Below are 53,830 nucleotides of genomic sequence, written 5' to 3'. Positions count from 1 at the left end.
AATTCGTCCTTCAGAGATAATTCGACCTCCATTGGGGATAATTCGTCCTTCAGAGAGATAATTCGACCTCCATTGGGCATAATTCGTCCTTCAGAGATAATTCGACCTCCATTGGGGATAATTCGTCCTTCAGAGAGATAATTCGACCTCCATTGGGCATAATTCGTCCTTCAGAGAAATAATTCGACCTTCATTGGGCATAATTCGTCCTTCAGAGAGATAATTCGTCCTTCACTAAAAAAAGAAGCAGTCTCAATAGTTTTTGAGACTGCTTCTAGTGATAGTGGTCCTTATTTGACTTCTATATTTTCTACATAAAAACCAAGATTTTTGGTCTTCTTTTGTTCTGCTGATTGAATGACTGTTTCCCCTTTATATAAAGTCTTTCCGGTCTTTAAATCGGCAATCAGCAATCGAGGCGGTTTAGTTTTATAATCCATTTCCTCTGGATATCTGTCATTACCTAGAAGGATATACACCTTTCCGTTCTTAACGGTGGCGAAGTATTGTTCATCCTTATGAACAGCTAAATCTAACACAAGGTCATTCGTTATCGTTTGACTGCTTAGGTCAAACGTCTTAATGTGATAATTATCGGATTTCATTTCAATTAGATAAAGGTTTTTCCCATCCACATATCCGCCTCTTACCATGTCATAACTAACCTTTTCCTTTTTCGGCAATTTAACCGTTTCTAATTTTTCCGTTTCATAATTATAAGATAACAGTTTGCTTTCATTTGGTTTTTCCTCATAGGAACCATCCTCATGATATTTCCCTGTAACTAAAGAAATTAAAATCATGTTGTTTGACTGGATCGGTGCAACATCAATTGGCATCACAAGTTCGACTTGATTCGGGTGTTTAAAGGTTTCGGATAAAAGGGTTTTATCGCTCAAAACTTTTTTATTAGCTAAATCGATCGTATAGAGATGAACCTCTTTCGTTTGCTTATCATCGTTTGAATTCACATCAATAATCGTTAAAACCTGTAGTTTTGAATGGATTAATTGCACATCCCTGACATCAATATTCAATATTCTATCCTTATCTGGAAGTTCAATATCGAAAGAAGTTTCATCTTTGCTTTTCTTCTCCAGTAAAGCGATATCAAACTCCGCTTCCATTTTCCCGCTCTTTGTATAACCGCTATTCACCGAGGCGTAAGCCAGAAAATCACTGTCTTCATAAAAAGAATCGATAAAATCCTTTCCACGCATAAATGAACGATATTCTTTTATTAATCTTTCCATTTCAAGATCTTGTCTTCCAGATAAGCTATCAAAGTAAGACTTTTCGCTGCCATATGTGGTTTGATTGGATTCAATCGTTAATGGTTCATAAAGTCTTCCCTTTTCAAGCGAAGCATTTATGATTACCGGATCAAGCTCTTTATCACTGCCTTCTAGCTTTTTAAACGTATATTTTGGTAGGTCTGAAGCGGAGGAAGCTACTTTGACATAATAGGTCCCGATGCTTAAAATGACAACCATTACAATAATGATGCTGCAGATATAACGTTTCAACTTGTTCACTCTCCTTTTATAGTAGTTGTTATACGGTAACTCGGTTTTTCAATAACCACGAGCCTAGCCAAATCGATAATCCTGTCACAATGAATCCTAAAGCAGTCATTATGCTGAATAATTCATTAGGGTAAAAATAGAAACTTTCACTTGCCATTATGAAAACTGGAGCGCAAAACAACGCAGCCGCTATTCCGCAATATACCAATCCCGATACTATTCCTTTTATGCGGTAACTTCTCTCAAACATAATGGCTGTGAATAATACAGACATGACCATAAGACCAATGCCATAGGAAAGCAGAAATTGCGTGAATGTGCTTGGGATAATCAAGGTCAATACCCTATTGGCTTCCGTGATGACTGAAGAAGACATTTCCATGTTCAATAACGTTTCCCGTACGTTTGAATTAAACAGTGCATTTTCCATTGGTAAAATGATAATCTGCAAAGCAATCAACCCTAACACCATCAAGAAGATGGCCGTAGCTTTAGAAAGGTAAATTGACAATCTGGATGTCGGTAACATCAATAGACGATAAATGAAGGTATTCTTTCCAAACCAATCACGATACCAAATCAGAAAAATGTAAAAAACAAGAGCTACTGCACTCAACGCGATTGGTCCTTGAAACCAGAGAGAATTAGCAATTTGGGTAAAATCAATACCACCATAATTAGTAACATAGGCGGCTTCTGATATTTTTTCTTCCGACATGATATCATGGGCTCGATTAAGAAAATTCTTCGTTACGATGATCACTCCAGCAAACTGCGACACCAATGTTATCAACAATAAGGATATATATATTTTACTAAAACGATTGATTTCAAAATTCACTAGCTTTAAATAACGCATCATGATTGGTACACCTCTCTCATTACATCGACTACTGATTTCCCTTCATCCTCACGCATTTCTTCTGTATTGAACTCTTTAAGGACTGTACCGTTATCCAATAAAATGACCTTATCGATTAAATGTTCAATATCACCGATTTCATGGGTCGTGATGATGACACCTCTGTCTTCAATAAGGTGGCTTGCAAAAACATCGGCAATTTGCTCCCGGCTAAACATATCAATGCCCGAAAATGGTTCGTCCATCAGTACATAATCCACATCAAGGGACAGACCCAGCATTAGGTTAAGCTTAGCTGTGTTCCCTTTTGACAATTCCGAAATAGGGGTCTCCTCTTTAAGTTTGAAGAATCCCATTAATTGGTTAGCTCTTTCCGGATTCCAAGATGTATAGAAATCCGACATGAAAACCATAGCCTGTTTAATGGTCATTTGCGGAAGCATAGTCGGGGCGTCCGGAATAAACGTGATTCTTTCATAACTGTTCTTTGTCATTTTTTGATCATCAATCAGGATTTCACCTTTATAAGGCGTCAAACCCATAATGGCTTTGAGTGTAGTCGTTTTCCCGACACCATTTATCCCGATCAGACAAGTGACTTCACCTTTATTAGCTGTAAACGAAACACCATCTAAGATTGTCTTCCGGCCGTATTTCTTAGAGATTTGTTTTACTTCTATCATTTTTCTTCCCCCTCCCTTATTTCTTCCGAATATTTTTCTTTAACCACTCGAAGCAGCTCTTCAACTGGCACATTAATAGGCCGAATAGCATCTACAAAAGAATCAACCGCTGCCAGAATAAGTTCCTGTCTAACAGCCTGTAAAATCGTTTCATTTGTTGTGATTCGACTAGGAAAATTTCTTTCTGTATGAATCAAACCCTGTTCCTCCATTTCTTTATACGCCTTTTGAGCTGTATTAGGATTAATGTTCAGTGAAGCCGCCAGTTCTCTTCGGGATGGAATTTCCTGTCCCGCTACGAATTTCCCAATGGCAATTTGTTCTTTGAAATGCCTCACAACTTGCAAATATACCGGTTCTCGGGTATTAACGTTCATAAAATCACCCCCTATTTATTTAGGAAAAAACTCTGATTTAAAATTTAATAACGAGTGTATGTATTAAGTAGTTCATACACCTTATAGATGTACTATACTCGTAATACACCTTCACTGTCAATATAGAATTTCACAAAAAAAAACGATTGCGTGAAGCAGTCGAAGGTTTAATAGCTTACATAACAGTAAGTCATGTGGTGATCAGCGCAAAATCGGCGGAAATTAGGAGTATTCAATGGATCAGTATTATTATCTCCCCTTTGCGGTTCCGAATTTTTCTGTTAAGTCCCTTATAGAGTAAAATCTGTAAATTAATCAAATAATAATGGAGCTTAAATTTATATAAAGGGGATGGTTTTTATCAAAAACCGGTTTTTAACGTTAATAATCTTGTTTATGTCTTTTGCTTTGATCTTTTCTCCTCTAACTACTGAGGCAAATGGAAAAGGGGTTCAACAAAGACAATGTATTAGTAAATCATCAGAACAGCTAAAACAGACTTTACGGAAACTTTGGATTGACCATACTATATGGACAAGAAGCTATATGGTAAGTGCCTTATCGGATTTGGATGACAAAGAAAAGGTACTGACTAGGTTATTAAAAAATCAGGATGATATAGGAAATGCAATCAAACCTTATTATGGCGATGCAGCTGGCAACAAACTAGCTGAACTGTTAAGGGAGCACATCGTTCTTGCAGGAAAAGTGGTGGATGCAGCAAAAAGCGGAAACCAGGAAAATCTGAAAAAATTTAATGCTGAATGGTATAGAAACGCTGATGATATTGCTCTGTTCCTTAGTAAAGCCAATCCGAATTGGAGCAATGATGAATTAAAGGAATTGCTATATACACATTTAAAATTACTTACAGACCAAGTTGTATCCAGAATAAAAAAGGATACAGATGCGGAAATTTCTGCTTTTGATAAAGGTGAAGATCATATTATTAAATTGGCTGACACCCTAGCAGAAGGGATTATCAAGCAATTCCCAAATAAGTTTTAAAACATCTAATAAAAACAAATCCCGACTTAATTTCAATGATAAAGTCGGGATTTAATATGATATGGTACTATAACGGGATAGATTTGCAGATGCTTGAGCTATACCCCGTTTTTCTGTTTTATCTCCTAAACTGTAAAGATTCTTCAACAAACGCCATTATTTTTGGGCAACTTAGATTCAACCTGAACCTAAAACTTTGGATTTGAAGAAGCATCCCAATCATTCAAAAAACGATCCATTTGGGATTAACTTTTATTAAACTTCCTGTAATCCTTATTGGAGGGTCCTTGACTCCAGAGCTCTGAATTAAGGCAGGCAATTTATTATCCACATTCCATTGATGTGAACGATCATTGTCCCATAATGAAGCGACCAGATATCTTCCATTTTTCTTTTCAGCAAATACTCCTGAAACCATGCCTGCTTCTAACGGATTATTTTTATCCCATCCCCCGATTTGGCCTATAAAACCAGCATTATGTTTCAATTCTCCCCAGCTCTCTCATTAGAAAACAAAAGCTAACTATCCTTGATTGAAACTTTCTTTTTCTTTCAGGTAATTTTCATATGCAGCTTTTACTTTATCAGACTTTGGTGTTTCAAGCTTTTTACTAATCTTGTTAAGTAAGTATAATCCTCTAATTAAACAGCCAACAACAATTCCGAAAGCTAAAACTCCCCCAACTAACGGTCCCATCATAAGTAGAAGATAACCCAGAATGGTCGCTAAAATTATTGAAATGATCAGATACATTTTCATACTCCTTTCACCTTGAAAATCACATACTATTTATCTCTTTTTTAGCTTCTTCTATGACATATCGGATAAATGGGGCTTTTGCTTTCGTATACCCCACTCTATCTACATGATACTCTTGAGCTAAGTTTTGTTTTAATTGCTGGTATTGTTTACATACATCAGGATGAGCACTTAGATAATCCCTAAATAAGATATGATTAGCCCACTCTTCACTTTCGAACTTGTAGATATGTAAATGATGTGTACCCGCTCTCCATTGGCCTTTTCTAAAAAAACGCCTTTCTGGAAATTCCTTATGTGGGACAAACTCATAACCAATGGTTTTTAAGGGTTCAATAAACTTTTCCACTTCAACTAAATGTTGCACGCCAGCCATTATATCCAAAATCGGCTTTGCTCCTAAGTCTTTTACAGACGTACTACCAATATGCTCAACACAAATAGGATAGTTCTTTAAGATTTCCTTTATCTTCACTTTTTCCTGTTCGAACTCAGTAACCCAATTGGGGTTGTAATTCTCAATCGTGACTGGTTTTTCCATTTTATCACCCAACTTTCATGTTAATCTTGTTCATTAAAACAAAAATCCCCCTAGAATGGGGGCTTTGTTTTAAACTATCGTTTTTATCTATAGTAACAATGGGATAAGCGTAGTAATAAGAGTTGTCATCTAATCTCATACCTTTTTTACTTTTTGTCACGTGACCACGCGATGATAGGATCCTGAGTACTCGGCTCATAGTACGTTCCAGCATACTCCTTTTCTTTTCCCGTTATTTTATTAGTCCGAATAACTGTGTAAGTTCCTTTATCGTAATTTTTGGTAAGATAATATTTCCGGTATGTAAACCCTTTTTCGGGGCCAGTTAATGTGGCTTCATGTTTGTACTCTTCCGGCTTGTTTAGGTTTTCTTTTACTACCCCCTGAATATTCAGTGGTGTTTCCTCAAGCTTAACATCTGAGCGGATATTAACATCTTGGGTCTCTACTTTACCCAGAGGTACAGATGCCATTTCTATTATTTCTTCGGCTTGTTCCGAGAATGACTTTGTAACGCTGTAGGAGTATAGGATTTTCATAGAGTTTATATCGTTTTTTACTTTACCTGCCAACTCTGGCATGGCAAAGCTTAAGACAAAGGTAATGGATATTCCGATGATTAATAGTGTTAGCGGAATTTTTTTCATATTTCCTCTTTCTTAATAACGTATTTGTATAACAAGAATATTGATAGTGAACATCCTCTGACATTATCAATTCTGTAAATCCCCCTGTTTTGAATCAGTAGGAATAATTCCAAATTTCGCGATCAATAGTAAGGCAAAAAAAATAAAACAACTGAAACTGGTGTTATCACTTGTAAAAAATACACTAGGTATAATACGTGATGCAAGAAGTACATTTAAGATATAGGCAATAAGAAAACCCGCATATGAAATGCAACTCAGATAGTTTCCAACTACTGTTCTTTTGTAATGAACATAATCTGATTTATTTCCTTTTCTGATACTAACTATTTGCCGTATTTGTCTTATGAGACCGTATGTGAACGCAATGATCAACATTACAATAATAAGCAAACTAATTATTGCTTCATTCACTTTTTTTATCCCCCCTGTAAATAGGTCTAACACTAATAGAAAAAATCTTTAGGACGGTTAAATCCTGTCCTATTTTATGTAATAAATCTGTTTTTTTTATCAGGTTTATCAGCCCATAGCCAACTAAGCAATCCTCCAAGTACATATTCCTCTATTGCGAAACATCCAATGAAAGAGTCATAGCGGTAAACTCATCGTAACGGTTCTGATGTTAAAGCCCATTTTTTCGTAGAGCTTAATAGCTTTGTTCTGGGTAAAAGCACTTAGACGGACTTCAGAATGCCCATCTTGTTTTAGGAAATCAATTGCCGATTGCATTAATCTCTTAGAAATTCCTTTGCCTCTAAATTCTTCTATTACAAACAGTTCATAGATAAATCCGTTCATCTTATCAGTAAACTGGTCTTTACTGGATCCTAACAAGATCCAGCCCATTAAATGGTCCCTTTCTGTCGCTATTAAGTAATAACTTCCTTTTGCAAGCAATGGTTCAACAAGCTGTTTGATTTTTTGATTGGTTGGCATCACTTCACCTAATGTGCCGTCAAAAACTGCTTGTGGAGAAAGTGATAAAACCTTTTGAAGTTCATAGTCAGTTGGTTTCCTAATTTCCATGAATGAAGCATCCTTCCTAAGGACAAATAAATGTTAGTTATTCCATTTACATTAAAATATTGCCCTATTTAAAAATATAACTATTACATTTCTATACTATTTATAAGTATTCTATTACTTCAATATTCCTTTATTATGAAGGAATATTTCAACGACAGTTAACCCTATCCTTATTAAATGGCCATTATATTTCAAAGGGTGTTTTCTTAATTGGGTCTTTCTTGATTTTTCACTTTCACTACTATCGTTAACATTATATACGGATTAAGGATGATAAAGTTTCAAAATAAAGGAAAAAACACCAATCTATTTCCCCATAAAAAAAAGACCACCAAATTGGTGGCCATTTAAATTAATTCATATTATAAAGTCGTTCCTCCAACAAACGAAACTAGCTTCGTGCAATAATTGTGCTAAGTTTAGTATCTATTGAACGTGAAGTCTTTCACGTTTATAGGTTGGTTTAATGTTGTTATAAAGGGTCTTGTAAGTAACCTATTTGTTTCATCAAAACCCTTCCTTACATCCATAAACTTCAATTGACTTTGTTTTTCTTTTTTTTCATGAATCCGCGAAGGACCAGTCCTGCAATAATGAGAACCGCAACTACTGCGATTGGCTGGATATAGGGCTTGGCCATCTCATTAATCTGTTCCCAATTGCTTCCTAACTTCATCCCGAGGAATACAAAAAGCACAGACCATGGAATTACGGCTAGTATCGTGTAATTCGTGAATTTGATTAAAGACATTTTAGAAATCCCTGCTGGTATCGAAATAGCATGTCTGACAACCGGAATGAACCGAGCCGTAAAAATGACACTTGGTCCATAGTTATTAAACCAAGATTCAGATAGCTCAATATGTTTCTTGTGAATGAAAATATACTTTCCGTATCGTTCTAAAAATGGTCTTCCTCCATAATATCCGATTAAATAAACAAAGATTTGAGCGATGGTTCCACCAATTGTTCCGGCAATAACCGCCCCTACAAAACTGATGTTTCCTTGGGATACTAAAAAGCCTCCATAAGATAATACAATTTCACTAGGAATGATTTCAATCATAAGACCGACGGTAATTCCAAGGTACCCATAATCCATAAGTGTAAGAAGAACAGATTGGATAAAGTCATTCATAACTCAGCTTCCCTCTTTCATTTTAAGCTTTTCTCTTTTAAAAAAATTTCGACCGTTATTGATAACTCCCCTTGTCGATTGGCAAAGGCGTCCACTACAAATTTCTGCAATTTAAACGAATCTTCCAGCTGATTCATTAAATACAGAACAGATATTTTTAACACCATGTTACTTGAACTATTACCCCTAACTATAAATAACTTTAGACTGATTGGTTAGATATGACGGCTTACTGGATTGTCTAAGATTAAGGATCAATTTCATTAATTCGACGATTCCCTCAGGTTTTTCCAACTCTATTTCCTTTTGATAAGATTCGATGGATTTATCCCACTGATCCATTTTTTTATGGTCCATTAATATACTAAGTATTTGTTTTTCAAATGATAATTTGTGATTGAGTTCAAATACAAGTTTATGGTCTTTTAAATACTGTAAATTAATTTCCTCCTGTCCTGGAAGCATTGAATGCACAAATATCGGAAGCCTTTTTCGTAGTGCTTCACTAATGGTGACACCACCAGGCTTCGTAACGATTGCGTCCACTCCTTCATATAGTTTGTTCATTTCTGACCTTGATGAGATATAAGGTAATGGATTAATATGAGCTAAATCCCAAGTATTGATTGCATCATATAGCTTTTTGTTGTTACCACAAAGTACAAAATAATCAAAGTTGGTTGATTTCTTTAACTCATCTGCTAAATTCAATATCCCACCCAGACCACTATTTCCTCCTGCAATTAAAATTTTGGGGCGATCTGCATTTTTTAATCCACGGCTTCTTTTAGTGATTTCCTCATGCACAGGGATACCAGTTACCATCATACTATGTTTCGGTATTTGATTCTTGCTTATTAGCTTTTCTTTCAATTCCTGACTAGGAAGAAAATGAAAATCGATCCCCTTGCTTCCCCACACATTATTAATAAAGAAATCCGTATACACGTTGATAATTGGGATATTGCATTTCCCTTTTATTTTCAACTGGCTTAAAAGATACGAAGGGAATCCGTGTGTACACACAATTAAATCTGGTTTTTCCTCCGTTATCAATTCTTCCATTTTTTTCAAGAATATATGTTGATACCATTTAAATGAACGTTCCTTCGGCAAGGGAACGTAAAATAGGTTTTTATAGGCGAGATTATAGGTTTCAGGTGCATAACGGATCCATTTCAAATAACCAGTTGTTATCATTTTTTCTAAAGAGTTATTTGTATAACTTAATAGATCCACTTTTTTCAAAGTAAATCCGTTTGTATGTTTTTTTAACATATCCATTAAGGCCTCTGCAACTTGATGATGTCCTGACTGCATGCGAAAGAGAGGTAAAAACAAAATCTTCTTCATATATGTCATCTCCTATAGAACATTCTTTTAATACGATGATTACGTATTAAGAAAAAAGACTATTTGCATGTTCAAGAGCTTTTTCCTCTTACAATATACCACTGATTTTGTTAAAAACTTTCTTTTTAATCAATTTTTAATGATACGTTCAGGGTTCTTAAGTCCCGTTCTCTAAACTTAATAGCCCGATTAGAAAACCAATTGTAGAAACTGGTTATTCCAATCGGGACGGGAATCATCCTTGCGATGTGGGCCTATTTTTGGACATTCTTTTTTTTCTTTTTCATATAATTGATAGAAACGTATATTAATAAAAAGACTATGAATACTACACCTAAAAGTGGAACATATTCCGGATTTATATGAAAGGCATTACCCAAATAATACCCTGCCACTATAAAAGGGACAGTCCAGAGAATCGTGCCTAACAGGGAGAAGAGGAGAAATTTACAGAAGGGGATATTATTGATTCCTGCAAAATACGGACTAATTTGTCTTATTCCCGGTAGATAAAATCCAAACACGATTGTTTTTTGTACATTTTTCATATACTTTCCCTGTACTTTCTCCCAGCGTTCATTGGTAATGCCCACGTATTTTCCAAATTTATTTATAAATGGATACCCAACGTATTTCCCACATACATAAGCGATAAGCATCCCTATAAAGGCTCCAAGAAATGCACTCAGCGTGGCTAAACCAAAAGAGAGCTTATTTTGTCCAATCAAGACTCCGATTAGAAATAGAAGAGATTCTTCTGGAGCGGGAATACCCACAATGCCCATGAATAAAAAAAGAAAAATGATAAGATAGCCATATAAGTCAATAAAATGTAAGATACTCTCTATATTCATAAAATCCCCTCGAATCAGTTATAAGTCTTTTAATGTAATAAATTGTGTTCCCTTTTTTATTGTTTCCTGTAGGTAAATTTCCAAGGCTTCAATCATATATCGAGGTGCTTCTTTATCCGCCCCCAAAGTTTCCCCACAGTCATGGAGCAGGAGAATGGAACCATCTGTTGACGTTGTTCGCAATTGATTAAGCAGGTCATTTTTGCATGTTTCCACTTTCCAGTCTCCGAAAATGTCTGACCACATGATCACTTGATATTTCTTACTGGCTATTTTCGTAAAAATATTAAAATGGCCCCATGGAGGTCTGTAAAAAGTGACTTTTTCATGCGTACATTCCATTATGGCCTTTTCAGTCATATCTAACTGTTTCCTTAAACGAAATGGCGAAAGGACCCAGCTTGAAATATGATAAAAATGATGGATTCCAATTGTATGTCCCTCTTCATGCATTCGTTTAATGATTTCAGGGTTATTTTTCACCTTACTGCCCACAACAAAAAACGAACCCTTTATCTTATACCTTTTTAAAAGGTCAAGTAATTGTGTCGTATATTCAGGGTTGGGGCCATCATCAAAAGTTAAGGCTATCCTATTATTCCTCTTGATATTTTTGGTTATGCCCAGTCCGCTTACACGAATAAATACCGTTGGGACAATCGTATATACGAGAAATAGCAATAATAAGATACTCAAGCTAATCATCCATATATGTGTCACTCACAGAACACCTCATTCTTGTATTTAGCGGCAAGTTATCTTGCACCTTCTTAATCCATTCAAGTCTGAATTAAGCAAGTAGCAGATTACCTTTTGGGTAAGGACAATACCACCTCTGTTCCTATTCCATCGGTACTGACCACTTTAATTTCCCCATTATGTTGATTCATTATATTTTTGGCTATCGACAAACCTAGCCCTGTTCCACCTGTTTCCCGGCTCCTAGCCTTATCCACCCGATAAAAACGTTCGAAGATATTTTCTATTTCACACTCAGGTATTCCAATCCCATAATCTTTTACCCGGATGACAGTAGAGTCTAAATGATCCTTTACATACACATCAATTTTGTCTGTACTATATTTGATTGCGTTATCTAAAAGGATTATGATCACCTGTTTTATCTTCAATTCATCTGCTATAACCGTAATGGAATCTTCTTGATAATGAAAATCTATTTCCCGATCATAGACTTCTTTAAATTGATTAAACACGTTCTGACATAAAGTTATTACATTCAATGATTTATAATCTAAAGTATTTTCCAATTCTGTATCGGCTAACTCTAGCAGCCTTTCCGTCATTTTCTGTATTCGGGTTGCCTCTGAATGAATTACATTTATAACATCAAGTGCTTTCTCTTCGTTTTGTATGCGACCTCTTCGCAGGAGATCGGCATAACTTTTTATAATCGTAAGCGGGGTCTTTATTTCATGAGAAGCATCCGAAATAAATTGCTGCTGTTTATCCAAATTTGCATCCAATCTTCCCATCATCCGATTGAATGTAACAGCCATTTTTTGCAGTTCATCATTTGTTTCTTGTTGAATGGTAATTTTTTTCGGCATACCGCTTTGTTCAATATCCTCCATCGTATTAATCATATTGGAAATAGGTCTCATAATTACATTCGATAACCACCTGCCGCCTAGCAACGATAACCCCGCCCCTAATAGCGTACAAAATGTCAGAATGGAAAGTAATACATCCTTCCCTAATTCCAGTCCTAGTAATCTATCTCCAATTTCTAAAGTTTCAACAACTTTACCATTAGATAGGATGGGAACCCTCACAATTAATATTTGCTCTTCTTTATGCGCTTGTATAATGGTGCTTCTTTGCGTTTCTAGCTCACTTGAAAATTCTCCTTTAAATTTAGTAGTCAAATAATGGTCGCTCGATACTTCGCTACTAATTTGAGAATCAGGTTGAATGATCCGTATAAATGAATGATTCGTTAAATATGTGGTTAATTTTTTCTCTATTTCTTGAGGAGTATCATCCTTTTGTATTTCAGCAATGATATTTTGCGCTTTGTGTAGTAATACATCCTCTTCCATGTTTACAGTAATTTTCATAAAAGAAAAAAATACAACAGCATTGACAGCAACCAACACACAGAGTATCCAAGCTGTCGTAATCAGGTTAATTTTTGTTGTAATTTTCATTACTTAATTCTCCCTTACTGTATAGCCAATTCCTCTTATCGTCTGAATAATAGTCGGATCAGAAAATCCTTCTTCCGTTTTCTTTCTTAAATGACGAATATATACATCGATTACATTGGTCTCCCCTTCATACTCATAACCCCATACATTCATCAGGATATTTTCTCGTGTCACGATTTTGTTTTTATTGGCTAGTAAATAAACGAGTAAATCAAATTCCTTAGGGGTTAGCGCTATGGACGAATCGCCCCTGTTAACCTCCCTAGTATCGAGATTAATGAATAAATCCTTAATTGATAAGATCGATTCCTCTTCTTTTAAAGCTTTGGCAGCTATTGAATTCTGGCGAATGCAAGAACGTATTCTTGCCAATAACTCCTCAATTTCAAAAGGCTTCGTTATATAGTCATTGGCTCCCTGATCTAGTCCCGTCACCTTATCCATCGTAATATTACGAGCTGTTAATAGGATGATTGGCATTAAGCTGTTCTCATTTCGTATCCTTCTTAAAACTTCAATACCATTCATCTCAGGTAACATGACATCTAAAAGTATTAAATCTAATTTTTCCTGTAGTGCTACTTCCAACCCCGTCTTACCAGTATGGGCCACAAGCACTTCATATCCTTCGTACTCGAGTTCTATCTTTAAAATCGTTGCTATCTGGATTTCATCTTCTACAACCAAAATACGCTGTTTCATTTATAACACTCCTACTTGAGTGTAATATGGCAAGGAAGCCACATCCACATGTATTTATCAAAATTAGCTATGGATATTAGTTTCATCCTAAATACAGAAAATTGTCCTTCGCTAATAATTCAATACCCTTCTATATTTGCTCCAAAGTCCTGCATTTTACTCGTTTCCACTTATTATTGAAATGCTCTTTCTACAATTTAGCATTATTTTGCTTTTAATTTCGCTTTTTAATTGATTTTTAATCCTTTTTTCAAGTTGCGTTAAGGACGACTTGATATAGTCAATCTACAGAACAAATGAACTGACCAATAAGGTTTTATCGAAAACGAAATAAAGCAATAGAAGATAAGGGGGATTAATAAATAACTGATACAAAAAGTCCATCCATAGAGCGGCGGATGTTGAACAAGGTTCCGGAAGTCATCATTTACTTCTGGATCATCAAAATAATGGCAACCACTGTGGGCGAGACGTCTGCAGACTTCCTGAGTGATAATCTGAACTTGGGCTTGGCCAATACGACCTTAATCATGAGTGTTCTTTTGATCATAACGCTTTTCTTCCAATTCAAAGCGAATAAGTATGTGCCAAGGATTTACTGGCTAACGGTAGTGATGATTAGCATTGTAGGCACGCTGGTTACCGACAACCTTGTGGACAATCTCGGGGTCAGTCTGGTGACGACAACTATCATATTCACAGTGGCGATGCTTGCGACGTTTGCGGCTTGGTACGCGAGTGAAAAGACGCTGTCCATTCACACTATCCACACATCCAAACGAGAAGTGTTCTACTGGTTGGCCATCTTGTTCACCTTCGCCTTGGGTACAGCAGCTGGTGACCTCATAGCAGAAGGTCTCGATATCGGCTACTGGAAGTCGGCCCTTATGTTCGCGGCATTGATTGGGGTGGTAACAGTCGCCCATTTCGGTTTCAAACTAAATGCAGTGCTTTCTTTCTGGATCAGCTACATCTTGACCCGTCCTCTTGGCGCCTCCCTTGGCGACTACCTGTCACAGCCTCGTGATAAGGGTGGCCTTGGTCTAGGTACGACGGGAACTAGTTTGGTCTTCCTCGTTATAATCTTAGGCTTGGTATTCTATTTGACCAAAACAAAAAGAGATGAGAGCAAAGTTGTGGAGTAAGGGTAGGAGTAGGGCAAGTACAATCTTCTAAAAATTCAGCTGTCCAACACTGAACAGGTTAAAGACCTCCGGGAAAGAGCACAATCTTTCCCCGTTCTATCTGCTACATTTACTTGATACAGCCTTCATTGTTCGGGTTTCACCTTATAGATTGCACCCATGCCGGGCGCACAAAAGAAAAGGCCACCAAATTGGTGGCCCTTTCAATTATTTAAGATCTTTAAATCCGTATTTTTCAAAAACCTTCATTGAATCTTTGTTTTGGAGATACTCGTAAAATAGTTGGGCTTCTTTAGGGTGCGAACTTTCCTTTATCACACCTACCGGATAGATAATCGGATCATGTAAGTCTTCATCAGCCACTGCAACGATTTCTACTTTTTCTGAGCTTAAGGCATCTGTTTTATAAACCAGTCCTGCGTCTACATTTCCTGTTTCTACATATGTAAGCACTTGACGAACATCCTTGGCATACACCAGTTTTTCTTCAATCTCTTTCCAGAGGTTTAGTTTTTCTAATGTTTGCTTAGCATACTGTCCTGCTGGTACTGACTCAGGGGTACCGATGGATATTTTAGTAGATTTAGTAAGGTCTTCTATCGATTCAATCCCTTTATCGGAATCCTTTGGCACTACTAGCACTAGTTCATTGCCAACTAAATCAATCCCTTTTTTCTCTTCAATAAGATCTTCATCTACTAATTTATCAAATTTATCTTCTGCAGCAGAGAAAAACAGATCCACAGGTGCTCCTTGAGAGATTTGTTGTTGAAGAGCTCCAGAAGCTCCAAAGTTATAGTTAACTTTCACATTTGGATTTTCTTTTTCAAAAGCAGTTTTAATGTCATTTAAGGCATCTTGTAAACTTACGGCTGCCGAAATCGTCAATTCTACTTTCTCGTCAGCTTGTTGCGTCTGCTTTTCTGTGCCTTTTTCTTCATCACTTGAACACCCTGTGCCCACTATCACAAGCAGCATAAGCGAGAAAATCATAAGATATATTTTTTTCAAAGTCTCTCTCCCTTTCTAACTAGTTATAACTAGTTATATCTAATTATATCTAGTATAAGACAGATAAAAGGTTTTAATCAATGCCTTTTTGCTGTGAATTTTCTTTTTAAAGGACTCTAAGATACAATAAAGAACGGAGGGATGCACATGTCAAAAGAGCTTTCCTATACCATCGAGGAAGTGTCACAGCTTTTAAAGGTATCTAAATTGACGATTTATGATCTTGTAAAAAAAGGGGAGCTCCCTGTATTCCGTGTGGGAAGGCAGATGAGAATGGATGCAAAAGACTTGGAGATGTATATTAATAACCATAAGTCCCATACATCCCCAGTTTCTGTTGCCGAACCCCATAGAAATGAAGTGAAGAATTCTCTTAACCTTGTCATTAGTGGGCAAGACATGGTGTTAGACATACTAGGGCAGCACATTGAGAAGGACTCCAGCTATAAAACATTACGATCTAACACAGGAAGTCTAAGCGGGCTTATATCCATGTACAATGGGGATTCAGACATCGTTAGTTTGCATATGTTTGATGGAGATACTGGGGAATATAATCTTCCTTATATAAAAAAGATTTTGGTAGGTTATCCTTATATTTTACTTAATCTTGTTTCAAGGAAAGCTGGTTTATATGTTAAAAAAGGAAATCCTTTAGACCTTACAGGTTGGACTGATTTAAAACAGAAAGACTTGGCCATCATCAATCGAGAAAGAGGATCGGGAGCACGAATTCTTCTTGATGAGCAGCTAAGGATTCACGGAATCTCTTCTAAAAATCTTAAGGGATATGAAAACGAAGAGACCAACCACCTAAGTGTGGCTTCAGCTGTTTCTGCTGGGATAGCGGATGTGGGTGTGGGAATTGAAAAAGCTGCAAAAATCGTTGGAATCGACTTTGTTCCATTAATTACAGAACGTTACGACCTTGTTATTTTAAAATCTCCGAAAAACGAACAGCTCATAAACATTGTTAAGCGCATTTTAACATCGAATCCATTTCAAACTGAAATCAACGCTTTAGGTGATTATGATATTTCCCAGACAGGCTCTATCATTTACGAGACATTTTAAACAGGAAGGCTACTGATTCAGCAGCCTTCCTGTTTAGTATGCAGTTTTTAAATAGGTTAAAGGGCACATTCTTCAATTTCAAAACCAAGGTCTTCGATAATGCCCCAATCCGCCGTAGGTTCTTGTCCAGCTGTTGTTAGATAATCGCCAACGAAGATAGAATTTGCTGCATAAAGTGCCATGGGTTGCATGGAACGGAGGTTCACCTCGCGACCGCCAGCAAGACGAATTTCCTTACTTGGATTAACAAATCTCATCATCGAAATTAATTTCAAACATTTAGTTGGAGTCAACTCAGAAGTTCCCTCAAGTGGTGTACCATCAATCGCATTGAGAAAATTACAAGGAATAGAATCCGCATCAAGGCTGCGTAGGGATAGGGCAATTTCTACTGCTTCTTCATTAGACTCATTCATACCAAAAATGGCACCCGAACATGGAGACATTCCGGCCTCTTTTACAGCTTCGACTGTATCTACACGGTCCTCATAGGTATGTGTGGATGTAATATTTTTATAATTATCTTGAGATGTATTCAAGTTGTGATTGTAGCGATGAACCCCCGCTTCAGCTAGCTTACTGGCATGCGTTTCATTTAAGAAACCTAGACAGCAGCATATTTTAAGATCAGTTGTCTCACGAATTTCTTTCACCGCTTCAATGACATGATCAATTTCCCTATTGGTTGGACGACGGCCAGAAGCAACAATACAATAAGTGCCTGCTTTACGACGAATTGATTCTTGCGCACCTTCAACAATCTTCTCTTTGGTAAGCCAAGCATATTTATCGATGGGAGCTTCCGACACGATTGACTGCGAACAATAGCCACAATCTTCAGGACATAGACCTGACTTGGTATTAATAATCATATTCAACTTAACCTTTTTTCCATAGTAGTGCTGGCGAATAAGGAAAGCTGCATTCAAAATCTCTAAAACCTCGTTGTCAGGTGCTTGTACAATAGCTAGTGCTTCTTCCGCTGTTACTTTATACCCTTTGATTACATTCTCCGCAAGCATCTTCCAATCCCTTACTAGTGTTTCCAAACCTAATCCCTCTTTTCTTATATGTTGTACATCCCATTCATCCTATGAATCTAGTTTATGTCTTTATTAATCATCCTCGCCGCGATAAGTTCCCTTGAAAACCAAACACCCTATTTGTATCTAGTGGTTCGAATTGTTCTGAACACGTCGATAACTTGATTCATTTGTTCTTCTTGATGTGTCGCCATTAACGTAAGTCGAATCCGTGAAGTTCCAGAAGGTACCGTTGGCGGACGGATAGCTGGTGCATAAATTCCATGCTTATGTAATTCTTTTGAAAGGAACATAGCCTGTTCCGGTTCTCCGCAAATAATGGCAAGAATCGGAGTTTCTCCCCCCGACACTGTGTAGCCCAGGGAGGTTAATTCGTTATAAAGACGCTGGCTAATGGCTCGAAGGCGTACTCTGCGTTCAGGTTCTGCTTGAATGATATCGACTGCTGTAAGTGCACTTGCCACTACTCCTGCTGATAAGGCCGTAGAGAAGACAAACGGTCTGGCTCGATTTAAGACATAGTCAACTAAAGACCTGCTCCCAGCGATATACCCTCCTTCTGCACCTACAGCTTTGGAGAGTGTCCCCATCTCGATATCTATTTTCCCCTTCAGCCCAAAATGTTCAGAAGTTCCCCTTCCGTATCTGCCTAAAACCCCCGTTGCATGTGCGTCATCCACCATAACAAGAGCTTCATAACGCTTGGCAAGTTCGACAATGCCTGGCAATGGTGCAATATCACCATCCATCGAAAAGACGCCATCCGTTACAATTATTCTTTTCCTGTAGCGGGTATTAATCTTGAGTTTCATTTCCAAGTCGAGTAAATCAGCATGACGGTAAATGATAGTTTCAGCACGTGATAAACGGCAGCCATCAATAATACTGGCATGATTCATCTCATCGGATAAAATGAGATCTTCCTTACCAACAAGGGTCGTTAACGCTGCTATGTTAGCCATATATCCTGTGTTTAACACAATCGCTGAATCCGTTTGCTTAAACTCAGCAAGTCTTTTTTCTAGTTTTTCATGGACAATTGTATTGCCAGTTGTTAATCGTGACCCAGTGGAACCCGTACCAAATCTTTGAGTCGCTTGAACAGAGGCCTCAATTAATCGGTGATCCTGGGCAAGCCCTAAGTAATTATTGGAGGCAAACATCATCATTTTTTTCCCGTTCACCATGGCATATCCTTGATTGCTCATTGTTTCAACGGTTTGTAGTTGTCTGTAAAGTCCTCCTTCTTTTATCTTTTCTAGTTCCTTCTCCCAAATCATCTTTCACTAACCTCGTGAACCGATCGATAGATAGGATTCCAATATCCGTTACCTAGGAGTGGGGCTTCGTCCCATTCTCGCTGATGATTGGATTTTCCTCGAAGAATTGTTTCATCAGTGAAAAAGGGCGTCACAAATATCGCTGTTTCCCTGGGGATTTCATCCTGCATCAACATTTCTCCTGTCATATTTGTTCCCTCCAAGCTTTTATATGTTAACTAACTTTAAAATAAGTTAACATATAAAAAGAATAATAACACACAAAGAAAAAATTATTCAATTACTAATTTTCAATATTTTCCTATGTCCGTTATTAATCGATAATTATATGTTAACCAAAATAATAAATAGTTGACATATAAAATATAAATCATGCACACTAATAATGGGCATTTTACCTACCATTTCAAAAAAAGGAGGTTAAAAACTTGAAAGCTAAAACGATCTCTTACGTGGCCCTATTTACTGCGTTAACCGCCATTGGTGCCTTTATTAAGATCCCTATTCCCTACATACCGTTCACGCTTCAAATTCTAGCAGTCTATTTGGCAGGGGCTCTGTTAGGACCACGTCTCGGTTTACTTAGTCAACTATGCTACGTCTTAATCGGCCTTATAGGAGTACCGGTGTTTGCCGAGGGCGGAGGTTTTGGCTATATATTTAAACCCACTTTCGGGTATTTGCTTGGTTATATACTCGGGGCCTATGTGAACGGATGGTTGATTAACAGGCTTAATCTCTCCACGATTCGTTCCATTTTCTTCGCTAACCTAGCATCATTGCTGACTGTTTATTTAATTGGCTGTATATGGCTTTATGGAGCGATGAAGTGGGTTGTAGAAACACCTCTTTCAATCTACCAGACTATTTTTTACGGCTTCTTATTACCTGCACCTGGTGATTTGTTGCTGTGTGTTTTATGTGCCATCATCATTCAGCAGGTAAGACCGCGGATTGCACGATTTACAAACATAAAGGAGCTGAAACACCCATGGGCCAAGCCTACTTTATAACCGGAACTGGCACGGATATCGGAAAAACCGTCGTCACGAGTTTACTCTATATGTCTCTTCAATCAATGGGAAAAAGCGTCGCAATATTTAAGCCGTTTCAAACAGGATTGATTCATGAAACGAATACATACCCAGACATTTCTTGGTTTGAGCAGGAACTTGGTGTAAGGGCACCTGGGTTTTACATGCTTGAACCAGAAACATCGCCACACTTAGCTATAAAATTAACAGGGCAACAAATCGACGAGCAAAAGGTCGTGGAACGAGTTCACGAACTCGAACAAATGTATGACATCGTGTTAGTCGAGGGCGCTGGGGGATTGGCCGTACCACTCATTGAACGAGCGGACAGTTTCTATATGACCACCGATTTAATTAGAGATCGCAACATGCCGGCCATTTTCGTTTCTACAAGCGGTTTAGGATCGATTCATAATGTCATAACTACGCATTCGTATGCCAAATTGCATGATATTTGCGTCAAAACTATTTTATATAACCATTATCGGCCCGACGATGAGATTCATCGCGACAATATCCTAACCGTTGAAAAGCTCACAGGACTCTCTAGCCTCGCCTGCATACCAACACTTGCCGACGTAAGAAAGGATCTGAGAGTCTACATACTCGATTTACTTAGTAATCATGAATTTACCCAACAACTAAAAGAGGTGTTCAAGAATGAATAGTCATGACTTAGAAAAATGGGATAAAGAATATGTATGGCATCCGTTTACACAAATGAAAACGTATCGAGAAAGTAAACCGTTAATCATTGAACGCGGGGAAGGGAGCTACCTTTTTGATGTGGAAGGCAAACAGTATTTGGATGGTTATGCTTCATTATGGGTCAATGTGCACGGCCATAATGAACCAGAACTAAACAACGCTCTCATTGACCAAGTGGAAAAAGTCGCACACTCTACACTGCTAGGATCTGCAAATGTACCATCCATATTACTGGCAAAGAAATTAGCAGAGATTACTCCTGGTCATTTATCGAAAGTCTTTTACTCGGACACAGGATCTGCAGCTGTAGAAATCGCCCTTAAAGTCGCTTATCAATATTGGAAAAACATCGATCCTGTAAAATATCAACATAAAAACAAATTTGTCTCCCTGAACGAGGCGTACCACGGTGATACGGTTGGAGCAGTGAGTGTCGGCGGAATGGATTTATTCCATAGAATTTTTAAACCTCTACTATTTGAACGGATACCAACTCCTTCTCCTTTTACATATCGAATGGCTGAATACGGGGATCAAGAAGCAGTGAAAAACTATTGTATTGATGAGCTGGAAAAGTTGCTTCAAGACCAAGCAGAGGAAATTGCAGGAATGATTATCGAACCGCTTGTTCAAGGAGCAGCCGGCATCATTACCCACCCTCCTGGCTTTTTAAAAGCGGTCGAACAATTGTGCAAGAAGTACAATATATTATTGATTTGTGACGAAGTAGCGGTAGGATTTGGGCGTACCGGTACATTGTTTGCCTGCGAACAAGAAGATGTCGTCCCTGATATTATGTGCATCGGTAAAGGGATTACTGGAGGCTATATGCCTCTGGCGGCCACTATCATGAACGAACAAATCTTTAATTCTTTTTTAGGAGAACCCGATGAACATAAAACCTTCTATCACGGCCACACCTATACAGGGAATCAACTAGCCTGTGCCCTGGCTCTGAAGAATATTGAATTAATAGAAAGACGAGATCTCATCAAAGACATCCAGAAAAAAGCCAAGCAGCTATCTGAAAAACTGCAATCACTATATGAACTTCCGATTGTCGGTGATGTCCGCCAGCGCGGTCTCATGATTGGAATAGAAATCGTTAAAAATCGCCAAACAAAAGAACCGTTCACAATCCAAGAAAATATCGTTTCAAGCATCATTCAAAACGCTCGGGAGAATGGTCTGATTATACGGGAACTTGGCCCCGTCATCACGATGATGCCCATTCTTTCCATGTCAGAAGCAGAACTGAATATTATGGTCGAAACTGTCTACCGTTCGATACAGGACGTTTCTTTGCACAACGGATTGATCCCAGCAGCAAACTGATATAAAAAGAACCGGAAGAGCATGTCTCATTCCGGTTCCTTTTCGATTGGATTTTCAGTTCTTCGCAGGGGACTTCGTGAAATACGCTGCCATTAAAAGAAAAAGCACAGATAATGTCCACAGCGTGATTCCCTTCCATGGGAAATCAACTGTTAAACCAATCATCTGCACGGCTGCACTTAATAAAATGCAAATCATCATTGGCCCCTTTTTCATCCTGCACCTCCTCTGGTTAATTCCATACATACTTCACGTTTTTGGAAAGTGAATTTTTCACCTGAACTAAGCAGTTTTGCAAACTTAAGGTAGTCCCATTATATAACTAAACGTTAGAAAATTTTATTATTTTTGGGTATTTCTGCTATAATCAGGGTAAAAAGAAAGAGGTGGATCGTTTTGTCAGGCAAAGAAAAAGCGTATGATTCCCCTACCAGAAAAGACTGGATTAGGACTTTCTATACATTTGCTTATATTAGTCTGCTCATTCTAATTATCGTTTCTGGAATTATACGCTATTTTCAGGCTCCTGCTAGTTACGTTGAAGAGTCGAAGCAGGAACAATCAAGTAAAAGTGATGAAAAAGCTAAGGATAGCAGTGCCATTGAAAAGGATCCCACCGCTACATCACTGGTTTTAAAACCATTGGCGGAATCACCAAAAGCAAAAATTATATTTGAACATGTCGGTTACTTCTTAATCTTGCTATTCATTTTTATACTCATACCAATTCCGCTATTAAGCGTTAAAAGGTTTAAATTCATGACTCTCGAAGTTGAAAGGGAATCTCAAGCTATCGAGGTAGCTAAGAATTTGACTATTCAACAAGATAAATTCGGACTTCTCTCTTACTGGTTAAAAGAGGATTTTAAATCATTGATTTTAGAGGTTGAAAGGGATAATACAAGCTATAAGGACTTTCTTGAAGAAATGCTCTTTTACATGAGAGATCACTATAAAAATAATTGGGACTCCCATTTTGAATTTGATATAGTGACGGAAACCAAGTTTAAAAAGAATTATTCAGTTCCTAAACTTGTTAAAAAATCTCTTCCCACTGCAAAAGTGAAAGGGATCGGGCTTCCTATCAATAAAGAGAATGATAGATATATACACTTTAAAAACTTTATGATCCATACAATTCACGCGGAAGAAAATCTGCTGACTGAGGAAGAATGCTTCATTACTTATGTCATTGTCCTAAAGAGTTATCGAACCATTTTTGATGAATATGACGGCCATTTAGTATCAGGCTTAGCTTCCTTAACATATGAATTATACCGAAGATATCACACATCTTTGGCTATCCAAGAAGAGGAAGATGTTGAATCTGAGGAAGAAATTAAGTAAAATAAAGGAAAGAGGTGATAACGATGTCTTTACCTAAAAGAAAATATAGTAAATCCAAACTATTTAAATCCGCAAGTAAGGTTGGTAAGTCTCAGCCTCACGAGGTCGTTATTCCAACTTATCATTCGAACAAGTTAACGCCGAATAGTCCGTCAGTAAAAAAAGTATTATCAAATGTAAATTAAAAATAACCCCTGAAGATGACTCCTGGGGTTATTTTTCGAGTCCAAGATATGTGTTGATGTACGGTTCCAAAATAGGGCTCCTGCCGATCCAATCCTTAGCTGACTTTATATGATTAGGACTCCATACAGGTGAAGATGGTATTTCGGTACCTTTTGGCTTGGACCCGACTTTCCTGGCTCTTCTCAATAGTAACTCATACTTATACTTCTTTACCTCCATAACTTCCCTCCTAGCCATAAAAACACCTATCGTTTTATATAATTATGTTTAAACGCCTTTTTTATGCGCAGCTATTGATCATCTCCTTCAAGGAATGGATGGAATCAGAAAGGCCGCCCCCCATTGGATGCCCTTTTTTTCCGACAATTGTTGAATGATGTCACTCTACTCAAACAAAGGGATTTCCGGAGGATGCACAAAACATGATAATCATTGTAATAAAAAAGATGACCCCGTTTAATTCAGAGGTCATCTTCATTATATAGTCCATTCCTTTTTTCCTTACTGCTGGCTAAGTGTTAGCGAATGCCTTTCATGTAACCTTGAATCTTAGGTGATAAGGTCATCAGGGCCAGTCCAAGGATTATTGAAGCAACGCCGATCACTCCAAAATAAGCCATTTCGGTTTGCGGAGTGTAGAATCTGACGATTTGTGCGTTTAGTGCTTGTGCTGCTGCACTTGCCAGGAACCACAGGCTCATCGTTTGTGCCGAGAATGCGGCCGGAGCCAATTTTGTAGTCGCTGAAAGTCCAACAGGGGATAAACAAAGTTCTCCAAGCACTACAAGGAAATAGCTAAGTACAAGCCATAGCGGATTGACTAATGAATCTGATCCACCGAAATAAACAGGAAGCAGGATCACCAGGAATGATAAACCGGCGAACAGTAGACCTATTGAGAATTTTTGAGGTATGGTCGGCTGGCGCTTTCCTAGTTTAATCCATAACCATGCGAATACTGGTGCAAGGGTAATGATGAACAAAGGGTTCAATGATTGGAACCATGCCGGGTTTATTTGCAATCCAGCAAAATTCAACTGTGTCCGTTTGTCTGCATAATTTGCTAATATAGTTGCACCTTGCTCTTGAATTGCCCAGAACATGACAGCTGCTATAAACAAAGGAATATAGGCTATCAATCGTGAACGTTCAACAGAAGTTGTTTTAGGGCTGCGATACATGAAAATGAAATAAAGGGTCGGAATAAGGATCCCTAGGATACCTACAAGATTAATAAAGGTTTTAATCGTTAAGATACCTTTAGTGGCAGTGATACCGATGATAGCAGCTACGATCAATGCAGCTATTCCCAATTTAGTGAATACGGTTTTCTTTTCATTTTGTGATAATGGGTTAGCAGGAAGAGTTCCAGCTAGGCCCAGGTTCTTTTTCTTTGTTGCAACAAAGACGATGAGTCCAATTAACATACCAATTGCCGCCAGGCCAAAACCAAGGTGGAAGCTGTAGTTCATTCCGACTGTACCGACAAGAAACGGTGAAAGGAATGCACCCATGTTAATACCCATATAGAATATACTGAAACCGGAATCCCGGCGATCATCATTTTCCGCGTATATTTCCCCTACAATGCTGGAAACATTCGGTTTTAATAGCCCAGTACCCAGAACAATGAGTACCATGGAAACAAAGAACATGGAGAGACTGCCTGGTACAGCAAGGACAATATGCCCGAGCATGATCAAGATACCACCGTAAAATACGGATTTTGAAGTCCCGAAAATCCTATCGGCAAGCCATCCGCCAATTATACCGGACATATATACTAAAGATCCGTAGATGGATACTAGGGCAAGGGCTGTATGTTCATCAAGACCTAGTCCCCCTTTAGAAACTTCGTAATACATATAGTAAACAAGAATGGCCTTCATGCCATAATAGGAGAAACGCTCCCAGAACTCAGTAAAGAAAAGGGTGAATAGTCCTTTTGGGTTTCCAAAAAAACCTTTTTGAGGTACACTATCCACAATTTTCTGTTTATTTATCGTTGCCATACCTAGCCCTCCTTTTATTATTGTATAATAACTTTTATTTTCTTTATTGTAAACAAATATTTAGTATATTTAAATAATTAATTACAAAATAAATAATAGTAGCTATTTAACAAAGCAAATCACACTAAAGTTCCCCTAAAAAAACACCCAATCAATTTAGTCTAATAGGAAGCTGCCATGAATGATATATTGCCCTAACTTCACTGATGTATTACGTTTCCTATCAGTTTGGTTACCATGCACAAAATAATGAGAATGTGAATCCGAAAATATAAGAGTGGGAAAAAGTGAACTTTGAAAAAAACCTCAACCAAAACCGTTATATACACCGTATAATAGAAATAACAAAAAAACGAGGAGGCACAAATATGATAGGGTTAGTAACCGTTGTAATGATATTTTCCATTCCCATTATTGGAATCCTAACAAGCCATTTCGAAAAACAAGCAAAAACCAAACATAATATGATTAAAGACGAATTAGAACTCGAAAAACTTAAACACGAGAACTTCCTTATTGAAACGGAAAAAATGAGGCTCGAACTGGATCAGATGAAATTTGGGGAATCAAAAGACGAACCAAAGTTACTGTAATCGCGTAACTTTGGTTCGTCTTAAATTCACGAGTATTTTGAGTTCTCCGTTTTAAAAACAAATCGTTCCTCATACATATAAGTTTAAATAAATAAGTTCTTAGTGAATATATTGATCCCCAACAAGAAGATCTGAAATTACCTTGGTCGGGATCGTAAATTCAACTGCACCCATATATCCTGGTGCTGCTTCATAGCTGTTAAAAGCGATCACAAGCTTGCCATTTTTGTTAATATAAAAGTTTTGTGTTGCATCAATACCTTTAAACTCAACAAATTCATCGTCTTCCACCCAATATATTTTATTTGAGTCCTCAGCCATTTGCTGCTTCATCTGTTCCTTAATATTTTCGTTTATTACCTGAAGATAGCGGTCATCTTTAAACAAGCTATTTAACGTTAATAGCACTTCATTTTTCTTGTCAACTGTATCAAATTGGCTTTCTGTAGAACTGGAAGCTTGAATCTTGTCGGTATAACGCTGGACGGATAATATCGTGTCATTATCGGTCAATATCTTATATCCGCTTTCGACTGAGATATTTCCATTTTCTCCTTCCTTCAAAGTAGACATGGAGTCCGCGAATTCCTTATAAAGCTGTTTGCTTTCCGCTAAGTATTTATCATTTAAGCTATTTTCTAGCTGCTTATTTTCCAGACCTGAAATAGCTGGTGTTTTAATAACTGCTGAGGAATTATTTTCTTCTTCATTCCATTCAACGAATGTAATCACTTTGATGACTTTTTCAACTATCGGAATGTCGCTCATTGCTTTTGCCGCTGCCGGGCTTATGTTTACGGAAGCTGTCACAATCAGCATGGCCGCTGCTGCAGCAATCCATATGGGTCTGGCAACCCTTGGCTTTTTCCTAGGTTTTTCATTCAAGGCCGCTTGAACGACATCGTTTAATTCCTTAGGGATTGGTGTTTGAAGATACTCTTCTCGCAGATCATTTAATTTTTTTTCCATTTTTTCGTTTCCTCCTGTTCAGTCATGTTGATCCGCAATAGTTGCAGTGCTTTATATAATCTCGTTTTAATTGTGCTTACGTTCTCTTCCAACACGTCTGCTATTTCTTCCAACTTCAAGTCCTCAAAGAAGCGAAGAATGACTACCGTTTTATACTTGATTGGAAGTCCCTCCAAGGCCTTTTGCAAATCTAGGTCCTGATAGTGATCTTCCTCTCCACTGCGTAAGTATTCTATTGTTTCATCATCCGCAATTGTCAGTTTCTTTTTATTTCGTAGAACGTCAAGTGCGGTTCGGACTATGATCTTATATAACCAGCTGTCTATAGAAGCAGCATCTTTAATTTTGCTGCTGGAGGCTAGCGCTTTTCTGATTGATTCCTGCACGATATCAAGCGCATCCTCTTTATTTTTCACATAGTAAAAAGCAAGTCTGTACAAATTTTCTTGCCTTTCGGTTATCCGGGACGCTATTAATTGATCCATATCTAGATTTTTCATTGCCTTAAAGAGCTCCTTACATTTAAATTACGTATCCTAGGTACAAAGGATAGACGCTCGACGGGCTTTAAAAGTTTGAAAATAGCTAAAGAAAAATTTCCATATAAAAAAATGAAATTTTTTACAAACTTTTAAGGCTTTTGGCGCGTCTATATAGTAGAATGATTATCGAGGTGGAATGCATCATGAGGAAATTAAATTATAAAAAGGTCTTTATTTTTCTATTTTGTTTAACAGCTGCAGTGGGAACAATAGGTTTAGCTATAAAAAGCCTAGCTTTTGATAAGAAGAAAACTGTTTCGGCTTATTCAAATGATCAAAATTACCCAGAGGCTGATATTCAAACGTATGTAAAAGATGATACGAAAGGCGGGTATTCAGTAAGTAGGCCCGTTCTTCATATAGAAAATATCGACAAGCAACTAGAAGCTTACATAAAAAAAGAAATAAAAGATTACGAAAAGAAATGGAAAGCCATTGGCGGAAAAGCATCTTCTGAGCTTAACCTCACTTATACGATACTCCATTTCAGCAAGCAAACCATTACCATTTCCTTCGATAAGTATGAACAAGTAGCAGGAAAGACGCTGTCTGAATCCCAGATCTTCACTTATGATATTCCATCTCAGAAAAAACTCTCTATAGAAGACATTTTTGCCACGGATACTGATTATTTATCCGATTTATCTGATATTGTTTTTGAAGAGTTAACCGAGGGGAAAGAAAAAGGCATTTCAAAAAGTCTTATTGAGAATAAAACCCAACTAAAAGCAGCCAACTTTGATTCTTTTTCAGTGCTGAAAAATACGCTTGTATTCTATGTAAAGACTTATGAGGATGGAGACTCATCTAAGAGACAAACCATAGCTATTAATAAAGAACTTTTCAAAAATAGTTTGCTAGATTCATATCAAAGTAAAGATTTAAATCAGGATCGTGTAAAGGAATTGCAACCGAAACATATCGTCGCCAAGCTTCCAGTGAAAAATGAATGGATTGACCCATCACAAAAGGTAATCGCCTTAACGTTCGATGACGGGCCACATCCAAGTTATACTATGTCCATCCTGGAAGCCCTAAACAAGTATGATGCACATGCTACCTTTTTTGTGCTTGGTAGCCGCGTGCAACACTATCCAGAGGTGCTGCAAAAGATGACTGAACAAGGAAATGAAATCGGCAACCATTCCTGGGATCATCCGCAACTGACACGTCTAGACAAGACAAAAATTAAAAGTCAAATTGAGCAGACTCAAGACGCTATTGAAAAAGCTACCGGAGCTGAGCCAGACCTTATTCGTCCCCCATATGGAGCGATTAACGATAATGTCCGGGAATATATGAAAGATATGAATGTCACACTTTGGGATGTTGACCCTGAAGACTGGAAAAATCGCAATAAAAAGAAGATCGTAGACAAAGTAATGAGCAAAGCCAAAGACGGAAAAATCATTCTTATGCATGATATTTACCAAACCAGCGCCCAGGCTGCAGTGGAAATCATCAAACAACTGCATGACCAAGGATATCAACTGGTTACAATTTCCGAACTAGAGCAAGTAAAAAAAGACCGCGCACTTTACGGTATCGACTTACAAGAATAATAGATTAAACGAAAAAGAGAAGGATAGATAGAAGCTGAAGTAATTCGCTTTTATCTATCCTTCTCTCCTTTTATTTTCAACCTTGTTATGCACCTTCATTAAAGCCTTTAATATCTTCTTTAGTAGGCGCTGAGGTTCAAAATGGAACTGCCAATGATTTTTCAATCATAAAAGAAACCAATTCATCAAGTCCGTCATTTACATTCCAGGCTCTCAGTGCCCCATGAATGTAAAATAAGCAGGCCTTTGATTACATAGCAAAGGTCTGCTCAACTCTTTTATTCTCCAAGATCCACATTGTGATAGACCTGTTGAACATCTTCCAAATCTTCTAATGCATCGATCATTTTTTCGAATTGTGATTGTGCATCTTCCGGGAGGGTTAAGTCATTTTGTGCAAGCATCGTTAGCTCTGCTACTGTAAATTCCGTAATGCCCGCATCTTTAAATGCCGTTTGTACAGCATGGAATTGTTCAGGTTCAGCATAAACGATAACCGCTTCTTCTTCTTCAAGAATGTCACGAACGTCAACATCCGCTTCCATTAATAGTTCAAGCACATCGTCCCCTGTTTTACCTTCAATACCGATAACTGCCGTTGCATCAAACATATAGGCTACAGATCCACTTACTCCCATGTTCCCTCCGTTTTTACCAAATGCAGCACGCACATCTGATGCCGTCCGGTTCACGTTGTTTGTCAACGCATCTACGATAACCATTGATCCATTTGGTCCGAAGCCTTCATAACGAAGTTCGTCATAGCTTTCTTCAGAACCGCCTTTTGCTTTTTCAATCGCACGGTCAATAATTGCTCTCGGCACATTGTACGTTTTCGCACGTTCAAGTACAACTCTTAAAGCCTGATTGGATTCTGGATCTGGTTCACCTTGTTTGGCCACTACATAAATTTCACGTCCAAATTTAGCATAAATACGACTTGTATTTGCATCTTTTGAAGCTTTTTTTTCTTTGATATTATTCCACTTACGACCCATTATATTCCACTCTCTTTCATCATTGAATATACACAAATTTGATTACTATGTTTCTTGCCACTACAGCATTTTTTCATATAACTACAAAGGAAATCCATAATTAATTTCCGTGGAAGATATGCTATACGATTACTAGATTATATTATACATCAATTGTATAAATTTGAAAAAGTCCTGTACATCATCTCTTGCAAACTAATTGACCCTAACTTGGCACTTTGTTTTTTTAATACTATGGAAAACGTCAAGAGTAGTATAGTATAAAATGATTAGAAAGGGGAGATGCTTCATGACAGATACTCAAATTATTATCGGGATACCCGGAAAGTGGAAGAACCGAACAGAATTGATTCAAGCTGTGGCTTCTCAAAGTGAAGGGTACCTGCTAGCCGGTCATATTTTGCATAACAAGGATAAGAACATAACTTTTCAAGTGGAAGTCTATGATTATGAACCGAATTTAAAAGAGACCTTTTCCTATGCAAGTAAAGGAGCCTTTTCGGAGCGTTTATTAGAGGAAATCAATGATCATACTTTTACAGTTTATATAATTGCTGATGTATCTGACTTTGGAAATATTACTGATTTGATTGATGCTGGGGCAGCAATCCTGAAGGCTGGCGGAATGGCAGTAAAAATAGAAACCTCAGGCATTGCACATTCAAAAGAGGATTGGCAACAACTTAATCGTACCCCGGATATTCTTTCGGTTTATGCCCATTTTGTTACGATTATTGGCGAGGAAGATTATTATTGTTCATTTGGAATGAAAGCTTTTGGTCTCCCAGATGCTGTGACACTTAACACGATGAGTCCAAAAGAGGCAGCTGATTTACTTAACACATTTAATTATTATCATGCAGGAGAAAGACCCATCTTTACTAATGGTGAAACCTTTTCTGTACAACCAGATGCACCCACCTATATATTGACTAGTCTTCAAGACTTTAGGTACGAGGAAGACCACCCTTTCTACAACCCATTTGGATTATGGAATTTAGGGACAAGTAAATGAGGAGCTATAAGCTCCTCTATTTTTGTTATTTAAGCCGATCCCGCACTCTTTTCTTCCTCATTTTCTTTCTTCACGAGTGACATACCGCTTGCTTGGTATTTAAGGATCTTTTGAATGATTGTGCCGAGATGCGCCCCAGCTTCGACCGGTGGAATGCCGCCTTTATGGATGTTAGAGATGACCATCCGCTCTGCTTCAATGGTACCCAAGCAAGGTTCATAGCAAAAATAGGCGCTCAGTGATTCAGCACTGACAAGTCCCGGCCGTTCACCAATCAACAGGACAATGACCTTTGGTTTTAGAATTTCACCGACATCATCCATCACAGCAACTCTTCCTTTTTCAATATAAAAGGGAGTACCGACATCCAAGTTTGCCCTTAGCAAAGATTGTTTAAAAGATAGATAGACGTCTTCCACATTTTCTTCCACTGCCTTGGAGCTTAAGCCATCTGAAATGATGATTTGAACCATAGGGCCCTTTATGCACTTGGCTTCAATCATTTTCTTTGCTTCATCCGAAAGCTTTCGGCCATAATCTGGACGGCGCAAATAGACTTCCTTATCACTCGCCCTCGTTTTTACTTTGAACAGATTCAACCGTTTCAACAAAGCCTCACTTACGTCACCATATACAGCATCGACCGCCGCAGCGTGGTCAAACCTGAACTTCAGCCAAGAATCCGTCTTCGGACGTGTCCCGGCTCTGCCTATCCCGATTCGAGCAGGTGTTTTCGTTATCAAGGCTTCCAATTCTTCCTCATTAAATGGTTCGTTTATTCCCATATCATCCACTCCTAACGGTTAAAAATAGTCGGATCACCCGCGCGCTTCGTCAACTTGCCGTTTTCCATGAGACCCATCTTTTCTAGCCAAGATTCGAATAAAGGTGCAGGTCGCTTATTCATCGTTTGCCTCAATGTTGCTATATCGTGGAAACTCAAAGACTGATAGTTCAACATACAATCATCCCCCATTGGAGTAGCGATGATAAAATTCACACCAGCCGCGGATAAAAGAACACCCAGATCCTCAATATCATTTTGATCAGCTTTCATATGATTGGTATAGCAAATATCCACTCCCATCGGCAGGCCATGCATTTTCCCCATAAAATGATCCTCTAACCCGGCGCGAATGACCTGCTTACTGTTATAAAGATATTCTGGACCGATGAATCCGACGACCGTATTGACGATGTACGGATCAAAATAGCGTGCAAAGCCATAGTTCCTGGCCTCAAGTGTCACTTGATCAATTCCAAAATGGGCTTCCGCTGATAATTCCGAACCTTGCCCCGTTTCAAAATAAAGATGTTGTGGACCTGTGCCGGTTCCATAGGACTTTGCTACCTCATTGGCTTCTTTAAGCAATTCAACGCTAATCCCAAAAGAACGATTGGCCGCTTCTGTCCCGGCTATGCTTTGAAAAATCATATCAGCAGGTGCTCCCTGCTGTACGGCTCTAATTTGAGTGGTCACATGTGCAAGTACGCAATTTTGGGTCGGAATATTCCATTTTTGAATTACGTCCTGAGTGGCATTTAACAACCTTTTAATGCTTTCCACTGAATCATCGACAGGGTTGATTCCAATAAGTGCATCCCCAATTCCATAAGAAAGCCCCTCCTTTAAAGAAGCAAGCATCCCTTCCACATTGTCAGTCGGGTGGTTAGGCTGAAGACGGGAGGCAAGTGTTCCTTTGTATCCGATTGTGCTATTGTTTTTGGTAAGCACTTCAATTTTATTGGCTGCATGGATGAGATCGAGATTCGACATGAGCTTTGTTGCAGCAGCAATCATTTCACTATTTAGTCCTCGACTTATCCTCATTAAATCTTCGCCAGTCGTCTCGTCACTTAAAATATATTCCCGCAGCTCGGCAACCGTCCAATTTTTCACAGATTGATAGATGCTATGATTGATGAGTCCATCAATTATTCGGGACACCTCATCCTCATCCGGAGAGAGTAATGGATAGTTTCGAATGTCTGCTAAAGTCAATTCGCTTAGTACCGATTTCGCTGCAATCCGTTCCTGAACCGATTCTGCTGCAATCCCCGCTAGTCTATCCCCTGACTTCTCTTCATTTGCCTTTGCCAAGACGTCTTTCAGCGAAGTAAATTGATAGGTTTTCCCAAAGTATTGTGTAGATAATTTCATCATATCCTCCTCCATTTCTTAGTTGTGAAAAGTTAGTGTTTTAACAACAACCGGCACAACCCCTGACCGCAATAGCCTTCCTATATCTAAATAATCACCATGCTCTACCTGTGTCTGATCGATACAGATAACCGGCTGTTCCGGCTGATACGTTAGAAAGGTCTGGCCAAGCACCTTCCCATAATCGCTATCCATGACAATTATCAGCGGTTGCTGCTGATTCGGTTTTTGCTTCAGTGCCTCAGTAAAAGCATACGTGAGCAGCTGAATGTCCCGGAATGATAGATATGGTAGGTTCGTTAAATAAAAAGCAAAATTCTGTCCTTCCCGCTGGGGGTCGTATATCGTAATCGCGTCCTGCACCGCTTTTGACATTCCCTCGATACCTTGCTCCAGAGCTCCTTGAAAATCGATCCGATAGACTGGGATATTTCGTACCGGTAGATGGGAATCATTCACTTCAATTGTTGCCCCGCTGATCTCGGTTGTATGGGTGCCGGCTCCAAGAACGGTCGCACGAATCGTTTCAACTGGCTTTTCCCACTCCCAATTAGCCAATTCTTTATTTTCTTTTATAGAAGTGGCAAGCGTCATGCCGATATCCTGAAAGCTGGTGCACATCAGTTCTTCATGATAAATGCAGTCACTGACTCCACCCGAGAACATTAATCCATCAATGCTCCCTGTCCAAGATGGCACCTTTCCTACTAAAAGCTGTTCGTCTTCTTTCGAAAATGATTTTTCCAAAAACCTCGCCAGCACCTTAGCCATCTCATCTGTAATTATTCCCCTATTCTCTTTCGAAGGAGAATATCCCTTTGTTTTCAGCCATTCTTCAATCGAAGGAGCGACTTTCATCTTCGCCCCCTCCCATTCCATCAAACGACCTCCGATGTGTAAGGTGCATGTACCGCAAAGCGTACCCGAACGGTATACGGCAATATTTGCTGTTCCTCCGCCAATGTCAATGTTTGCTATAGTTTTTCTTGTCTTTATCGAATGTTGATAAGCACCGGAACCCTTTGCGGCAATGATTCCCTCTAAATCCGGGCCTGCTGCTGCAACTAGGAATTCCCCTGCCGCTTTAGACAACTGGTGTACCATTTCTTCTGCATTTTGTTTTGTTGCCGTCTCTCCTGTGATTATGACTGCGCCTGTTTGAATCTTTTCCATCGTGATGCCAGCATGATGATATTCACTTTCTACTATTCTTTGAACCGCCGGGATATCAATCACTGTATCCGATAAAAGCGGGGTCCTGAAAATCGGGCTTCGATACAGAACTTTCTTATCGGTAATTTCAATTTTCGGCACCTGTCCCCCGCCCGCCACATTCATAAGTGAAAACTCGCTGATAACAAGCTTCGTCGTGCTTGTGCCAATATCAATTCCTGCACTGATGATTCGTTCAAACTGTTTATTTAGCAAAACCTCACCTCAGTTTTAAACCACTTGAATTTGCTTGTCCTTTTCTTCCTTGTTTTTTTCTTTATATTCATTCAAACCGATTACGCCTAATTCACGATCCTTTTTCTCTAATTCTAAAGCCTTCGGAACTGACAGCCAATAAGCCAGACCGATTCCGATAACACCAGCAGATAGCTTCCCTACAATGATAGGTAAAATTAAGGAAGGTTGAAAATTTGCCGTGAAGGATAAGTGATCCCCTAATAAGAAGGCAGCACATACTGAGAAGGAAATGTTAATAACCTTATCCTTTGGCGGCATATCTTTAATAAGTTTGAACATCGCTAATATATTGGCAACCGTGGCTAGAATTCCTGCACTCCCCTCCTTGCTCAATCCTACTTTTCCACCCATTGCTTCAAGCGGCTTGCCTGCATATTTTTGAATCAGGTAAATCATCGGAAAAGCACCTGCAAGCATTATTCCGATATATCCTGCCGTCTCCAGGGCACGGAACTGATCCGCCTTATCTGCCATGATTGGATGAAACCCCCAAGCACCGAATACATTAGAAAACAGCCCAGTGAAAATTTCTACAATCGAGAACACTAATACGAGTTTAATCCCAGCATCCATTATTCTCCCAAACCACATAAATCCTTTAATCATCATATCTGGTAAGAAATAAAGACCTAATGCAAGCAATACGACAAAAATAAGAAGCGGCGAAAGATTCAAGGCAATTTTCAAATAGCTTAATGTGAATGCATATGTAGAATCCGCATTTGTAGAAATCACTTCGCGTATCTTTGAGTTCGTTGCAACGACTAGTACGCTTGAGATAAAGGCACCTATCGGAATCGTCAAAATTCCGGACATGACGCCAAGTGCCATATATTTATGATCACGTTTCTCTAGCATTGCCAACCCCATCGGAATCGAAAACACAATCGTTGCCCCAGACATGAAACCAACAATCATCGCCATGATCCAGCCTTCATATGTCTCCTGCAGTTGGGCTGCTAATTGGTAACCACCCATGTCAGTTGCCAAAATCGATGTGGCAGCGAGGGCAGGGTCTGCGCCTATCGCGGCGAAAATCGGGCCGCACACTTTATCAATGAACCATGATAAATAAGGAATCGACGCCATAATTCCAGCTGCAGGAATGAATATATGGCCAACGGTATGCAGCCCCTCCATAAATTGCTTGCCCAAGCCTTGCTCACTATCTTTAATGGACGCAAAAGCACCTAGCACTGCACAAGTCATAATGATATAAATAACGAAATTCCCAACCATCTCCATACGTTTTCCCCCCTGAATTATGATTTGATTTTGCATTTCAACTAGAAAAAGAATATAAAAAAAGACGCATCGTATAGCCCAAAATGAGGTTTTTCCGTAGAAGTTTCTACGATACAACAATTTGGTCTATCAAAGCGTCATTGCTTCATCTATTTACTTGTTTTTGATCATTTATTATTATTAGCTGTGCAACTTTTTCAATCGAAAGTTGCTTATTCATACTCAACCTTCGTAGCTTGTTATACGCGATTTCTTCGTTTACATTCTTCCTCTTCATGATAATTCCTTTTGCTTTTTCAATGGCTTTACGATTGTGGAGGGTTTCATCCAATTGAGCCATTTGTTCCTGATACTTTTTTGTATTCTCAGCTTGCAGTAAGGCAATCTCTACCGCCGGGATAAGACTTGCTTCGGTAATTGGCTTTACAAGATATCCTACGATATTGGCTCGTTTCGCCTGGTCGATATATTCACGCTGGCTAAATGCCGTTAACAAAAGGACCGGAATCTGAAAAGTGTTAGAAATCACTTCACTCGCCTTGAGTCCATTCAGTTTAGGCATTTTTATATCCATTAAAACGAGATCGGGTTGCAAAGTATGTGCCAGCTCAATCGCCTTCTCACCATCACGTGCCTGTCCAACCACATCGAATCCCGCATCCTTGAGCATATAAGTAATATCAAGCAGAACAATCGATTCATCTTCCACGACCAAAATCCTCTTGCCCATGTCTCACCTACCTATTGTATGGAAATCTTATGGAAGCCACAGTACCTTCCGTGATTCGACAAACCGAAAATTCTCCATCCAAATCATTCTCGACCGTCATGCGGATAATATCTAATCCTAATGAAGGCTTAGCTACCGGAGAATAACCAATGCCATTATCCAAAACTTGAATCTCTAATTCAGAACCATCCCTTTGAAAACACACGGTAATCTTTCCTGCCGTTCTTCCCCTAAAAGCATGCCTCACACAATTATAAATGAGTTCATTCGCCACCAACGCAACAGATACAGCTATATCGGAGTCAATGGAATGAAGCTCACCTATATATTCAATACTTAGGTTCTTACTTTCTTGATTCTCACTAAACACAATCATATCACCGATTTTTTTTATGAGCTCCAGTAAATCTACATGATCTACATGGCTACTAGCCAAAATGATTTCATAAACCGACGATATGCTTAATACTCGGTTTAAACTGACCAATAAATGAGGTTTACTTTCTTCGGGAACCCCCATCCTCATCTGCAACCGAAGCAAACTAGCAACCGTTTGCAGATTATTTTTCACTCTATGATGAATTTCACGAATCGCAACTGACTTACTAATCAGCTCTCTTTCTTTTTCCCGCAGTTCAGTCATATCCCGGAAGATGATAAATGCTTCCTTAGATTTCTTGCCGCGTATATGAAATTTCTTTACCTGAAAAATTTTCTTCCCAATGTGCAGCTCCTTCATTAAAATCTCTTCAGTTGAAGCGAGTACATCAGCAAAGCTAGGAAAATAGTCCAAAATGCTGGTACCTAGCACACATTCTGTCAAACAAATATCCGTTACTAGATTAATAGCCGCCGGATTAGTATAGACAATTTGATTATGATTATTAATCAGGAATATAGACTCTTCAATAAATTCAGGTACTAAAGAATTTTGTTCATCCTGTCTTTCAAAAAAATTTGAAGTTTGGGGCTCTTCTTGAATCGCCTTCTCCATAATCAATACGGCAATGACACGACTGCATTCCCCTCTAACCGGAACAACACTTTGTTGGACCATGACTCCCTCTTGAGTCAATGCACGATTCACAAACATTTCCTTTCCGGTGCGTAATACATAAAATACTGCCGGCTCGAAGGCTTCATAAGCGATCCTACCAACAACCGAATAATTATAAATCGACTTTACAGAATGTGCGCTTTCCTCTGCCACGACAATGGCATGCTTTCCTTCCCGTACCGGACAGTCAATAAAGACATTGGCTTGATTCAAATTAGCAATCAATGTTAGATTATTCGACAGATTTTCAAGGATGCGAATATCCTTATCTATTAAGTTAGTATGCATTTCACATAATTCTCGGACCGAAGATGTCTTCTCCATAGGCAAAACTCCAATAAAAGTTTAATCACGGATATTATTATTGATTATTATAGATAACGCTTACATTTTTGTCAATATTCAAAATATTAACATGTTATATATCCTAACATTCTAAAAATATTTCAATGGAAGCATAACACTAAGTAAATATCATACTAACGTAGCTTTAGTTATTAAATCCGCGAGCTGTTCTGCTATAGCTCAACCAATTCCTCTTGATGAACCTGTGACCAACGCAACCTTTCCATCTAACCGATTATTCATTAATTTCCCTCTCATACTAGAATTCAATTCCACACCAAAACTTATTAGTCCATAGTTTACCATCTTTTCTTCACTACAGTTGCTTTCGTTCTATAACTCCTCTGATTCTTCGTTCAATAAATGAAGATTTATAAGTGCCTATCCCCATCAATGCTCATGAATTACTCCACTTCTGGTTATAGTAAAGAAGAAAATAACTGAGGAGGTTTTATCCATGAAAAGTTCAGAAGAATTCGTAGAGAATATTCAAGAACAGCAAAAAAAAGATGCAGCTAATAAGCGTCGTCAAGGTAACGGCAACCCCGCCCAGAAATTACCGAATAAAAAACATTAATAAAGCAACACATTGCATTAGCCACTCAAATCTTCATAATTATTCTCCGCTCCTATTTTAGGGCGGGGAATTTTTCGTTCAGAGGAATTCTTTTTCTGGTTCATCGCTTCTATTTCTTTTGAAAAGTTCTCTTCTATCTCCTTTTTATTTCCATACAGAAAGAGCTTATCTCCAAGTTGAATTTTATGTTCATATAACTCTTTCCTAATTTTCACTTCTCCGCTTTCGATAAACAAGATATTGATGTCTACTCCTCTCGATACGATATCGAAAGTATTAACGTCAATGAACTCAGAGCCCTCATTTATATCAATCTGCATAACAACGTCTTCATTTTCTAAAAATAGAACATCTTCTATCGGGTGTTCCCACAATTCATAATGATTGTGCATTTCGCTATGCATTTTATTCGATAATCTATTATTTAGGAATGGTGTTCTAACGATAATAGTCAAGGTCGCCATTATCCCAATAATAATACTTAACTCCATTAAGCGTAGATCATCTGTAAGCATTGTACTAATGGATGAAATAATAACAGCGAGAGAAAACGCTCCAAATAAAATTAAAAACATGCTTATTTTTCTTCGAATAGGATGATCAATAATAGACTTAGATTCGTCAGTAGTGAACCCAGTACCTGTTAGCATGGAGATAACTTGAAATCTAGCTACGGTGTTCTTTAACCCAGTCAGTTTTAATAAGGTAACCGATATTTCAATAACAAGACCAATGATCATAAAATAAAGCACGATAAACACTACATTCATCATAATGATTACTACCTCCATCCATCTTTCGTCATTTATGGTTTACCCTAATCATTCTAAAAAAAAATCTCATCTTAATAGTTACATCTGATTTAGAGTATGGGATTCATGCGAATAACCAGCGTGAAATAAAAAAACACAGTAGAATTCATTACTGAATCCTACTGTGTTTTACTTACCTCTTTATGATCCTGTTAAGCAAATGGGGATGTATTTTTCCGTTCAATATTTATTCAACCTATTTTAATGTTGCTGAATTCTTCTAACTTGTATCGGAAATTCATTTATTGGCTCTAAAATCCTTGCATCGGGTATCCTCCGGGCTAGCCTTGACCTCCAGGCATCATCGGGTATCCTCCCGGCTGACCTTGACCTCCTGGCATCATCGGGTATCCTCCCGGCTGGCCTTGACCTCCTGGCATCATCGGGTATCCTCCAGGCATCATCGGGTATCCTCCTGGCTGACCTTGACCTCCTGGCATCATCGGGTATCCTCCCGGCTGACCTTGACCTCCTGGCATCATCGGGTATCCTCCCGGCTGACCTTGACCTCCTGGCATCATCGGGTATCCTCCTGGCTGACCTTGACCTCCTGGCATCATCGGGTATCCTCCTGGCTGGCCTTGACCTCCTGGCATCATCGGGTATCCTCCTGGCTGACCTTGACCTCCAGGCATCATCGGGTATCCTCCCGGCTGACCTTGACCTCCTGGCATCATCGGGTATCCTCCTGGCTGTCCTTGACCTCCACCCATCGGAAATCCTCCTGGCTGACCTTGACCTCCACCCATTGGAAATCCTCCCGGCTGACCTTGACCTCCTGGCATCATCGGAAATCCTCCTGGCTGGCCTTGACCTCCACCCATTGGAAATCCTCCTGGCTGGCCTTGACCTCCACCCATCGGAAATCCTCCTGGCTGGCCTTGACCTCCACCCATCGGAAATCCTCCTGGCTGGCCTTGACCTCCTGGCATTGGAATTCCTACGGGTCGATCAAATTCACCAAACCCTTCCGTCATAGGGGCCCCATTGAAACTTCCAAATTCACCATAGTTTTGTGTTGTATATTCCATTTTTCTTTCACTCCCCATCTAGGTTACAGTCTAGAATATGAATGTTGAGCGAAAGAGTGCAGGTAAAATGGCTTTCTCAAATGGTCTTCAGCAACAGCCTCTTTAATAGTGGTGTAAAATGCTCTGGCAATTCAGCTACACTTGGAATCATCAGCCGTTCTTTGCCATAGATGTTTTTCATCGTCAATTCTTCACTTTCATCAACGCTTCCATCCGCTAAAAACATGCCAATGATTTCGATTCCTTTTTTTCGGGCTTCGGATACGGCAAGATGTGTGTCGACGATTCCATTTTGGTCATAATCGGCTGCGGCCGGTTCACCATCGGAAAATACGAGCAAGAAGCGATTCTTTTCTCTCCTTTTTTCCAATTCTTTTGTTGCAACCCTGATACTGTAGCCGTCTCGGTTGTCTTCCTCCGGTTCAAGCTGCATGATTTTTGCGCCTGAGTTTTGATAAAACGAATCAGAATGGGATTGGATCACGTGGAAGTAATTCGGCTGATAGCCTTCTTTCACCTCATTTGCATCCTCCCAAAAGCCGACAATCGAGTGAGGAATTCTTAATTTTTTCAGCACTTCATGAAACAGGACAATCCCTCGTTTCGTTTCATCCATCTTGTTATGCATAGAGGCCGAGCAATCGATCAATAGTGTGAACACGGCATCCATTTCATTGGAGTCCCTATTCTTTTTGTAAAAGACCCTTGGATTTTCGTCCAGTACAAGCGGCAGTAATTTCTTTGATAAGCGGCCATAGACCAAGTCTTTTCTTGGTGCATTCTTTTTATTTTCGAGTGTTTTCTCAATCGTACTTGAGAGTTTTCTCTTGAACGGTTCTATATCTGCAACAAACTCGCGATAACGTTTTTCCTCAATAGGAGTGGGTATTTTTGCTTCTTTAATTATCTGAACGACGTCTTTATTTTCTTCGCCAAATGGATGTTCACCACTTTTTCCGATATTCGTTTGCTTCTTTTCGAGCGTTTCCTGTTGCTTGTATTCCTTTTGTTCACTTTCTCCTGACGAGCCTTGAATCGAGGCAAGCGCCTGGTCAGCATCTTCCGCTTCCCGAGCTCCGCCTCCCATCAAGCTTGTTTTCGTTCCTTGTTCCAATTCAAACTGAAGGAAGGTCGAATTATTCTCGCCATTTTTATTCTCACGATGCCATGTCGAGAATTTTTCATCAATAAACTCACTATTCTCTTCACTTACATTTTCTGTGTCATCGTTCACCAGTTCATCATTTCTTGTTAGTTCATCAAATAAAGTATTCTTTGTATACTTCTCCACATTAGCAACGGGAAATATGAAATATTCATTCATCGTATCCTGATACTCATCATTTAACCGAAAAACGATTTGTTCACAAATTCTAGTGATATCACTCGTTTTTGTTGCTTCAAAGACCGAATGAATAAGTGGTTTAATTTTTTCCAGTTTCTCTAATTGGCGTTCATTAGCTCTCGGAAAAACAGGATCGGGCCTATCTGAATGAATTAGTAAATAAATGAGGCAATACAGTTCGTCTAGCGCAAAGCTTCTTGTCACATTTGTTGCTAATTGGCTTTCGAAATATTGTTTAAGGTAGGTTCCCCGTACAGAGAACCACTTTTTCGTGCCAGGGCGTTCTTTTTTCACCAATTCCTCCAGACGCAGATCTTCAAATATGGTGAATAACTGGGCAGCAAACTTTGGCAGCGAGCTTTCTTCTATGATGTCCTGGTACTCTTTCATGCTTCGGATTGTAGAATGATGCAGCGTCCCAATTGTTCTAAGCAGGACATCCGTTTTCAATCCAGCTTCTTTTACCTCCTGATTCCCATTTTCCCAAAAATGGCTGGCTGTGACCTTAGTCTGAATCAAATCGATAAAGGAACCATAATTATATTCAAATTCCAGGTCAGGAATACCTGATAAGACAGTCGATAGATCCTGCAGCTGCAAAAAAAGGGCCGTATCAATTATTGAATCATTGAATCGAATATACTTCATGCGGCATTCTCCTAGTTAGAATAATGTTTCGGCCAAATTCTTCACAAACTCCCGCTCTCGTTCCTCGTCCAACTTATCCACGATGGAGCGAAGAATCGCACGTTTCGGGGGAATCAATACACTGAGGTCACAGGCATCAAGCAAAGCCCGAATTGATGCAGCATCTTCAGCTACTTTTCCTTGATTAACGGCGTTTATCAAGTCACCTGACAGTTTGACGAACAATTCGATACTTCTTGAATCCTTTAACTGTGTATTCGTTTGAATCAATTGCTTTAACTGCTCTCCTTCGATATAAGGAACCTCGATTACGACAAAGCGGTTTTTCAGCGCTTCATTCAGCGGTACTGTACCGACATAGCCCTCATTTATTGCAGCAATTACGTTAAAACCATCTTTCGCAGTGATGACTTCGTTCGTGAACGGGTTCGTTATCGTCCTCCTGTAATCGAGCACCCCATTGATTAACGGCAGTGTTTCCGGCTTCGCCATGTTGATTTCATCTATGGATAAGAAATGTCCGTGATTCATCGAATTGATCACAGGACCTGGAACGAATTCAATCACTTGTTTTTCCTCTTTGTAAGCAAGCGTCTTGAAACCCAATAAGCTTTCAGCATCTAAATCGACTGAGCAGTTGACACTGAACATCGGTTGGTTAAATAAATTCGATAACGTCTCGGCAAATTTCGTCTTCCCAGCCCCTGTCGGTCCTTTCAAAAGGATGTTCTTCCCCATACTTAAGGCTGTAATGGCATCCACCATCAACTCCATCTCAGGTGGCAGATATCCACCTTTCCTTATCAGCTCCTCAAATTGAGCAGAATTTTTTTTATTTGTATGTAAAATATTCGCTATTTCTTTTGGTAAACGATTTATCATTGTCTCCATACACCCCTTTTTCATCATTTTAAGGCTCTTTACCTATAAAAACAAACACAAACAAAAAGAGCCGTCACTAAAGACAGCTCTAAGAGTAATCATTTACATTTCATGTTTTGAAGCCTATTTTCATAAAGTGAATAACGAGGCTTAATACACTTCTTTGGGATTCCTTTTCATTAAGCTTATCGCATAGCCTAATACACCACCAAAAATAGCTGGAATCACCCATCCTATCCCTACTTTATATAATGGAAGAAATTCGGTGAAAAAGTCCGAAATAGAATAAATATTAACACCGGCAGCCATTAATCCGTCCAAAATACTGACGATGGCTGTTAATAATAAACTCCCCAAGTATACCTCGGATTTTCCTTTGAAAAAGGAATGCAAGAATGTTAAAACAATTAAAACGATGGCCACTGGATAAATCGCGGTTAACACAGGCACTGTAATCGATATAAGCTTGGTTAAACCTACATTGGCAACAGCTGCACTAAAAACTGAAAAAATAACAACAAATGATTTATACGATACAGCAGGAGTTACTTTATTGAAATAGGAAGCACAAGCTGTTATCAAGCCTATACTAGTAGTTAAACAAGCTGCGATTACAATTAATCCTAATAGTACTGCGCCTGCAGGACCAAAAAAATAATTCGAGGCTTGCGCTAGAACGTCTCCACCATTCCCTAGATAACCAAGTTTTTCAACACTTGTTGCTCCGACATAAGTTAGAGCAGTATAAACAATTACTAATAGAGAAGCTGCTATAAGGCCGGCTTTCGTACAGAGACCTAAAACTTCTCTTCTTGAAGTAATTCCTTTATCTTTGATTACATTAAGGATAATAATACCAAATGCAAATGCAGCAAGCGTATCCATAGTTGAATATCCTTCTTTGAAGCCTTTAAAAAACGAATTATCTGAATAATCTGTAACAGGAGATTGCATTTCCCCCATTGGATTTGCAATTGCCACTACAATAAGAATCCCAATAAAAATCAATAATAGTGGAGTTAGAATTTTTCCGACAATATCCAACATTTTCGACGGGTTAATAGATAATAAACAGGCAAGTCCAAAGTATATGACCGTAAATATTAACAAAGGTAAAAAGCCAACTTCATCTGGAAGGAAAGGTTTAATCCCTATTTCATAAGACACACTTCCCGTTCTTGGAAGAGCGAATAACGGCCCAAGCGATAAATAAAGAACGGCTGTGAAAATAAAACCAAACATCGGGTGCGCTCTGCTTGCAAGCGACTGCACATCACTTGTACCTGAAAAACCAAATGCCAATATTGTAATAAATGGCAATCCAACTCCTGTAATGATAAATCCTGAACTAGCAGACCATAAATTGGTCCCGGCGGATTGACCGAGCATAGCAGGGAATATTAAGTTTCCTGCACCAAAAAATAGAGCAAAAAGCATTAATCCTGTAACAATAACAAAAGAAAGTGGTGCTTTCTTTGACATTTTGAAGCCTCCATTAATTTGATTCTCTTAACGAAAGAAAAGAGGTGTTGTACATCTAATTTTGATTTAAAAGTGAAATGAACTACGGTGTAATTGACTTATTCCGCTTTTCATGTATCCAAACTTAAACACAACACCCCTTACTATAAAATGCACTAGAACGTTTGTCAAAAATTATTTCTTAATTATTCGGAAAAATCTTTCATTTCCTTTCCTCTTTATTAAAATGAGAGATGAAAAAGTAGTTTATATAGCGATTAAACGTAGTGAGCTATAAAATAGGTATAGCTCATTTCTCAAAATAAATATTTTAATATTCATTAATTTTCAATAACGAAAAAAATTAGAAAGGGGTTAAAATTGAAGACGGAAAAAGAAAAAATGGTGAATGGAGAATTATATATTGCAGCGGACCCAGAGTTAGTAAAAGACAGAGAGAACGCACGAAGGTAACCCGACTATATACAATCAGACAACGGAAACCGATGAGTGTAAAAGAACTGAACTTCTGAAGGAGCTTTTTGGTTTCATAGGGAAAAAGATATATATTGAACCCACTTTTCGTTGTGACTATGGGTATAACACTACCGTAGGGAAAAACCTTTATGCGAATTTTGATTGTGTCATCTTCGATATTTACGAAGTCCGAATAGACACGCATCCACTAGATCGATTCGAACGCAGTTCAGGTGTAGAATACAGAAAGCCCGTAACAATTGGAGACCATGTTTTGATTAGAGGCAGATCCATAATCAATCCCGGAATTACGATAGGGAATCATGCTGTTGTTGCTTCGGGCGGTGGTTGTAGGTGTAAACCCAGCGAAGATCATCAAATATATCGAAGGAATTAAATAGCAGAGCGCATTCGCTTCTGAATGGCTCTACCTCTATTTTCTTATTTAAATTGTTTTTAACGCTTGAGGAATTGGTGTATCCCCAGTTATTAAATCAAAGGAACGGTTATAAGTGTGTTCTTCGATTAATGAGGCCAGAATCGTTTTAGCCACATCTTCCCGTGCAATCGTCCCTCTTTCCAGTTCCTCACCTGCGGTTACATTTCCTGTGCCCGGTTCGTTCACAAGTCCGCCTGGCCGGATGATGGTATACGTTAAACCGCTTTGTAACAATGCTCTATCTGCATAGTGTTTAGCCACATAATATGGTTTGATAGCTTCATTCCAGTTTTCCCTATTATTCGCTTGAAAGGCACTAACCATGATGAATCGGTTGATTCCTAGGTTTTCTGCCGCTTCAATCGTTTTAACAGCACCGTCTAAATCAACCAAAAGCGTCTGATCTGCTCCTGTGCTGCCTCCAGATCCAGCCGTAAATACGATTGCATCGCACCCTTTTGCCGCTTTTTCAATCTCATCCACTGTTCCCGTTAAACTTACGATTACAGATTCGACTCCGATTTTCTCATAATACTTCCTCTGTTCTTCTTTGCGAATCATTGCTCGTACACTATGTTCCTGGCTATCTTTTAGCAAATCAACCAGGTATTTACCGATCTGCCCATTTGCCCCAACTACGAATACTTTCATAAAAGTCAGCTCCCATAATGGTTAGTTTGGTTTCTGTATTTAATTATTTCATGTCGAAAGATCATTATCAAACAATCAGCCCATCCTTCTAACCATTTGGGTCCGTTCATTTTGCATCGTCATATACTGGAAATAGTTTGCAATCACATTTGTATATTTTATAATAATTAAAATAAGTGTTATTTATAACACAAAGGGGAGGTGTAAAGATGGCAATAAGACTTTTAATGCCACCTTCTGCAGCGTCTCATGCAAAGCCTAGTATTGGAGGCGATACTTTGCATGGGGTAAAATTAATCTAAACTAACATCGCCCAGCTTATCATTTCTTAATATTTGGCTTTGCACCTTATTTCATTCTTAAAAAAGAATAAGGGGCTGGCAGAAATGAAATATGTAAAAGCAACGACTGTTTTACCTGAAAAGCTTATTGTGGAAATTCAAAAGTATATACAAGGTGAAACCATATATATCCCTAAACCGGAAACGACCTATCAAAAGTGGGGAGCCTGTTCAGGATCAAGGAAATACATTGATGACAGAAATGCTTCTATTAAATATGCATTTAAAAAGGGGCATACGATTCATCAATTAGCGGAGGAACATTTTCTCTCCATAGAAACCATCAAAAAAATCGTTTATTCTAAATAGGTAATAAAATGGTAGCGCTGATAATATTATCAGCGCTACTCATATGTCGAGTATGTTTCTTAGTCGTTTTCTACCTTTCAATGTTGTTGCAAATTCTGTAAAGTAAATAGAAACGGTACCAAGTTTAAAATGTATCGTAGCAACATGAACAGGGGTGAAAAAATGGAACCTTTTATCAGAAGTGAGCAATATAACTTTATTAAGTCTCAAACTCAGATTCTCATAAATGGACACGCGACTGCGAACGATAGGGATGTTATTCATACCCTAAAAACAGTCGCAAAAGAAAGAGTGTTAGGCTTATTCAATGAATTGAGTGAGCAGCAAAGGCAATTATTAGACCCAGTTGATACCATCAAAGAGCCTGCACAAGCTGAATTGTTTCTATTGAAGATAAAGCCATTTGTGATTCCTTTTAAAGAAGTGACCGAGAAAACGATCAAAAAGCTATTTCCTAAAGCAAAGAAGTTAAAGAATCCTATGTTAGAGAACTTAGATTTGAGAGAGATTTCATACTTGGGATGGGATGATATCGGCTCAGGAAAGAAATTCATCATAGCACCTCATCACAAAAAGATATTGGGGTTGCAAGGGACAATTAAACCTTCGAACAAAAAAGGTATGTGTGCAATATGTAGTCGATTTGAAGAAATAGGAATGTTTATGTCCGAAACAAAAGGGACAGTACAAGGTACATTCATTAAAAAAGGTAATTATATTTGTTTGAATAGCTTAAAATGCAATCAAAACATCACCACATTGGATAAATTAAATGATTTTATCGAACGAATAAAGTAGATGGTATCCGAATAAAAAAAGTTCCACTTAATTTTACCATCCAATTGGACTCTTTACTCGTGAGTTTTGCTCCTTTACTCGTGAGTTTTACTGATTTACTCGTGAGTTTTGTTCCTTTACTCGTGAGTTTTGCTGATTTACTCGTGAATTCACAAAACAGAAAAAAAGAAGCGCCCAATCGTTTATGGCACTTCTTTTTTTCTGTTTAAGGTAATGCCGACGAACCCATCAAGTAGCGGTCTGCTTCCCTTGCTACTTCACGGCCTTCGTTGATGGCCCAAACAATTAGGCTTTGCCCTCTTCTTGCATCTCCGGCAGCAAAAACACCTTCGACATTCGTTCTGTATTCGCCATAGACGGCATCAATTTTTTGATTGACCGTTTCTACACCAAATTGAGTTAAAAGCGGCTGTTCTGTTCCTTCAAATCCGATTGCGATGAAAACAAATTGTGCAGGCCATACTTTTTCCGTTCCCGGGATTTCTTTAAAAATGTATACACCATCTTCTCCTTTAATTTTTTCCATTGAAATCGTATGCAGTTCTTTTACGTTGCCATTTTCATCTGCGACGATTTTTTTTGTTTGGATTGAATATTGGCGCGGATCTGCACCAAATTTCGCTTCCGCTTCTTCATACGCATATTCAAGTGAAAATACGTTTGGATAGGCTGGCCACATATTTTCGGACGTCCGAGCTGTCGGCAGGATAGGATGCTTTCCGAACTGCATGACACTCTTACATTCTTGGCGAAGAGCAGTAGCAACACAGTCAGCTCCTGTATCTCCTCCGCCGATTACAATGACATCTTTACCTTTTGTATTTAAAAATTGACCATCTTCAAAGTTGGAATCCAACAAGCTTTTAGTCGAAGTCGTTAGGTAATCCATCGCTAGGTGAATGCCTTTCGCTTCGCGTCCCTCAATTACTAAGTCACGTTGCTTTTGAGCACCTGTACATAGGATAACTGCATCATATTGATTTTGCAGTTCTTCGGATGAAATGTCTTTTCCAATTTCCGTATTCGTGACGAAATCGATGCCTTCCTGGTTCAATAATTTGATTCGACGCGCAACGACATCCTTTTCAAGCTTCATGTTCGGAATGCCATATGTTAATAGCCCGCCTGCACGGTCTGAACGCTCATAAACCGTGACCGAATGACCTGCTTGATTTAATTGATCAGCACTTGCTAACCCAGCAGGGCCTGAACCGATGATAGCAATTTTCTTTCCGGTCCGGTTTTCAGGGATACGAGGTGTGATCCAACCATTTTCAAACCCTTTATCGATTATGGTACGTTCGATGTTTTTGATGGCAACCGCAGGATCGCTAATCGCTACCGTACAAGACCCTTCACAAGGGGCCGGACAAACGCGGCCCGTGAACTCAGGGAAATTATTCGTTTTCATTAAACGGTCTAATGCTTCTTTCCATCTGCCGCGGTATACCAAATCATTCCACTCTGGAATCAAATTATGAATCGGACAGCCCGTTGTAACTCGATTCAATTCCATGCCCATATGGCAGAAAGGGGTGGCGCAGTCCATACACCGCGCTCCCTGTGTACTTAACTTTTCATCAGAGAAAGGAGCTGTATACTCTCTCCAGTCGCTTAAACGAGTGAGAGGATTCCGGTCTTTTGGCTTTTCTCGCGGATAATCCATAAATCCTGTTGCTTTTCCCATCTTTCTCTCCCCTTCCTTACTGCATCACAGCTTGTTTAATGGTTTTTTTATCTTGAACGGCATTTGCTTGAAATGCACTCATAACCGCTTCTGCATCCGTTAGCCCTGCATGCTTTTGCTTTTCGATACTTTTCATCATCCGTTTGTAATCTTTCGGAATGACTTTTACAAATTTCTTAACGAAATCGTCCCAATTCTCCAGTACATAAGAAGCTTTGGCGCTCTCTGTATAATGTAGATGGCTGTGGAGCATTTCTTTTACTTCGTTCACATCATTTATATCCTCAAGTTTCTCGAATTCTATCATTTCTACATTGCATAATGCCTTAAATTCTTCTGCATTATCTGCAAGTACATAAGCGATACCTCCTGACATACCTGCAGCAAAGTTTTTACCGATATCCCCTAGAATTACTACGCGTCCGCCTGTCATATACTCACAGCCGTGGTCGCCTATTCCTTCAACAACGACATTGACACCGCTGTTTCTAACAGCAAAGCGTTCTCCAGCACGTCCATTAATGTATGCTTCGCCGCTAGTTGCGCCGTATAAGGCGATATTTCCGGCAATGACATTATCTCCTGCCTCAATCTGATTACCAGCTGGTGCCGTGACAATGATTTTACCGCCGGATAAACCTTTCCCAACATAGTCATTGACATCGCCTGTCAAATACATCGACATGCCTTTGGGAATGAATGCACCAAAGCTTTGGCCAGCTGATCCTGTGAAACGTAGTGTAATCGTATCTTCAGGCAACCCTTCTTCTCCAAAACGTTTGGATACTTCACTGCCGACAATCGTTCCGACTACACGGTTCACATTCGTAATCGGGAAGCTAACATCCACCTGGGTTTGATCATCTAAAGCAGGTTGCACAATCGGTAAGATCTCCCGAATATCCAAGGATTCTTCAATTTTATGATTTTGAGGACGTTGGAAAGTACGAATGCCCTCTGGTTGGAAAAGAAGTGTCGTTAAGTCCAGATGTTTAGCTTTCCAATGCTTTTGAGCCCGTTCGCTCACTTGTAAAACATCGGTGCGGCCAACCATTTCCTCTAATGTTCTAAAACCAAGCTCAGCCATCGTTTCACGAACTTCCTCAGCGATAAAGCGCATGAAATTTACAATATGATCCGGATCTCCTGCAAATTTACTACGGAGCTCAGGGTTTTGCGTGGCTACTCCGACTGGACATGTATCCAAATGGCAAGCACGCATCATAACACAGCCAAGGACAACAAGTGGTGCTGTTGCAAAACCAAACTCTTCTGCCCCAAGGATCGCTGCCATAACTACATCGCGTCCCGTCATTAACTTTCCATCTGTCTCAAGGACTACACGACTACGCAGGCCGTTCAACATCAACGTTTGGTGTGCTTCTGCAAGGCCCAGCTCCCAAGGAAGACCTGTATGTTTGATACTCGTTTTAGGCGAAGCACCTGTACCTCCGTCATACCCACTGATAACAATAACATCTGCAGCACCTTTGGCCACACCTGCTGCGATCGTGCCAACGCCTGCTTTAGAAACAAGCTTGACGCTGATCCGTGCATCGCGATTTGCATTTTTTAAATCATGAATCAACTGTGCCAAATCTTCAATCGAGTAGATATCATGATGTGGCGGTGGTGAAATCAGACCAACACCCGGTGTAGAGCCACGAACTTCAGCTACCCACGGATAGACTTTGTTCCCCGGCAGCTGCCCGCCTTCACCCGGCTTCGCGCCTTGCGCCATTTTAATTTGAAGCTCATCTGCATTTACAAGGTAATGGCTTTTCACGCCAAAACGCCCAGATGCAATTTGCTTAATTCCACTGCGGCGGTTATCACCGTTTTCATCCAATTGATAACGGTTTGGATGTTCACCGCCTTCACCGCTATTGCTTTTTCCTCCTAAACGATTCATCGCAATCGCTAATGTTTCATGTGCTTCCTGACTCAAAGAGCCAAATGACATCGCGCCCGTCTTGAATCGGCTGACGATGGATTCTACGGATTCTACTTCATCTATAGAGATACTTTGGCGCGTTTGATCGAATGAGAATAAATTACGTAAAAACCCGAGTCTCTCTTCATTCGCCAAGTTTGAATATTGTTTAAATAAACTGTAGTCACCTTTTCGGCAAGCCCATTGCAGTGTATGAATGGTTTTGGGGTTGAAGGCATGATGTTCCCCTGTTTTTCTCCACTGAAAGTCACTTCCGCTTTCAAGTGTTTGGTCATAAGAATCTGCTGCAGCATTTTGGTGACGAATTAACGCTTCTTCTGCGATAGTTTCTAACTCAATCCCACTAAGCTGTGAAGCCGTACCGCTGAAATAACGTTCAATCACATCTGCACTGATTCCTACCGCTTCGAAAATTTGAGCTCCGCGATAACTTTTAATCGTTGAAATACCCATTTTCGACATCACTTTTACGATGCCTTCTGTTAAGGATTGAACGTATTTATTTACCGTTTCTTCGTAGCTGATGGATAAACTGCCTTCTAATACAGCCTGCTTGTATGTTTCAAAGGCAAGATACGGATAAATGGCATCTACCCCATACCCGATTAGTGCCGCAAAGTGATGTACTTCCCTTGTTTCTCCTGTTTCAACAATAATGCTCACTTTCGTACGATTTCCATGACGAATAAGCTCTTGATGAAGGGCGCTCGCAGCCAATAAAGAAGGAATCGCAGCCTTTTCTTTGCTCATATTTTTGTCAGACAAAATTAAGAGACTAACACCTTCAGCAATCGCTTGTTCCGCTTCACGGCAGATTCGATCCAGTTCGTTCTCTAAATTTTCTGAAAATAGAGTTTGAATGACCTTGCTTTTGAATTCCGGATATACATCTTCTTTTAGCTGTTTCATATGACCTGGCGTCAAAACAGGTGAATCCAATTGAATCCGGCGGCTGTTTGTTTCATTTGGCTTCAGAAGATCTCCTTCCGCACCTAAGAAAGTCATCGTTGACGTGACGATTTGCTCACGAAGAGAATCGATTGGCGGATTGGTTACCTGTGCAAAGGATTGCTTGAAATAATTGAATAACGATTGCGGACGGTCAGATAAGACTGCAAGCGGGATGTCATTCCCCATGGAACCTAATGGATCTTTACCTTCCTTAATAACCGGCAGTAGATATTTTTGAACATCTTCATACGTATAGCCGAACGCTTTTTGTCGGAAAAGTAAATCAGACAACGGCTCCTCTTCAACCACTTGTTCTTCGTTATTTAATTGAACAAGCTGCTCGTCCAGCCATTGCTGGTACGGATATTCTTGTGCCATTTCGGATTTGATTTCTTCATCTGAAATAATGCGGCCTTCCTCTAAATCTAGTAAAAGCATTCTACCTGGGCTTAAACGATCTTTATATAATACATTTTCCGGCTCCACATCGATCACGCCGACTTCAGAGGAGAAAATGATGTAATCATCTTTGGTCACATAATATCGTGCTGGTCTTAAACCATTACGATCTAAAATGGCCCCAATTTGTTTCCCATTCGTAAAGGAAATCGCCGTTGGACCATCCCATGGTTCCATCAGCATGCTATGATATTCGTAAAAAGCCTTCTTTTCCTTCGTCATATGTGGGTTTTCCGTCCATGGTTCGGGAATAAGCATCATGGCTGCATGCGCCGGTTTACGGCCCGCAAGTACGAAGAACTCAAGTGCATTATCAAGAATCGAAGAATCACTTCCATCTACATCTAAAATAGGAAGGACCTTTTGCAAATCATCTCCAAATGCTTCTGAAACAAACTGCTGTTCACGCGCTTTCATCCAGTTTACATTTCCTCTAAGCGTATTGATTTCACCATTATGAATCAGGTAACGGTTTGGATGTGCCCGTTCCCAACTCGG

51 protein-coding genes and 2 pseudogenes (1 of these 53 running past the window's edge) are annotated in these 53,830 nt (G+C 39.1%); 14 read left to right on the top strand and 39 right to left on the bottom strand.

Going from position 1 to position 53,830, the window contains the following annotated elements:
• Nucleotides 1–290: 290 nt before the first annotated feature.
• Genes ACQKMR_RS12975 through ACQKMR_RS12960 form a run of 4 tightly spaced genes read right to left on the bottom strand, consistent with a single transcriptional unit; the run spans nucleotide 291 to nucleotide 3,448 of the window.
• Complete coding sequence (locus ACQKMR_RS12975; RefSeq protein ID WP_427697651.1) at nucleotides 291–1,526, bottom strand: hypothetical protein; 1,236 nt, start codon at nucleotides 1,524–1,526, stop codon at nucleotides 291–293.
• 28 nt (nucleotides 1,527–1,554) lie between these two features.
• Nucleotides 1,555–2,388 carry a hypothetical protein gene (locus tag ACQKMR_RS12970; RefSeq protein WP_427697650.1) on the bottom strand — a complete coding sequence of 278 codons (834 nt, stop codon included), beginning with the start codon at nucleotides 2,386–2,388 and terminating at the stop codon, nucleotides 1,555–1,557.
• Nucleotides 2,385–3,071, bottom strand: a complete 687-nt coding sequence (locus tag ACQKMR_RS12965; RefSeq protein ID WP_427697649.1) for an ABC transporter ATP-binding protein — start codon at nucleotides 3,069–3,071, stop codon at nucleotides 2,385–2,387. Before ACQKMR_RS12965 ends, ACQKMR_RS12970 begins: the two co-directional genes overlap by 4 nt.
• Nucleotides 3,068–3,448: a GntR family transcriptional regulator gene (locus tag ACQKMR_RS12960; protein ID WP_376109668.1), complete on the bottom strand. Its 381-nt coding sequence runs from the start codon at nucleotides 3,446–3,448 to the stop codon at nucleotides 3,068–3,070. Before ACQKMR_RS12960 ends, ACQKMR_RS12965 begins: the two co-directional genes overlap by 4 nt.
• Before the next feature lie 360 nt (nucleotides 3,449–3,808).
• On the opposite strand from ACQKMR_RS12960, the gene ACQKMR_RS12955 reads away from it, so the two are divergent.
• On the top strand, nucleotides 3,809–4,456 hold the full coding sequence (locus ACQKMR_RS12955) for a glycosyltransferase (protein ID WP_427697687.1): 648 nt from the start codon (nucleotides 3,809–3,811) through the stop codon (nucleotides 4,454–4,456).
• A 223-nt stretch (nucleotides 4,457–4,679) separates the two neighbouring features.
• Here the strand turns inward: ACQKMR_RS12955 and ACQKMR_RS12950 are convergent, their stop codons facing one another.
• The 11 genes from ACQKMR_RS12950 to ACQKMR_RS12900 all read right to left on the bottom strand — a co-directional run bounded on the left by ACQKMR_RS12950 (nucleotide 4,680) and on the right by ACQKMR_RS12900 (nucleotide 13,648).
• Entirely contained in the window at nucleotides 4,680–4,943 is a 264-nt protein-coding gene (locus ACQKMR_RS12950) for a hypothetical protein (protein ID WP_427697648.1), read from the bottom strand.
• Between the two features lie 36 nt (nucleotides 4,944–4,979).
• Entirely contained in the window at nucleotides 4,980–5,216 is a 237-nt protein-coding gene (locus tag ACQKMR_RS12945; protein ID WP_427697647.1) for a hypothetical protein, read from the bottom strand.
• A gap of 19 nt (nucleotides 5,217–5,235) precedes the next feature.
• The gene (locus tag ACQKMR_RS12940; RefSeq protein ID WP_427697646.1) at nucleotides 5,236–5,757 is read right to left on the bottom strand and encodes a GrpB family protein; all 522 of its coding nucleotides are present in this window, start codon (nucleotides 5,755–5,757) and stop codon (nucleotides 5,236–5,238) included.
• 146 nt (nucleotides 5,758–5,903) lie between these two features.
• The gene (locus ACQKMR_RS12935; protein ID WP_427697645.1) at nucleotides 5,904–6,404 is read right to left on the bottom strand and encodes a hypothetical protein; all 501 of its coding nucleotides are present in this window, start codon (nucleotides 6,402–6,404) and stop codon (nucleotides 5,904–5,906) included.
• Between the two features lie 591 nt (nucleotides 6,405–6,995).
• Nucleotides 6,996–7,433: an N-acetyltransferase family protein gene (locus tag ACQKMR_RS12930; protein WP_427697644.1), complete on the bottom strand. Its 438-nt coding sequence runs from the start codon at nucleotides 7,431–7,433 to the stop codon at nucleotides 6,996–6,998.
• A 535-nt stretch (nucleotides 7,434–7,968) separates the two neighbouring features.
• Complete coding sequence (locus ACQKMR_RS12925; RefSeq protein ID WP_427697643.1) at nucleotides 7,969–8,571, bottom strand: DedA family protein; 603 nt, start codon at nucleotides 8,569–8,571, stop codon at nucleotides 7,969–7,971.
• 186 nt (nucleotides 8,572–8,757) lie between these two features.
• A complete protein-coding gene (locus tag ACQKMR_RS12920; protein ID WP_427697642.1) occupies nucleotides 8,758–9,924 on the bottom strand; it encodes an MGDG synthase family glycosyltransferase in 1,167 nt (388 codons plus the stop codon).
• Nucleotides 9,925–10,178: 254 nt separating this feature from the next.
• Nucleotides 10,179–10,778 carry a DedA family protein gene (locus ACQKMR_RS12915; RefSeq protein WP_427697641.1) on the bottom strand — a complete coding sequence of 200 codons (600 nt, stop codon included), beginning with the start codon at nucleotides 10,776–10,778 and terminating at the stop codon, nucleotides 10,179–10,181.
• 18 nt (nucleotides 10,779–10,796) lie between these two features.
• Nucleotides 10,797–11,498 carry a polysaccharide deacetylase family protein gene (locus ACQKMR_RS12910; RefSeq protein ID WP_427697640.1) on the bottom strand — a complete coding sequence of 234 codons (702 nt, stop codon included), beginning with the start codon at nucleotides 11,496–11,498 and terminating at the stop codon, nucleotides 10,797–10,799.
• Between the two features lie 86 nt (nucleotides 11,499–11,584).
• A complete protein-coding gene (locus ACQKMR_RS12905; protein ID WP_427697639.1) occupies nucleotides 11,585–12,946 on the bottom strand; it encodes a sensor histidine kinase in 1,362 nt (453 codons plus the stop codon).
• A 3-nt stretch (nucleotides 12,947–12,949) separates the two neighbouring features.
• On the bottom strand, nucleotides 12,950–13,648 hold the full coding sequence (locus ACQKMR_RS12900; RefSeq protein WP_427697638.1) for a response regulator transcription factor: 699 nt from the start codon (nucleotides 13,646–13,648) through the stop codon (nucleotides 12,950–12,952).
• Between the two features lie 398 nt (nucleotides 13,649–14,046).
• On the opposite strand from ACQKMR_RS12900, the gene ACQKMR_RS12895 reads away from it, so the two are divergent.
• The gene (locus tag ACQKMR_RS12895) at nucleotides 14,047–14,793 is read left to right on the top strand and encodes a hypothetical protein (protein ID WP_427697637.1); all 747 of its coding nucleotides are present in this window, start codon (nucleotides 14,047–14,049) and stop codon (nucleotides 14,791–14,793) included.
• Between the two features lie 207 nt (nucleotides 14,794–15,000).
• Here the strand turns inward: ACQKMR_RS12895 and modA are convergent, their stop codons facing one another.
• Nucleotides 15,001–15,804, bottom strand: a complete 804-nt coding sequence (gene modA, locus ACQKMR_RS12890; protein WP_427697636.1) for a molybdate ABC transporter substrate-binding protein — start codon at nucleotides 15,802–15,804, stop codon at nucleotides 15,001–15,003.
• A gap of 147 nt (nucleotides 15,805–15,951) precedes the next feature.
• Here modA and ACQKMR_RS12885 point away from each other — a divergent pair, with 147 nt between their 5' ends.
• Nucleotides 15,952–16,878 carry a substrate-binding domain-containing protein gene (locus ACQKMR_RS12885; protein WP_427697635.1) on the top strand — a complete coding sequence of 309 codons (927 nt, stop codon included), beginning with the start codon at nucleotides 15,952–15,954 and terminating at the stop codon, nucleotides 16,876–16,878.
• A gap of 56 nt (nucleotides 16,879–16,934) precedes the next feature.
• Here the strand turns inward: ACQKMR_RS12885 and bioB are convergent, their stop codons facing one another.
• The 3 genes from bioB to ACQKMR_RS12870 form a co-directional block, all read right to left on the bottom strand.
• Nucleotides 16,935–17,900: a biotin synthase BioB gene (gene bioB / locus ACQKMR_RS12880; RefSeq protein ID WP_218973287.1), complete on the bottom strand. Its 966-nt coding sequence runs from the start codon at nucleotides 17,898–17,900 to the stop codon at nucleotides 16,935–16,937.
• Between the two features lie 137 nt (nucleotides 17,901–18,037).
• A complete protein-coding gene (bioF, locus tag ACQKMR_RS12875) occupies nucleotides 18,038–19,201 on the bottom strand; it encodes an 8-amino-7-oxononanoate synthase (RefSeq protein WP_427697634.1) in 1,164 nt (387 codons plus the stop codon).
• Nucleotides 19,198–19,389, bottom strand: coding sequence for a hypothetical protein (locus ACQKMR_RS12870; RefSeq protein ID WP_427697633.1), 192 nt, complete (start codon nucleotides 19,387–19,389; stop codon nucleotides 19,198–19,200). The genes bioF and ACQKMR_RS12870 overlap by 4 nt, the downstream gene beginning before the upstream one ends.
• Nucleotides 19,390–19,629: 240 nt before the next feature.
• Between ACQKMR_RS12870 and ACQKMR_RS12865 the strand changes: the two genes are divergently transcribed.
• Genes ACQKMR_RS12865 through bioA form a run of 3 tightly spaced genes read left to right on the top strand, consistent with a single transcriptional unit; the run spans nucleotide 19,630 to nucleotide 22,278 of the window.
• Nucleotides 19,630–20,214, top strand: a complete 585-nt coding sequence (locus ACQKMR_RS12865) for a biotin transporter BioY (protein WP_427697632.1) — start codon at nucleotides 19,630–19,632, stop codon at nucleotides 20,212–20,214.
• A complete protein-coding gene (bioD, locus tag ACQKMR_RS12860) occupies nucleotides 20,193–20,903 on the top strand; it encodes a dethiobiotin synthase (protein ID WP_427697631.1) in 711 nt (236 codons plus the stop codon). Before ACQKMR_RS12865 ends, bioD begins: the two co-directional genes overlap by 22 nt.
• Nucleotides 20,896–22,278 carry an adenosylmethionine--8-amino-7-oxononanoate transaminase gene (gene bioA / locus ACQKMR_RS12855; RefSeq protein WP_427697630.1) on the top strand — a complete coding sequence of 461 codons (1,383 nt, stop codon included), beginning with the start codon at nucleotides 20,896–20,898 and terminating at the stop codon, nucleotides 22,276–22,278. Before bioD ends, bioA begins: the two co-directional genes overlap by 8 nt.
• 54 nt (nucleotides 22,279–22,332) lie before the next feature.
• Here the strand turns inward: bioA and ACQKMR_RS12850 are convergent, their stop codons facing one another.
• A complete protein-coding gene (locus tag ACQKMR_RS12850) occupies nucleotides 22,333–22,494 on the bottom strand; it encodes a hypothetical protein (protein WP_427697629.1) in 162 nt (53 codons plus the stop codon).
• Between the two features lie 180 nt (nucleotides 22,495–22,674).
• On the opposite strand from ACQKMR_RS12850, the gene ACQKMR_RS12845 reads away from it, so the two are divergent.
• Nucleotides 22,675–23,625 carry a hypothetical protein gene (locus ACQKMR_RS12845; RefSeq protein ID WP_427697628.1) on the top strand — a complete coding sequence of 317 codons (951 nt, stop codon included), beginning with the start codon at nucleotides 22,675–22,677 and terminating at the stop codon, nucleotides 23,623–23,625.
• Nucleotides 23,626–23,838: 213 nt separating this feature from the next.
• Here ACQKMR_RS12845 and ACQKMR_RS12840 read toward each other — a convergent pair whose 3' ends face one another.
• Both ACQKMR_RS12840 and ACQKMR_RS12835 read right to left on the bottom strand, forming a co-directional pair.
• Nucleotides 23,839–24,030: a hypothetical protein gene (locus ACQKMR_RS12840; protein WP_379159581.1), complete on the bottom strand. Its 192-nt coding sequence runs from the start codon at nucleotides 24,028–24,030 to the stop codon at nucleotides 23,839–23,841.
• Nucleotides 24,031–24,329: 299 nt separating this feature from the next.
• The gene (locus ACQKMR_RS12835; protein ID WP_427697627.1) at nucleotides 24,330–25,823 is read right to left on the bottom strand and encodes a peptide MFS transporter; all 1,494 of its coding nucleotides are present in this window, start codon (nucleotides 25,821–25,823) and stop codon (nucleotides 24,330–24,332) included.
• A gap of 368 nt (nucleotides 25,824–26,191) precedes the next feature.
• Here ACQKMR_RS12835 and ACQKMR_RS12830 point away from each other — a divergent pair, with 368 nt between their 5' ends.
• Nucleotides 26,192–26,416: a hypothetical protein gene (locus ACQKMR_RS12830; RefSeq protein ID WP_053347855.1), complete on the top strand. Its 225-nt coding sequence runs from the start codon at nucleotides 26,192–26,194 to the stop codon at nucleotides 26,414–26,416.
• A 99-nt stretch (nucleotides 26,417–26,515) separates the two neighbouring features.
• Here the strand turns inward: ACQKMR_RS12830 and ACQKMR_RS12825 are convergent, their stop codons facing one another.
• Together ACQKMR_RS12825 and ACQKMR_RS12820 are read right to left on the bottom strand one after the other, a co-directional pair.
• Nucleotides 26,516–27,385, bottom strand: a complete 870-nt coding sequence (locus ACQKMR_RS12825) for a DUF3298 domain-containing protein (RefSeq protein ID WP_427697626.1) — start codon at nucleotides 27,383–27,385, stop codon at nucleotides 26,516–26,518.
• Nucleotides 27,370–27,885 carry an RNA polymerase sigma factor gene (locus ACQKMR_RS12820; protein ID WP_427697625.1) on the bottom strand — a complete coding sequence of 172 codons (516 nt, stop codon included), beginning with the start codon at nucleotides 27,883–27,885 and terminating at the stop codon, nucleotides 27,370–27,372. The genes ACQKMR_RS12825 and ACQKMR_RS12820 overlap by 16 nt, the downstream gene beginning before the upstream one ends.
• 185 nt (nucleotides 27,886–28,070) lie before the next feature.
• On the opposite strand from ACQKMR_RS12820, the gene ACQKMR_RS12815 reads away from it, so the two are divergent.
• On the top strand, nucleotides 28,071–29,489 hold the full coding sequence (locus ACQKMR_RS12815) for a polysaccharide deacetylase family protein (RefSeq protein ID WP_427697624.1): 1,419 nt from the start codon (nucleotides 28,071–28,073) through the stop codon (nucleotides 29,487–29,489).
• A 278-nt stretch (nucleotides 29,490–29,767) separates the two neighbouring features.
• On the opposite strand, the gene ACQKMR_RS12810 is transcribed toward ACQKMR_RS12815, so the two are convergent.
• Nucleotides 29,768–30,487, bottom strand: a complete 720-nt coding sequence (locus ACQKMR_RS12810) for a YebC/PmpR family DNA-binding transcriptional regulator (RefSeq protein ID WP_427697623.1) — start codon at nucleotides 30,485–30,487, stop codon at nucleotides 29,768–29,770.
• A 289-nt stretch (nucleotides 30,488–30,776) separates the two neighbouring features.
• Here ACQKMR_RS12810 and ACQKMR_RS12805 point away from each other — a divergent pair, with 289 nt between their 5' ends.
• Nucleotides 30,777–31,502, top strand: a complete 726-nt coding sequence (locus ACQKMR_RS12805; RefSeq protein ID WP_427697622.1) for a DUF4261 domain-containing protein — start codon at nucleotides 30,777–30,779, stop codon at nucleotides 31,500–31,502.
• Between the two features lie 29 nt (nucleotides 31,503–31,531).
• Here ACQKMR_RS12805 and eutC read toward each other — a convergent pair.
• The 6 genes and pseudogenes from eutC to ACQKMR_RS12775 all read right to left on the bottom strand — a co-directional run.
• Nucleotides 31,532–32,284 (bottom strand): annotated as a pseudogene (eutC, locus tag ACQKMR_RS12800) (ethanolamine ammonia-lyase subunit EutC); the annotation flags it as partial.
• Nucleotides 32,285–32,298: 14 nt separating this feature from the next.
• Nucleotides 32,299–33,663 carry an ethanolamine ammonia-lyase subunit EutB gene (locus ACQKMR_RS12795; protein WP_427697621.1) on the bottom strand — a complete coding sequence of 455 codons (1,365 nt, stop codon included), beginning with the start codon at nucleotides 33,661–33,663 and terminating at the stop codon, nucleotides 32,299–32,301.
• Between the two features lie 18 nt (nucleotides 33,664–33,681).
• Nucleotides 33,682–35,091, bottom strand: a complete 1,410-nt coding sequence (locus tag ACQKMR_RS12790) for an ethanolamine ammonia-lyase reactivating factor EutA (RefSeq protein WP_427697620.1) — start codon at nucleotides 35,089–35,091, stop codon at nucleotides 33,682–33,684.
• Between the two features lie 15 nt (nucleotides 35,092–35,106).
• Nucleotides 35,107–36,378: an ethanolamine utilization protein EutH gene (gene eutH, locus ACQKMR_RS12785; protein ID WP_427697619.1), complete on the bottom strand. Its 1,272-nt coding sequence runs from the start codon at nucleotides 36,376–36,378 to the stop codon at nucleotides 35,107–35,109.
• A gap of 145 nt (nucleotides 36,379–36,523) precedes the next feature.
• Nucleotides 36,524–37,108 (bottom strand): ANTAR domain-containing response regulator, encoded by a 585-nt coding sequence (locus tag ACQKMR_RS12780; protein ID WP_427697618.1) that lies wholly within the window; start codon nucleotides 37,106–37,108, stop codon nucleotides 36,524–36,526.
• A gap of 7 nt (nucleotides 37,109–37,115) precedes the next feature.
• Nucleotides 37,116–38,489 (bottom strand): sensor histidine kinase, encoded by a 1,374-nt coding sequence (locus ACQKMR_RS12775; RefSeq protein WP_427697617.1) that lies wholly within the window; start codon nucleotides 38,487–38,489, stop codon nucleotides 37,116–37,118.
• A gap of 478 nt (nucleotides 38,490–38,967) precedes the next feature.
• Here ACQKMR_RS12775 and ACQKMR_RS12770 point away from each other — a divergent pair, with 478 nt between their 5' ends.
• Entirely contained in the window at nucleotides 38,968–39,087 is a 120-nt protein-coding gene (locus ACQKMR_RS12770) for a DUF4023 domain-containing protein (protein WP_053347866.1), read from the top strand.
• A 17-nt stretch (nucleotides 39,088–39,104) separates the two neighbouring features.
• Here ACQKMR_RS12770 and ACQKMR_RS12765 read toward each other — a convergent pair whose 3' ends face one another.
• The 5 genes from ACQKMR_RS12765 to brnQ all read right to left on the bottom strand — a co-directional run bounded on the left by ACQKMR_RS12765 (nucleotide 39,105) and on the right by brnQ (nucleotide 45,287).
• Entirely contained in the window at nucleotides 39,105–39,860 is a 756-nt protein-coding gene (locus ACQKMR_RS12765; RefSeq protein WP_427697616.1) for a TrkA C-terminal domain-containing protein, read from the bottom strand.
• A gap of 320 nt (nucleotides 39,861–40,180) precedes the next feature.
• Nucleotides 40,181–40,930 (bottom strand): hypothetical protein, encoded by a 750-nt coding sequence (locus ACQKMR_RS12760; RefSeq protein ID WP_427697615.1) that lies wholly within the window; start codon nucleotides 40,928–40,930, stop codon nucleotides 40,181–40,183.
• Between the two features lie 76 nt (nucleotides 40,931–41,006).
• Entirely contained in the window at nucleotides 41,007–42,923 is a 1,917-nt protein-coding gene (locus ACQKMR_RS12755) for a vWA domain-containing protein (protein WP_427697614.1), read from the bottom strand.
• 15 nt (nucleotides 42,924–42,938) lie between these two features.
• Entirely contained in the window at nucleotides 42,939–43,805 is an 867-nt protein-coding gene (locus ACQKMR_RS12750) for an AAA family ATPase (RefSeq protein ID WP_427697613.1), read from the bottom strand.
• 150 nt (nucleotides 43,806–43,955) lie between these two features.
• On the bottom strand, nucleotides 43,956–45,287 hold the full coding sequence (gene brnQ, locus ACQKMR_RS12745) for a branched-chain amino acid transport system II carrier protein (protein ID WP_427697612.1): 1,332 nt from the start codon (nucleotides 45,285–45,287) through the stop codon (nucleotides 43,956–43,958).
• Between the two features lie 360 nt (nucleotides 45,288–45,647).
• Between brnQ and ACQKMR_RS12740 the strand changes: the two are divergent.
• Nucleotides 45,648–46,144 (top strand): annotated as a pseudogene (locus ACQKMR_RS12740) (maltose acetyltransferase domain-containing protein).
• 44 nt (nucleotides 46,145–46,188) lie between these two features.
• Here ACQKMR_RS12740 and ACQKMR_RS12735 read toward each other — a convergent pair.
• Nucleotides 46,189–46,833 carry an SDR family oxidoreductase gene (locus ACQKMR_RS12735; RefSeq protein ID WP_427697611.1) on the bottom strand — a complete coding sequence of 215 codons (645 nt, stop codon included), beginning with the start codon at nucleotides 46,831–46,833 and terminating at the stop codon, nucleotides 46,189–46,191.
• Between the two features lie 386 nt (nucleotides 46,834–47,219).
• On the opposite strand from ACQKMR_RS12735, the gene ACQKMR_RS12730 reads away from it, so the two are divergent.
• Nucleotides 47,220–47,483, top strand: coding sequence for a CD3324 family protein (locus ACQKMR_RS12730; protein WP_340451137.1), 264 nt, complete (start codon nucleotides 47,220–47,222; stop codon nucleotides 47,481–47,483).
• A 162-nt stretch (nucleotides 47,484–47,645) separates the two neighbouring features.
• Complete coding sequence (locus ACQKMR_RS12725; protein WP_427697610.1) at nucleotides 47,646–48,281, top strand: FusB/FusC family EF-G-binding protein; 636 nt, start codon at nucleotides 47,646–47,648, stop codon at nucleotides 48,279–48,281.
• Nucleotides 48,282–48,486: 205 nt separating this feature from the next.
• Here the strand turns inward: ACQKMR_RS12725 and gltD are convergent, their stop codons facing one another.
• On the bottom strand, nucleotides 48,487–49,968 hold the full coding sequence (gltD, locus tag ACQKMR_RS12720; RefSeq protein WP_427697609.1) for a glutamate synthase small subunit: 1,482 nt from the start codon (nucleotides 49,966–49,968) through the stop codon (nucleotides 48,487–48,489).
• Nucleotides 49,969–49,984: 16 nt separating this feature from the next.
• A protein-coding gene (gltB, locus tag ACQKMR_RS12715; protein WP_427697608.1) for a glutamate synthase large subunit crosses the window boundary here: on the bottom strand, nucleotides 49,985–53,830 show its 3' portion. 705 nt of this gene lie beyond the right edge of the window; 3,846 of the gene's 4,551 nt are visible here — the last part of the coding sequence; the start codon falls outside the window, past its right edge; its stop codon occupies nucleotides 49,985–49,987.

It is taken from the genome of Peribacillus sp. NPDC096540 (genome assembly GCF_050278525.1).
In the GTDB taxonomy this organism is placed as follows: domain Bacteria; phylum Bacillota; class Bacilli; order Bacillales; family DSM-1321; genus Peribacillus.
The sequence above is the reverse complement of the archived record's forward strand: the minus strand, read 5'-3'. Positions and strand labels throughout refer to the sequence as shown.

Excerpts from the sequence above, each read along its gene's own strand:
- ACQKMR_RS12970 (WP_427697650.1), bottom strand. The coding sequence starts at position 2,388 with ATGATGCGTTATTTAAAGCTAGTGAATTTTGAAATCAATCGTTTTAGT.
- ACQKMR_RS12965 (WP_427697649.1), bottom strand. The coding sequence starts at position 3,071 with ATGATAGAAGTAAAACAAATCTCTAAGAAATACGGCCGGAAGACAATC.
- ACQKMR_RS12960 (WP_376109668.1), bottom strand. The coding sequence starts at position 3,448 with ATGAACGTTAATACCCGAGAACCGGTATATTTGCAAGTTGTGAGGCAT.
- ACQKMR_RS12945 (WP_427697647.1), bottom strand. The coding sequence starts at position 5,216 with ATGAAAATGTATCTGATCATTTCAATAATTTTAGCGACCATTCTGGGT.
- ACQKMR_RS12940 (WP_427697646.1), bottom strand. The coding sequence starts at position 5,757 with ATGGAAAAACCAGTCACGATTGAGAATTACAACCCCAATTGGGTTACT.
- ACQKMR_RS12935 (WP_427697645.1), bottom strand. The coding sequence starts at position 6,404 with ATGAAAAAAATTCCGCTAACACTATTAATCATCGGAATATCCATTACC.
- ACQKMR_RS12930 (WP_427697644.1), bottom strand. The coding sequence starts at position 7,433 with ATGGAAATTAGGAAACCAACTGACTATGAACTTCAAAAGGTTTTATCA.
- ACQKMR_RS12925 (WP_427697643.1), bottom strand. The coding sequence starts at position 8,571 with ATGAATGACTTTATCCAATCTGTTCTTCTTACACTTATGGATTATGGG.
- ACQKMR_RS12920 (WP_427697642.1), bottom strand. The coding sequence starts at position 9,924 with ATGAAGAAGATTTTGTTTTTACCTCTCTTTCGCATGCAGTCAGGACAT.
- ACQKMR_RS12915 (WP_427697641.1), bottom strand. The coding sequence starts at position 10,778 with ATGAATATAGAGAGTATCTTACATTTTATTGACTTATATGGCTATCTT.
- ACQKMR_RS12905 (WP_427697639.1), bottom strand. The coding sequence starts at position 12,946 with ATGAAAATTACAACAAAAATTAACCTGATTACGACAGCTTGGATACTC.
- ACQKMR_RS12900 (WP_427697638.1), bottom strand. The coding sequence starts at position 13,648 with ATGAAACAGCGTATTTTGGTTGTAGAAGATGAAATCCAGATAGCAACG.
- ACQKMR_RS12895 (WP_427697637.1), top strand. The coding sequence starts at position 14,047 with ATGTTGAACAAGGTTCCGGAAGTCATCATTTACTTCTGGATCATCAAA.
- ACQKMR_RS12885 (WP_427697635.1), top strand. The coding sequence starts at position 15,952 with ATGTCAAAAGAGCTTTCCTATACCATCGAGGAAGTGTCACAGCTTTTA.
- bioB (WP_218973287.1), bottom strand. The coding sequence starts at position 17,900 with ATGCTTGCGGAGAATGTAATCAAAGGGTATAAAGTAACAGCGGAAGAA.
- bioF (WP_427697634.1), bottom strand. The coding sequence starts at position 19,201 with ATGATTTGGGAGAAGGAACTAGAAAAGATAAAAGAAGGAGGACTTTAC.
- ACQKMR_RS12870 (WP_427697633.1), bottom strand. The coding sequence starts at position 19,389 with ATGACAGGAGAAATGTTGATGCAGGATGAAATCCCCAGGGAAACAGCG.
- bioD (WP_427697631.1), top strand. The coding sequence starts at position 20,193 with ATGGGCCAAGCCTACTTTATAACCGGAACTGGCACGGATATCGGAAAA.
- bioA (WP_427697630.1), top strand. The coding sequence starts at position 20,896 with ATGAATAGTCATGACTTAGAAAAATGGGATAAAGAATATGTATGGCAT.
- ACQKMR_RS12850 (WP_427697629.1), bottom strand. The coding sequence starts at position 22,494 with ATGAAAAAGGGGCCAATGATGATTTGCATTTTATTAAGTGCAGCCGTG.
- ACQKMR_RS12840 (WP_379159581.1), bottom strand. The coding sequence starts at position 24,030 with ATGGAGGTAAAGAAGTATAAGTATGAGTTACTATTGAGAAGAGCCAGG.
- ACQKMR_RS12835 (WP_427697627.1), bottom strand. The coding sequence starts at position 25,823 with ATGGCAACGATAAATAAACAGAAAATTGTGGATAGTGTACCTCAAAAA.
- ACQKMR_RS12830 (WP_053347855.1), top strand. The coding sequence starts at position 26,192 with ATGATAGGGTTAGTAACCGTTGTAATGATATTTTCCATTCCCATTATT.
- ACQKMR_RS12825 (WP_427697626.1), bottom strand. The coding sequence starts at position 27,385 with ATGGAAAAAAAATTAAATGATCTGCGAGAAGAGTATCTTCAAACACCA.
- ACQKMR_RS12820 (WP_427697625.1), bottom strand. The coding sequence starts at position 27,885 with ATGAAAAATCTAGATATGGATCAATTAATAGCGTCCCGGATAACCGAA.
- ACQKMR_RS12815 (WP_427697624.1), top strand. The coding sequence starts at position 28,071 with ATGAGGAAATTAAATTATAAAAAGGTCTTTATTTTTCTATTTTGTTTA.
- ACQKMR_RS12810 (WP_427697623.1), bottom strand. The coding sequence starts at position 30,487 with ATGGGTCGTAAGTGGAATAATATCAAAGAAAAAAAAGCTTCAAAAGAT.
- ACQKMR_RS12805 (WP_427697622.1), top strand. The coding sequence starts at position 30,777 with ATGACAGATACTCAAATTATTATCGGGATACCCGGAAAGTGGAAGAAC.
- ACQKMR_RS12795 (WP_427697621.1), bottom strand. The coding sequence starts at position 33,663 with ATGAAATTATCTACACAATACTTTGGGAAAACCTATCAATTTACTTCG.
- eutH (WP_427697619.1), bottom strand. The coding sequence starts at position 36,378 with ATGGAGATGGTTGGGAATTTCGTTATTTATATCATTATGACTTGTGCA.
- ACQKMR_RS12780 (WP_427697618.1), bottom strand. The coding sequence starts at position 37,108 with ATGGGCAAGAGGATTTTGGTCGTGGAAGATGAATCGATTGTTCTGCTT.
- ACQKMR_RS12775 (WP_427697617.1), bottom strand. The coding sequence starts at position 38,489 with ATGGAGAAGACATCTTCGGTCCGAGAATTATGTGAAATGCATACTAAC.
- ACQKMR_RS12770 (WP_053347866.1), top strand. The coding sequence starts at position 38,968 with ATGAAAAGTTCAGAAGAATTCGTAGAGAATATTCAAGAACAGCAAAAA.
- ACQKMR_RS12765 (WP_427697616.1), bottom strand. The coding sequence starts at position 39,860 with ATGATGAATGTAGTGTTTATCGTGCTTTATTTTATGATCATTGGTCTT.
- ACQKMR_RS12760 (WP_427697615.1), bottom strand. The coding sequence starts at position 40,930 with ATGGAATATACAACACAAAACTATGGTGAATTTGGAAGTTTCAATGGG.
- ACQKMR_RS12755 (WP_427697614.1), bottom strand. The coding sequence starts at position 42,923 with ATGAAGTATATTCGATTCAATGATTCAATAATTGATACGGCCCTTTTT.
- ACQKMR_RS12750 (WP_427697613.1), bottom strand. The coding sequence starts at position 43,805 with ATGATAAATCGTTTACCAAAAGAAATAGCGAATATTTTACATACAAAT.
- brnQ (WP_427697612.1), bottom strand. The coding sequence starts at position 45,287 with ATGTCAAAGAAAGCACCACTTTCTTTTGTTATTGTTACAGGATTAATG.
- ACQKMR_RS12735 (WP_427697611.1), bottom strand. The coding sequence starts at position 46,833 with ATGAAAGTATTCGTAGTTGGGGCAAATGGGCAGATCGGTAAATACCTG.
- ACQKMR_RS12730 (WP_340451137.1), top strand. The coding sequence starts at position 47,220 with ATGAAATATGTAAAAGCAACGACTGTTTTACCTGAAAAGCTTATTGTG.
- ACQKMR_RS12725 (WP_427697610.1), top strand. The coding sequence starts at position 47,646 with ATGGAACCTTTTATCAGAAGTGAGCAATATAACTTTATTAAGTCTCAA.
- gltD (WP_427697609.1), bottom strand. The coding sequence starts at position 49,968 with ATGGGAAAAGCAACAGGATTTATGGATTATCCGCGAGAAAAGCCAAAA.